We start from the raw sequence: 56,566 nt of genomic DNA on the forward strand, positions 1-56,566 counted from the left end.
ACCCGCGGGTCGATTTCGGCGCGAAGTCCGGTGCCACATTCCCGGAACTCGAACAGCAGGTGCTGTCCTACTGGGCCGCCGACGATACTTTCCAGGCCAGCCTGGCCAATCGCGCGGGCGCCGAGGAATTCGTCTTCTACGACGGCCCGCCCTTCGCCAACGGTCTGCCGCACTACGGCCACCTGCTCACCGGCTACGTCAAGGACCTGATCCCGCGCTTCCAGACCATGCGCGGCAAGCTGGTCGACCGCCGCTTCGGCTGGGACACCCACGGCCTGCCCGCCGAGATCGAGGCCGAGAAGCAGCTCGGCATCACCGACAAGGCGCAGATCGACGAGATGGGGCTGGCCGAGTTCAACGCCGCCTGTAAGTCCTCGGTGCTGCGCTACACCGGCGAGTGGCGCGACTACGTCACCCGCCAGGCGCGCTGGGTCGACTTCGACAACGACTACAAGACCCTCGATCTCGACTTCATGGAGTCGGTGATGTGGGCCTTCAAGACCCTCTACGACAAGGGCCTGATCTACCAGGGCTTCCGGGTGCTGCCCTACAGCTGGTACGAGCAGACGCCGCTGTCGAACCAGGAGACCCGCCTCGACGACGCCTACAAGATGCGCCAGGACCCGGCGGTCACCGTCGACATGGTGCTCAGCGTGCCCGCCGAGCATCCCCTGGCCGCCCTCGACGGCGCGAACGCGCTGATCTGGACCACCACGCCGTGGACGCTGCCGTCCAACCTGGCCGTCGCGGTGCACCCCGACGTGCGCTACGTGCATCTGCGCGCCGCCGACGGCAAGCGCTATCTGCTTGCCGCCGAACGGGTCTCGCACTACGTCCGGGAGTTCGGCGAGGAGCCCGAGATGCTCGGCGAGTACGACGGCGCGGCGCTGGCCGGGCTGTCCTACGCCCCGCCGTTCGACTTCTTCCTCGGTCACCCGAACGCGCACCGCGTGCTCACCGCCGACTACGTCACCACCGATTCCGGCACCGGAATCGTCCACCTCGCACCGGCTTTCGGTGAGGAGGACATGGATGTGGCCACGGCCAACGGCATCGAGATCGTGCAACCGCTCGATCCGGGCGGCAAGTTCACCTCGATGGTGCCGCCGTACGAGGGCCTGATGGTCTTCGACGCCAACCCGGTGATCATCAAGGATCTCAAGGCCGCCGGAAAGCTGTTGCGGCACGAGACGATCGAGCACTCCTACCCGCACAGCTGGCGTTCGGGGCAGCCGCTGATCTACATGGCGGTGCCGTCCTGGTTCGTCGCGGTGACCAAGTTCCGCGACCGGATGGTCGAGCTCAACCAGCGCATCAGCTGGGTGCCCGAGCACATCCGCGACGGCCAGTTCGGCAAGTGGCTCGAGGGCGCGCGCGACTGGAACATCAGCCGCAACCGCTACTGGGGCAGCCCGATCCCGGTGTGGGTCTCCGACGACCCGGCCTACCCGCGCGTGGACGTCTACGGCTCGCTCGACGAGCTCGAGCGCGACTTCGGCGTGCGCCCGGCCGACCTGCACCGCCCCTACATCGACGACCTCACCCGGCCCAATCCCGATGACCCGACCGGGAACTCGACCATGCGCCGGGTGCCCGAGGTGCTCGACTGCTGGTTCGAGTCGGGCTCGATGCCGTATGCCCAGGTGCACTACCCGTTCGAGAACAAGGAGTGGTTCGACAGTCACTTCCCCGGCGATTTCATCGTCGAGTACAACGGGCAGACCCGCGGCTGGTTCTACACCCTGCACGTGCTGGCCACGGCGCTGTTCGACTCGCCCGCGTTCAAGACGGTCTCCGCGCACGGCATCGTGCTCGGTGACGACGGCCTGAAGATGTCGAAGTCCAAGGGCAACTACCCCGACGTCAACGAGGTCTTCGACCGCGACGGCTCCGACGCCATGCGCTGGTTCCTGATGAGCTCGCCGATCCTGCGCGGCGGCAACCTCATCGTCACCGAGCGCGGCATCCGCGAAGGCGTCAGCCACGCGCTGCGCCCGCTGTGGAACGCGTGGACCTTCCTGCAGCTCTACGCCTCCAAGCCGGGGACGTGGCGCACGGATTCGCCGAATGTGCTCGACCGCTACATCCTGGCCAAGCTCGCGGTGACCCGCGATGTGATCACCGAGGCGCTCGAGACCTACGACATCGCCGGTGCCGCCGAGGAACTGCGGTCCTTCGCCGACGCGCTCACCAACTGGTACGTGCGCCGGTCGCGGTCGCGGTTCTGGTCCGAGGACCGCGACGCCGTCGACACGCTACACACGGTGCTCGAGGTGGTCACCCGCCTGTCCGCGCCGCTGCTGCCGCTGGTCAGCGAGGTGATCTGGCGTGGGCTCACCGGTGGGCGTTCGGTGCACCTGGCCGACTGGCCCGCCGCCGACGAGCTGCCCCACGATCGTGAGCTGGTGGCCTCGATGGACGAGGTGCGCACGGTCTGCTCGACGGTGCTGAGCCTGCGCAAGGCCAAGAACCTGCGGGTGCGTCTGCCGCTGGCCGAGACCACCATCGCCGCGGCCGACGCCGAGCGGCTCGCGCCGTTCGTCGAGCTGATCGCCGACGAGGTCAACGTCAAGAAGGTCGACCTGACCACCGATGTGGCCAGCCACGGCCGCTTCGAGCTGGCCGTCAACGCGCGGGCGGCCGGTCCGCGCCTGGGCAAGCAGGTGCAGACGGTGATCAAGGCCGTCAAGGCGGGGGAGTGGACCGAGTCCGCCGACGGTGTGGTCAGCGCGGCCGGGATCACCCTGCTGCCCGAGGAGTACACCCAGCGCCTGGTCGCGGCCGAGCCCGAGTCCACCGCCGCCCTGCCCGGTAATGCCGGTCTGGTGGTGCTGAACTCGGTGGTCACCGAGGAACTGGAGGCCGAGGGCTGGGCCCGCGACCTCATCCGCGATCTGCAGGAGACCCGCAAGGCCCGTGGGCTCGAGGTCTCCGACCGGATCTCGGTACTGCTCGAGGTCCCGGCCGAACGGCTGGACTGGGCGCGGACCCACCGCGATCTGATCGCGGGCGAGATCCTGGCCACCAGCCTGGAATTCGGCGCGGCCACCGGCGCGGCGGCCGAACTCACCGGCGGCGTCCGAGCCGACGTCGCCAAAGCCTGACCGCTCGCACGCAGCGCCCCCACGTCGTTCACGGCGTGGGGGCGCTGTCGTTTCCGGTGCGGCGCGCGGAAGGTGCTGGGAGTTTGCTGATGTAGCTGACAGCGGTCGCATCATCGCGCAGAATCAATCAGCGTTACTGCTGATGCGCATGGAACCCGCTGAGGCGGCAGTGACTGTTCGTGACGATTGTCCTGTGGAAACGGTGCCGCGCCGAGGGTAGCGACACGCTCGGCGCGACACCGGTCCACGTGGGTAACCGGAAGGGCGCTCCTGTGCGACGAAAAGTACTGCGACGGTTGGCCTTCGGCTTCGCTGCCACGCTCGTCACCACCCTGGTGCTCGCCGGGCCTGCCTGGTCGCAGACCGGCAGTTCCTCGGGCTCGGGCCCGTCGGGCTCCTCCACCGGCAGCTCCAGCGGTTCGGGCATGATCCCGTTCCCCAGCGCCACCGGCATCGGCGCGCTCACCGCCGCGGCCACCCAGATCGGCAAACCCTACGAGTGGGGCGCGATGGGCCCGCACGCGTGGGACTGCTCGGCGCTGGTGCAGTGGGCCTTCCGCCAGGTGGGTGTCATCCTGCCGCGCACCACCTGGGAGCAGGCCGAGGTCGGCCTGCCGGTGACCTACGGCGGCCTGGCGCCCGGTGATGTCGTCATCCTCAACGGCGACGGCTCACACGTCGGCATCTACGCGGGGATGGGCCAGATCCTCGACGCCCACGACTGGGGCGTCCCGGTCGGCCTGCATCCCCTGCGCGAATTCGACATCTTCGCGATCAGAAGGTTCTAGTCGACCAGTTGACGCAGCAGCGGCCCGTACTCGGGATGGGCCAGCGCCGAGGCGAACTGGGCGACCAGGTAGTCGGCCGGGTTGCCGGTGTCGTACCAGCGGCCCTGGATGACCTGGCCGTACACCGCGTGGTTGGCGGCGTAGTTGTTGATCGCGTCGGTCAGGTACACCTCGCCGGTCTGGTGCGTGTACCAGTTGTCGGTCTGCTGCTGCAGCTCCTCGATGATGCCCGGGGTCACCACGTACCCGCCGATCGCCGCGAACGCCGAGGGGGCGTCCTCGGGCTTGGGCTTCTCCATCAGGCCGGAGATGCGCAGCAGGCCGTCGTCGAGGTCCTCGCGGACCACCGGCACGCCGTAGCGCTGCGATTCGCCCGGTTCCATCGGCAGCAGGGCCAGCACCGGGCAGCCGGTCGACTCGTAGGCGGTGATGAGCTGCTGGGCGCGCGGGACCTCGGCGACGAACACGTCGTCGGGCCACAGCACCAGCATCGGCTCGTCGCCGAGATGCCGGGCGGCGTTGAGCACCGGGGTGCCGTTGCCGTAGGGGCCGTGCTGGTCCAGGTAGGTGATGTGCCCGGCCTGCGAGAGCTCGCCGACCTCCTCCACCGCGTCGGCGAAAGCGGCCTTGCCGTCGGCGCGTAGCTGCGCGACCAATGCCGGGTTCGGCCGGAAGTGGTCCTGGATCAGCGACTTGCCGCCGCTGACCACGATGGTGATGTCGGTGATGCCCGAGGAGACCAGCTCGCGGACGGTGTGCTCGATGACCGGCTTGTCGCCGACCGGCAGCATCTCCTTCGGCGTCGCCTTGGTCAGCGGGAGCAGCCGGGAGCCGATGCCCGCCGCCGGAATGACAGCCTTGCGGATCTTCATCCTCCGATCATCACACACCCACCTGTGTCCTGGCTGTGGCATGGCTGTCAACCGGCCTGGCGTCGGTGTCGGTACCGCCGCGTAGATTGCGGCTGGTGAGCACCGACACCAGGGCCGACGCCGCGGTCACCGGCCGCCGCTGGGTGCTGCACATCGATATGGACGCCTTCTTCGCCTCGGCCGAACAGCTCACCCGGCCGACCCTGCGCGGCAGGCCGGTACTGGTCGGCGGGGTGGGGCAGCGGGGCGTGGTGGCCGGAGCCAGCTACGAGGCCCGCGTCTACGGCGCCCGCTCGGCCATGCCCATGCACCAGGCGCGGCGCCTGATCGGTGTCTCGGCGGTGGTGGTCCCGCCACGCGGGGCGGTGTACTCGGTGCTGAGCGCGCGGGTGTTCGACGTCCTGCGCGGTCGCATCCCGGTGCTGGAGACGCTGTCGTTCGACGAGGCGTTCGGCGAGCCCGCCGAACTGGCCGGAGCCAGCGTGGCCGAGGTCGAACGGTACTGCCAGGGGCTGCGCGAGCTGGTGCGCGCGCACACCGGGCTGACCGCCTCGATCGGCGCCGGGACCGGCAAGCAGCTGGCGAAGATCGGGTCCGGGCTGGCCAAACCCGACGGGCTGCGCGTCATCTCGCCCGCCGAACAGGGCGCGCTACTGGCCGCGTTGCCGGTGCGCAAGCTGTGGGGGATCGGGCCGGTCGCCGAGGGCAGGCTGCGCAGTCTCGGCATCGAGACCGTGGGCGCGTTCGCGGCGCTGCCGGAATCGGAGGCGGCCTCCATCCTGGGCGGCAGCGTGGGGGCCGCGCTGCACCGGCTGGCCCGCGGCGTCGACGACCGTCCGGTCACCGAACGCGCCGAGGCCAAACAGATCAGCGCCGAGAACACCTACGAGCGCGACATCGTCACCCTGCCCGACCTGCGCGCCGCCGTCACCGCCATGGCCGCCGCCGCGCACCGCCGCCTCGAACGCGACGGGCGGGCCGCGCGCACCGTCGTACTCAAACTCAAGAAATCCGATATGGGCATCGTGACCAGGTCGTTCACCCTGCCCTACGCCACCACCGACCCGGCCACCCTCACCGCCGCCGCGCAACGCTCGGCCATCGACCCGGCCGAACTCGGACCGATCCGGCTGGTCGGGGTCGGCTACGGCGGCCTGTCGCTGGTCCGGCAGGAATCGCTGTTCCCCGAACTCGACCAAGCCGTCCCCGAAGACCTGGCCACCGTCGACGAACCCGCCCCGGAACCGGAGCAACCCCGCGATCCGCCCGCCGGGCAGTGGTTTCCGGGCATGGACGTGCGGCATCCGGACCACGGGCACGGGTGGGTGCAGGGCGCGGGCTACGGGGTGGTCACGGTACGGTTCGAGACGAGCTCGACAGGCCCGGGTCCGGCGCGTACCTTTCCAGCCGACGACACCGGGCTGTGCCGGGCGGATCCGCTCGACAGCCTCGCCTGAGGAGTAGCCTCGGCAACCGCGATGGAATCTCTGCCACCTCGAACGCAAAGGACGAGAAGTTGAAGCTTCGTACGACCGGACGTGTCGCGATCGCCGGACTGGCGGTGGTCGCCGCCCTCGGGCTGAGCGCGTGCAGCGACGACAAGGGTGACAAGCCCGCCGCCAAGTCCACCACCAGCGCCATGACCACCACCGCCTCCGCCGCGGCCGACCTCCCGCCGGTGCCGACGGTCGAGCAGCTCAACGAGCAGCTCAACACGGCCCTGGACCCGTCGGTGCCCAACGACCAGAAGCTGGACTTCGTCCAGGGTGGGTCGGCCGACCCCGAACTGCCCAACCGGCTGGCGCAGGCCGCACAGGACGCCGGGGTGCAGGTGCAGGTCACCGAGGTGACCTCCTTCGGCGACAGCGTCAACGCCAAGGCCGACTTCACGGTGAACGGGCAGACCAATGTGGTCGACGTGCCGTTCGTCGCCGAGGACGGCAAGTGGAAGGTCCAGAAGGCGTGGGCCTGCCAGATGCTGACCAACTTCGGCCAGCAGTCGGTGGCTTGCGCCTGAGCTGTGTTTGTTGGAGCGCTGGCGCGCTCGGGTTCGCGGCCCTGAAGGGCCGCCGGTCAGGCACCGCTGCTTGCTCCTTCGTCGCGTACGCAGCGGCGCCTGACCGGCGACCCGCCGCGAACCGCCGCTGCGCGGCGGCCCCTCCTCAGGGTCGGGGTGTGCGGGGCCGGTAGGGCGGTTATGGCGGTTTGCCCCGCGGGGCGGGCCTCGGCCGGAGGGGGATGATGTTCGGGGCGCGGCTACTATCGGGCCCCGTGGTAGAGACGATCGTGCGGCGGGGGCATCCGCCCAAGGATGCTTCGGCGGCGGGTGACGGGGGAGCGCGCGGGGGATGGGCGCGGATCGTCGCGATCGTCGCGGGGCTGTTCGCGGTGCTGGCCGCGGTGGCCATTCCGTTTCTGCCGGTGCGGGTCGACGCGGCCTCGGTGTCGTGGCCGCAGCGGGGGTCGGTCGCGGGGGTTGAGGCGCCGCTGGTGGCCTACGCGCCCGCCGCGCTGTCGGCCACGGTGCCGTGTAGTGCGTTGAGTTCGCTGGCGGCCGAGGGTGGGGTCGCGGTGTCGACCGTGCCTCGGCAGTCGGCGGACATGGAACGCTACGGCTTCGTCGTGAAGGTCGTCGCCGATACCGACGAGCGGCCGGGGCGGGTGGATGTGGTCTCGCGCTCGACGCTGCTGTGGACCGCGCCGCTGGCCGAGACCATCGACCGGTCCTGCGCGCTCACCGTCTCGCTCACCCCGGACGAATCCGTCGTCACCACCACCGGTTTCGGCGCGTCGGGCGCGACCGTGCCGGGGGATCGGCGGCCGCAGGTCGTCGGGGTGTTCAGCGAGCTGACGACCGCTCCGGCCGACCTGGCCGTGCGCGTCGACGTCGACGCCCGCTACACCACCTCGCCCACCTGGCCCAAGCTGGCCGTGATCGTCCTGTGCCTGCTGGCGACGGCCCTGTCGCTCTACGCCCTGCACCGCCTCGACGCCCTCGACGGGCGTTCGGCCCGCCGGTTCCTGCCGCAGCGCTGGTGGCGGCTGCGTCCGGTCGACTGGCTGGTCTTCGCGACCCTGGTCGTCTGGCACTTCATCGGCGCCAACACCTCCGACGACGGCTACATCCTCGGCATGGCCAGGGGCGCGCGCAGTTCGGGCAACATGTCGAACTACTACCGCTGGTTCAGCGTCGACGAGGGCCCGTTCTACACCCCCTACACCGACATCATCGGGTGGATCACCCATATCTCCGCGGTCAGCCCGCTGGTGCGTCTGCCCGCACTCGGCGCGGGCATCCTCACCTGGTGGCTGATCAGCCGCGAGGTGCTGCCCCGCCTCGGTGTCGCGATGCGGCACCGCAAGGTGGTCACCTGGACCGCGGCGCTGGTGTTCCTGGCCTTCTGGCTGCCCTACAACAACGGTCTGCGCGCGGAATTCGTGGTCGCGCTGGGTGTGCTGGTCACCTGGGTGTCGGTCGAACGGGCGATCGCGACCCGGCGGGTGCTGCCGTTCGCGGTCGCGGTGATCGTGGCCGCGTTCACCCTCACCGGCGCCCCCTCTGGCCTGATCTGCCTGGGCGCGCTGGTCGCCGGTGCCCGCGTGGTGACGGCCGTGATCGTGCGCCGCGCGCGGACGGTGGGCTATCTCGCCCAGCTGCTGCCGGTCCTGGCCGCGGGCACGGTGGTGCTCACCGTCGTGTTCGCCGACCGGACCCTGGCCGGGGTGCGCGAGATGTTCGCCGTGCACAGCGGAATCGGGCCGGGGGAGTCCTGGTTCTTCGAGTTCCTGCGCTACCAGTACCTGTTGCAGCTCAATGCCGACGGCTGGCTGACGCGGCGCTTCGGGGTGTTCGTCATGCTGCTGGGCCTGCTGGTCTGCACCGTCACCCTGCTGCGGCGCGGCGGGCGCATCCCGGGCATCGCGGTCGGCCCGACCCGGCGCATGCTCGGCATCACCGTCGCCGCCATGGCGCTGATGATGTTCTCGCCCACCAAGTGGACCCACCAGTTCGGTGTGTTCGCGGGCCTGGCCACCTGTGTCGCCGCGGTGACCGCGGTCGCGGTGAGCTCGGAGGTGCTGCGGCCGCTGCGCAATCGGGCGCTGTTCGCCGCGGCGGTGTTCTTCGCCCTGGCCATGACCTTCGTCGGCGCCAACGGCTACTGGTACGTGTCCTCGTGGGGCATCCCGTGGTGGGACAAGCCGCCGACGGTCGCCGGATACGGCCTGTCGACCGCGTTCGTCGCGTTGACCGTGCTCGCCCTGGCCGTCGCCGCCTGGTACCACATCCATCCGAGCCCCAAGCCGCGCGCGACCAGGCTGGCCGGGTTGCCGGTGCTGGCGATCGCCGCCGCCATGATGGTGCTCTTCGAGCTGGCCTCCTTCGCGAAAGCGACGGTCGCGCAGTACCCGGCGTACTCGCTGGCCAGCTCCAACTTCCAGGCCGCCTTCGCCGGAGGCTGCGGGATGGCCGACGAGGTCCTGGTCGAAACCGACCCGAACGCCTCGATGCTGTCCCCGCTCAGCGGCGATGTCACCACCGCGCTCGCCGGTGAGTCGACCGGTTTCCGGCCCGACGGCGTGGCCCCGGTGCTCACCTCCGACGAGGTGGAATCGACCACCGGCCAGGCCAATTCGGTCTCCGACGATCCCGACACCCTGCGCGACGCCTCCACCTCGGCGGGCTCGGAATCGCGTCAGGGCTCGCTGCAGCTCCCGTTCGGTCTCGACCCCGCGAGCACCCCGGTCCTGGGCAGCTACCGCTCCGGCGCGCAGGAACCGGCGTCGCTGACCACCGGCTGGTTCCGCCTGCCCGACGGTCCGCGCGGGCCGCTGCTGGCGATCGCCGTGGCGGGCCGGATCCGCTCGGTCGACGCCGACGGCATCGTCCACCCCGGCCAGGACCTGGCCGTCGAATACGGCACCGTCGGTTCCGGCGAGGACGTCACGGTAGGAGGCCGGGTCGACCCGATCGACATCGGCCCCGCGCCCACCTGGCGCAACCTGCGCGTCCCGCTCGACCAGATCCCCGGCGACGCGAACGTCGTGCGCCTGGTCGCCGCCGACAAGGATCTCGGCGGCGATCAGTGGCTCGCGGTGACCCCGCCGCGCATGCCGCGCACGACCACCCTGAACGCCCTGGTCGGCCGCGAGAGCCCGGTCCTGCTCGACTGGGCGGTGGGCCTGCACTTCCCGTGCCAGAACCACCTGCCGACCTACAACGGCATCGCCGACCTGCCCGAATACCGCATCCTGCCCGACCGCAACGGCGCCACCATCACCAACCTGTGGCAGGGCCACGACGGCGGCGGCCCGCTCGGCTGGACCCAACTCCTGTTCACCGCCCGCACCCTGCCGACGTACCTGAACAACGACTGGGACCGCGACTGGGGCTCCCTCGAGCGCTACCTCCCTCTCGACCCCACCGCGGGCCCCGCGCACACCGACGTCCACTCCGACAACCGCTGGGGCACCTGGACACCCGGCCCCACCATCACCGTCTGGTAGCTCCGGTGGCGGCTCCCCGGCGATGCCGCCACCAGGGCGTGGTGCTCGGCCGACCAGGCCCGGTCAGCGGCTTGTGTTGGCGATGCGCAGGGCGAGGTCGGGGAGGTCGGCGCCGGTGAGGCCGGGGTAGCCGTGCAGGATCGCACGCCAGTCGGCGGGGACCGCGGAGGCGCCCCAGCGGGCGCCGAGCAGGCCGCCCGCGATGGCGGCGGTGGTGTCGGTGTCGTTGCCCGCGCGCACGCACGCCTCGAGGGCCCGCGGCAAGTGCTCGGGGGTGCTCTGGTCGGTGGTGCTGATCGCCCACCAGGCAGTCTGTAGGGCGTGGACCACCCAGCCGTTGTTCGGGAAGTCGTCGGGGGTGCCTTTTTCGGCTTCGTCGAGGCGTTCGGTCCAGAACGCGGAGTGCGGTGAGCGGGCGACGTAGTCGCGCACGCCGTCGAAATCGGCCGACAGCACCGCGTGCCGGATCGCGTAGGTCCACATCTTGCACGCCTCCACGGCGTGCTCGTCGTGATGGGTGAGCATGCCGATCCGTCCGGCCGCCGCGATACAGCCGTCGGCGTCGTCGAGGTAGGCCAGCGCGACCGGCGCGGTCCGCATGAGCGAGCCGTTGCCGCCGGTGCGCCCGGTCAGCGACATCGCCACCGCCTGCATGGCCAGCGCCGAGGACGACCGCGCCGAGAGCACCTGCCGCGTCTGGTTCCCGATATCCGGCGGCCGCGAATCGAACCACGCCACGAACCCCGCCGCCACCGCGTCCAGGTCGATCCCCGGCCCGTTCACCGACGCGAGCGCGATCGCCAGCGCCATCGACGTGTCGTCGGTCCACTCCCCGGGCGCCCAGTCGAACGGTCCGCCCCCGATCATCCCGATCACCACATCCGGCCCGGGCCGCGTGAACTCGTACCCCGCCCCCAACGCGTCTCCGGCGGCCCCGCCCACCAGCACCCCGGCCACCCGATCGGAGAACCCCGAACCGTGCATCGACCCACTCCTCCCGGCGACAACGCTTCGATTGCCCGATCGACAACCCTACCGGTCGGCATGTGCCGCACCGCGATTTCCCGGCCGCGCCACGACCGGCGGTCCCGCGGCGCGTCGCCGGACGGGCGGTGCGCGCACCCGGCACAGTGGGGCCATGGCACAGCGTCGCTGGTACACCATCGAACTCGGGCGACCGGAGCTGTACATCGGATCGGCCGAGCACCCCGATCCACCGGCGGTCGGCCGCCCCGGCCCCGGCGCGATCCTGAGCGTCCATCCGGACTTTCGTGGCGTCGAGAGCGCCCACATCTGGGTCGGCCGGACTCCGGGCACGATCGCACTCGGTCTCGAGATCGGTGACACGGCACCGATTCTCGGCGATCTCGCCGAGTGGGAGACCGTCGACACCGGCACCATGACGCTCCCCGCGCGGGCCGTGCTCAGCGGCGTGACGCTCGCGCCCCCGCGCCCACCGCGACTGGACCAGCTCGCCAGCCTGCCCACCGGCTTGCACGGGATCACGGTGAGTGCGCGCGGCCGCGACGGTGGTCGCGCCGACGCGGCGGTCCTGATCCAGTTGTGGCCACTCGAGCACGCCGCGCCGGTCCGCACGCTGAAGCACGACGACACCTTCGACCCGCGCGTCCACCCCGGTGGACAGACCGTCCTCGGCCGACCCGACGACCCCGCACTCCTGCGCCCACCGACCTCGGACACGCCCGCCGTCCCGGTCACCGGTCAGTGGGAACGTCTGTGGCGGATCGTCGTGAACCGCTGCGACCGCGAGGTGTGGCCGAACCTGGCCAGGCCCGGCGCGGGCACGATCGCCGTCGACCGCGCCGAAGCGGGCACCGGCGTGCCCTGGCCCGCCGAACTGCGCGAATGGTTCACCCTGCACGACGGCGGCGGTCCGGCCGACCTGCTCCCCGGCATGACCCTGCTGAGCCTGGACCGGATGCTCGAGCTGCACGACCTGCAGTGCGCGATCTGGTGCGAACTCGCCGCCGAGGAACCCGATCTCGCCGTCGCGGGCGAGAACACCCCGGCGAGCGCGGAAGCGGGCCGGTTCGTCCCGGAGTTCGTGCCGATCGCCGAACGCGACGGCACCATGCTGGTCTGCGACACGCGTCCCGGACCGCTGCGCGGCTGTGTCACCGAATTCGGCAAGGACACCGCCGACATGTCCCCGCCCGGCTGGCACTCGCTCGGCGCCCTGCTCGCCGACCTGGCCCACAGCATCGAACGCACCACCCCGTTCGACCGCGACTTCCTACCCGCCCTCACCGAACACGGCCTGACCTGGGAATACTCGCCGCTCGGTTGAATGCCGATTCGGCCACGCACCTCAGCGCCGCCCCGCCGGAAGTCGCGGCTCGACGGCGCGCCTCACTCCTGCGGCGCGGCCTGCTCGACGGTCGTCCGCCGACGCCCCCGCCGCGAGCGCGCCACGGCATCGGTGGTGAACACCGCCAACCCGGCCCAGATCAGCGCGAACCCGATCCAGCGGGAAGTCGGCATGGGCTCGTGCATGACCGCCACGCCCCACGCCATCTGCAAGGCGGGGGTGAGGTACTGGAGGATGCCCATGGTCGACAGCGGCACCCGCTGGGCGGCGACGGCGAACAGCAGCAGCGGCACGAGGGTGACCGGCCCGGTCGCCATCATCAGCGCCGCATGACCGGCGCCGGAGGCGAATTCGCTGCGTCCGGTCACCACCAGCACGAGGACGAAGGCCAGCGCGAAGGGCGCCGCGACGATGCCCTCGGCGGCGATCCCGCGCACCGCGTCGAGCCGGATCACCTTCTTCACCAGCCCGTAGGTGGCGAACGAGCAGGCCAGGACCAGCGCGATCCACGGCGGCCTGCCGTAGTCGACGGTCAGCACCACCACCGCCAGCGCGCCCAGCCCGAGCGCCACCCACTGCGCGCGCGTGAGCCGCTCCCGGAACAACACCACGCCGAACGCCACGGTGACCAGCGGATTGATGAAATACCCGAGCGCGCACTCCACCACGTGCCCGCTGATCACGCCGTACACGTAGGTGCCCCAGTTGATCGAGATCGCCGCCGACGCGGCCGCGGCCAGCCGCCAGGTCCGCGCGTCGATCCCGGCCAGCTCCCGCAGTCGTCCGGTGAGCGCGAGGACCAGCAGCACCACCACCAGCGTCCAGAGGATGCGCTGGGCCACGACCTCGGCCGCCGAGGCGAACGCGAGCAGTCCGAAGAACGCCGGGAACAGGCCCCAGATCAGGTAGGCGCCGGAACCGAAGACGACACCGGGTGGCGAGGCGCTGCGCTGCATTCGTCCCACGTTACGTCTGCCGTAGCCTGACGAGCATGTCCATTTCCGTGCAGGAGCCCGCCGCCACCGGGCTCACGGCAGCACAGGTCGAACAGCGTCGCCGCGACGGTCGCACCAACGATGTCCCGGCCAGAGCGAGCCGGTCGGTGCGCGAGATCGTCCGCGCGAACGTGTTCACCCGCATCAACGCCATCCTCGGGGTGCTGTTCGTGCTGGTGCTGTCCACCGGCTCGATCATCGACGGCATGTTCGGCCTGCTCATCGTGGCCAACAGCGCGGTCGGCATCATCCAGGAGGTGCGGGCCAAGCGCACCCTCGACCAGCTCGCCATCGTCAGCCAGGCCAAGCCGACGGTGCGCCGCGACGGCGTCGCCCAGCAGGTGAGCCCGGGCGAGGTGGTGCTCGACGACCTGATCGAGCTCGGCCCCGGCGACCAGATCGTCGTCGACGGCGAGATCGAGGAGGCCGCCGCGCTGGAAATCGACGAGTCGCTGCTCACCGGTGAGGCCGACCCGATCGACAAGGGTGTCGGCGCGCCGGTCATGTCGGGCAGCTTCGTGGTGTCGGGCTCGGGCGCCTACCGCGCGACCAAGGTCGGCAAGGACGCCTACGCGGCCAAGCTGGCCGAGGAGGCCAGCAAGTTCACCCTGGTGCACTCGGAACTGCGCTCGGGCATCGACAAGATCCTGAAATTCATCACCTACCTGCTCATTCCGGCCGGTGCGCTGAGCATCTACAACCAGCTGGTCTCCAGCGGGGAATCGTGGCGACCGGCCGTCACCGGCATGGTCGCGGCCCTGGTGCCGATGGTGCCCGAGGGCCTGGTGCTGATGACCTCCATCGCCTTCGCCGTCGGCGTGGTGCGCCTGGGCAAACGCAACTGCCTGGTGCAGGAACTGCCCGCCATCGAGGGCCTGGCCCGCGTCGACGTGGTGTGCGCGGACAAGACCGGCACCCTCACCGAGAACGGTATGCGTCTGTCGCAGGTGGAACCGCTCGGCGACTTCGACGCCGACGAGGTGAAGCGGGCCCTGGCCGCGCTGGCGGGCGACGACCCGCGCCCCAATGCCAGCGTGCAGGCCATCGCCGAAGCCCTGCCCGACACCCCGGACTGGCAGCAGACCGCCGTCGCGCCGTTCTCCTCGGCCAAGAAGTGGAGCGGCATCTCCTACGGCGAGCACGGCGACTGGCTGCTCGGCGCCCCCGACGTGCTGCTCGATCCGTCCTCCGCCGACGCCGCGCACGCCGAGGAACTCGGCTCCTCGGGTCTGCGCGTGCTGCTGCTGGCCCGCGGTGACCGTCCCGTCGACGCCGCCGACGCCCCCGGCACCGTCTCGCCCGCCGCGCTGGTGGTGCTCGAGCAGAAGGTGCGGCCCGACGCCAAGGGCACCCTCGAGTACTTCGCCAGCCAGCACGTCTCGATCAAGGTCATCTCCGGTGACAACGCCGTCTCGGTGGGCGCGGTGGCCTCCTCGCTGGACCTGCCCGGCGGCGACCACGCCGTCGACGCGCGCAAACTCCCCGAGGACCAGGCCGCTCTGGCCGACGTGCTCGACCACGAGACCACCTTCGGCCGGGTCCGCCCGGATCAGAAGCGCGCCATGGTCGGCGCCCTGCAGTCACGCGGGCACACCGTGGCCATGACCGGCGACGGCGTCAACGACGTGCTGGCCCTCAAGGACGCCGACATCGGCGTCGCCATGGGCGCGGGCAGCCCGGCCACCCGCGCGGTGGCCCAGATCGTGCTGCTGGACAACAAGTTCGCCACCCTGCCCTACGTGGTGGGGGAGGGCCGCCGGGTGATCGGCAATATCGAGCGCGTCTCGAATCTGTTCCTCACCAAGACGGTGTACTCGGTGCTGCTGGCCTTCCTGGTCGGCATCGCGGGCGTGGGCTCGCAGATCTTCGGCTACGACCCGATCGGGTATCCGTTCCTGCCGCGCCACGTCACCATCGCGGCCTGGTTCACCATCGGCATCCCCGCCTTCATCCTGTCGCTGGCGCCCAACAACGAGCGGGCCCGCACCGGGTTCGTCGGCCGGGTGATGCGCCTGGCGGTGCCCTCGGGCATCGTCATCGGCGTGGCGACCTTCGTGGCCTATCTCATCGCCTACGCCGGACCCGAGGCCTCGGAGACCCAGAAGGTGCAGGCGGGCACCACCGCGCTGATCACGCTGATCATGATCGCGGTGTGGGTGCTGGCCCTGGTGGCCCGGCCGTACGTGTGGTGGAAGGTGGTGCTGATCGCGGCCTCGGTGCTGGCCTACGTCGCGCTGTTCTCCATCCCGTTCACCCGCGAGTTCTTCAAGCTCGACCCGTCGAATCCGCGGCTCACGCTGGCCGCGTTCGTCTGTGGCGCGGTCGGCATCGTGCTCGTGGAACTGGCGTGGTGGGTGCAGGCGCGGCTGTCCGGCAACCCCGGAAAGTTCGTGCCCCCGGTCGGCGCCCAGGGCGCCTGAGGCCCGGCTGACCTGGCCGGGTTCGCCTCGAGAACCCTTGCGCCCGACCGTCATTCGGTGTTGGAGTACCTTTGCGCACTATGGAGGTTCTGCTGCACCAGATCGACGCGTTCGCCGACGCACCGTTCTCGGGCAACCCGGCCGCGGTCATGCCGCTGCCCACCTGGCTGCCGGACACGCTGCTGCAACAACTGGCCGAGGAGAACAACCTCGCCGAGACCGCGTTCTACACCTCCGAGTTACCCCCCGCCGCCGGTGGCCCGCCCGGCGAATGGCCCGCCTTCCATCTGCGCTGGTTCACCCCCGCCGTCGAGGTCGACATGTGCGGCCACGCCACCCTCGCCTCGGCCACCCAGATCATCGAGGACCTGCATCCCGAACACGACCGGGTCAGCTTCTACACCCGCTCGGGCTGGCTGCACGTCGACCGCACCGACGACGACGAATACGTCTTGAATCTGCCCGCCCTGGCCTCGATCCAGGTCGACCCCGACCCCGCTCTCGTCGCGGCGCTCGGCGTCACCCCGATCCGTGCCTACACCGGCCAGGACGAGGTGATCGTCGTCGCCTCCGAGGACGAAGTCCGTTCCGCGACACCGGATCTCGGCGCCTTCCCGGCACTGGCCCGGGGCGCCGTCCTCACCGCCGCCGGTGACGCGGTGGACGTGGTGTCCCGCTTCTTCGCGCCGGGTGTCGGCGTCCCCGAAGACCCCGTCACCGGTTCCGCGCACGCCCAGTTGGTGCCGCTGTGGAGCCGCGAACTGGGCCGCGCCACCCTCACCGCCCGTCAGCTCTCCCGCCGCGGCGGCACCCTGCGCGCCGAACTCGCCGAGGACCGGGTGCTCCTGCTCGGCCGCTGCCGCCGTTATCTCGACGGGGTCGTGACACTGCCGGATCGAACGGTGGACGGGTCCGCGTAGGACCCCGCACCACGACGCCTCCGGAATCGGCACCCGACGGCTCACCCGATTCCGGTGCCGGAGATGTGTCGGCCCGGTACCGCGCGGTCGGGCCCGACCGCCGACACCCTATTCCGTCGGCACCGGGCCATCGTCGGGTGTGGGTGTGACGGCGCCGGTGGTGCCCGGTAGCAGCGGGCTCACCGCGAACCGCCCGGCTAGCGCGTCGGCGGGCAGAGCCTGCACCGATCGGACCCCCGGTTGTGCCGCCAGCTCGCGTAACTCGGGCAGTGTGCCGCGCACCACCAGACCCGCCGTGCACGCGCAGCCCGCGCGCAGCCGGACCTCGGTGACGCGGGCGATGTCGGCGCTGCGCTGATCGTGGAACTGTTGGGCCGCGAGCAGTCCCGCCGCCGCCTCGGCGGACTGCACGGCGGGCTCGGCACCGGCCGGGACGGCGACGGTGATCACCGGGGTCTGCACCCGGTCGATCGGCACGTACTGGATCACCCCGGCCACCCGCAGCCCGTGGGCGGCGTCCGGAATCTGCTGCGGTGTCAGGTAATCGGTGGGCGTGAGCAGCGCCCACCGCAGATCGGTGTCGGTGCCGTCGAGAGAGGCGCGGGCCTGGTTCAGGTAGTCGTCGACCTGTTCGCCCGGTGCCGGACCGAGTCGGTCGGTGGCCACCCCGGAGGTGACGCGCGGCGCGGTGAAGGCGAACACCAGCAGCACCGCGGCCGCCAGTCCGGCGGCGCCGAGGATCGCGATCTTGGCGATCCGGTGCCGACCGTAGCTCGCGTCGTCGCGCTGACCGGTGGAGTCCCCGCGGTCGTCCGGCGCCGTATCCGGCGTCGGTTCGGACGACCGCGGGTCGTCAGGCATGGCGTAGCACGTCCAGGGCGCCCGCCAGATCGGCCGGGTACTCGCTGGTGATCTCGAGCCAGCGGCCGTCGGCCGGATGATGGAAACCGAGCTGGCGCGCGTGCAGCCACTGCCGTTCCAGGCCGAGGCGCTTGGCCAGCGTCGGGTCGGCGCCGTAGGTGAGGTCACCGGCGCAGGGGTGGCGCACCGCGGAGAAGTGCACCCGGATCTGGTGGGTGCGGCCGGTCTCGAGGTGCACGTCGAGCAGGCTGGCGGCCTGGAAGGCCTCGATGGTGTCGTAGTGGGTGACGCTGGGCCTGCCGTCGCCGGTCACCGTGAACTTCCAGTCGTTGCCGCGCGCGCGCCCGATCGGCGCGTCGATGGTGCCGCTGCTCGGATCCGGATGTCCCTGCACGAGTGCATGGTATTGCTTGTCGACCGTGCGTTCCTTGAAGGCGCGCTTGAGCATCGTGTAGGCGTGTTCGGATTGGGCGACCACCATCACCCCGGAGGTGCCCACGTCCAGGCGGTGCACGATGCCCTGGCGCTCGTGCGCGCCGGAGGTGGAGATGCGGTAGCCCATCGCCGCGAGCCCGCCGACCACGGTCGGCCCGGTCCAGCCGACACCGGGGTGCGCGGCCACGCCGATCGGCTTGTCCACCGCGACGATGTCGTCGTCGGCGTAGAGGATGTTCAGCCCGTCCACCGGGGTGGCCTCCACGGTCACCTCCCGCTTGGGTTCGGGGAAGATCACCTCCAGCCAGGCGCCCGCGGTGAGGCGGTCGGACTTGCCCGCGGCGACACCGTCGAGCTGCACCGAGCCCTCCTCGGCCAGCGCCGCGACGGCGGTGCGCGAGAGGCCGAGCAACCGCGACAGTCCCGCGTCGACCCGCATTCCGTCCAGCCCGTCGGGGACGGGCATGGTCCTGGTCTCTCTCACGCGGTCTCCTCGCCATCGGTGTGCTTGCGGCCACTGCGGGTGCCGTCCGGTTCGAACCCGAACACGGTGAGCGCGACCAGCAGGATCGCGCCGCACACGATGGCCGAGTCGGCCACATTGAACACCGGCCACCAGCCCACGGCGACGAAGTCGACCACGTGGCCCTGCAGCGGGCCGGGGTAGCGGAAGAGCCGGTCGACCAGGTTGCCCAGCGCGCCGCCGAGCACCATGCCCAGACCGATCGCCCACCACAGTGAGCGCAGCGTGGACCCGATGCGGATCACGCCGATCACCACCGCGGCGGCGATCAGGGTGAGCAGCCAGGTCATGCCGGTCGCCATCGAGAACGCCGCGCCCGGATTGCGCACCAGCGTCAGGCGGGCGAAATCGCCGATGATCGGCACCGATTCGCCGGGGTCGATGAAGGCCACGGCCAGACACTTGGTCAGCAGGTCGAGCCCGAACAGCACGACCGCGATGGCCAGCAGCGTCGTCAACCGGCGGCGACCTGCGGGTTTGGTGGTCGATGCGGCGTCGGGGGCGGCGTCGTCAGCCGGAGCCGCCGCGTCGGCACCCGTCTCGGGGTCGGCGGCGTTGTCGGTGGGCCGGTCTTCACTCACGCGTCCATCATTCCCTAGCCGGGAATCGGGCCCGCGTCTCGGTGGGTGACCGGTCCCAGGTGTTACTCAGGAACCGGTCGTACCCTGATGGCTGTGACGGTGTTGTCTGGTCCTCGCTCACCCCGCATCGCGCGGCCCGCGGTGTTGCTCGTGGCGCTCGTGCTCGGGTTCGCGACCTTCGGTGCCGGGTGCGCCGACCGGTCGTCCGCGCCCGCCGAGGCCGAGGGCACCGAGCCGCTGGGAATGATCGGCAAGGAAGTCACGGTGCCCATCTCGGCGCCGGTCACCTCGCTGGTCTCGCCCGGCGAGGAGCCCCGCGCCCAGCTGCGGCCGAGCTACCCGCGCGGCACCACCCAGCAGGTGACGCTGTGCACCGACTACCGGATCCAGCAGCAGGTCAACGACCAGCCGACGCGCGACTTCTCGCCCGCCGCGCTCACCATTCCGATGACCGCGGTGGCGGGCGCCGACGGTGTCGACCTCACCGTGGGCGCCGTCACCACCCCCGACCCGGCCCTGAACAAGGCGTTCACCGCGGCCGACGGTTCGCACGCCGGACTGGCGATGAGCGACCTGGGCGCGATCACCGAACTGCGCATGGCACCGTCACCGGAGACGCCCAACTCGGCGCGCGCCGCCCTGGAACAGGCTTTCTACCAGGCGGTCTACCGCTCGATCGCGTTCCCGGACGAGCCGGTCGGCGTGGGCGCGGTGTGGACGGTGCACCAGGAGATCACCGGCGGTGTGACGCTCGACCAGATCACCACCGCGACACTCGTCGCGCGCGAGGGCGACCGGCTCACCATCGACCTGCAGGTGAGCCAGACCCCCACCGACACGGTCTGGATGCTGCCCAACGACGCGGGCGCCCTCGACATCGACGGCTACGTGATGGAGGGCACCGGCACCATCACCGTGGATCTCGGTCTGCCGCTGCCGGTGTCGGGCGCGATCGAGGTCGGCGGCCAGCAGACCTACCGCGACGAGCGCAGCATCAGCACGCTGGTGCAGACGCAGTCCACGCGCGTCTCCTGGACCGAATGATGCGCTCGACCCTGCTGCGCGCGAGCGCGGCCGCCTCGGCGTGCGCCGCGCTGACCGGCGTGGTCGCCTGCGGCACCGACGACGCGTCCGCCCCGTTCCCCGCCGCCGCCTCGGCCGCGCCGGGCTCGGGCACCCCGATCTCGGACCCGGCCCAGCTGTCGGCCGCGCTGCTCGCGGCGACCGACCTGCCCGGTTCCTTCAGCGCGGTCCCGCCCCGGAACGACCGCGACGAGGCCGCCGTGCCCCCGGCCGCGCTCACCGACCCGCCCGACTGCGCCCGGCTGCTGTCCCCGATCGCCACCCAGTGGCCCGGTTCTTCGGCCTCGGCCTCGGTGCAGTTCGCGGGCCCGAGCTTCGCGACCATCGACATCGACGCGGCCAGCTACCCCGACACCGCCCTCACCCCGGCCTTCGACGCGCTGCAGGCACAACCGCGCCGCTGCGCCAGCTACACCGGCGACGACGCGGGCGTGCGGATCGACTACCACACCACCCCGCTGGACCAGCGGCTCGAGGGCGACGCCGGGTCGGCGTTCACCCTGACCGCCACCAGCGACGGCCTCACCCTCACCTCGGCGACCTCGCTGGTCCAGGTGGGCAACACGCTGGTGCAGATCGTGGTGACCGCGCCGGAAGCGGTCGACCCCGGCGTGCTCGGCGACCTCACCGCCGCGCAGGTCCGCAAACTCCGCGGCTGAGCCCACGAAAACGGGCGACCGGAATCTCCGATCGCCCGCCGCCGGTCGCCGCTCAGGACGCCACGGGCGCGGCCAGTTTGCCCCCGAGATGGGCGATGTAGCCGCGCACGTCGTCGGCCGACTTGTCGGGCAGGCCGAACACCGTCTCGGTGACCCCCGCCTCGGCCCACCGCTCGAGCTGTTCGGCATTGTGCCGCCCGGCCAGCGCGATCACCCGGGGGGTGCCCTCGCGTCCGGCCTCGGCCCAGATCCGGTGCAGCAGCGCGATCTTGTCCCCGAGCTCGCCTTCGGTCGGCGTGGTGATCCAGCCGTCGGCGTGCCGGGCCAGCCACCCGAAGCTCTTCTCGGTGCCGCCCGCGCCCAGCAGCACCGGCACCCCGGCGCGCACCGGCTTGGGCCACGACCAGCTCGGCCCGAATCGCACGAACTCCCCGTCGAACTCGGCCTCCTCCTGCGACCACAGCGCCCGCATGGCGTCGAGGTTCTGGGCGAGCACCGTGCGCCGCTTCTTCGGCGGCACACCGTGGTGGGTGAGTTCGTCGGTGTTCCAGCCGAATCCGACACCCAGTTCCACCCGGCCACCGGAGAGGTGGTCGAGCGAGGCGATGGTCTTGGCCAGGGTGATCGGGTGGTGTTCGGCGGGCAGCGCGACCGCGGTGGACAGCGTGATCCGCTCGGTCACCGCGGCGGCGGTCGCCAGCGCCACCCAGGGGTCGAGGGTGCGCAGGTAGCGGTCGTCGGGCAGCGAGGAATCGCCGGTCTGCGGATGCGCCGCCGCGCGCACCACCGGGATGTGGGTGTGCTCGGGCACATAGAACGAATCGAAACCGGCGTTCTCCGCGGCCAGCGCGGCGTCGGCGGGCGTGATGCCCCGGTCACTGGTGAACAACACGAGCCCGTAACGCATGTCCCGCCCTCCGGTCAGACAATAAAACTGAAACAAGTTCTACCAGTCTTCGCGGCCCGCCGGAAGACCTCGGCGCGCGGGGCCTTTCCCCGGCGATGTCGGGGGAATAGGCTCGAACGGTCCGAGCGTCATCCTCGACCCGGAGGTCCCCGATGTCCGATGTTGACCCCATTCCCGCTGGTTATCCGCGCATCTGTCCCGGCCTGTCGTGCGCGGGCGCCGCGGACGCGATCGCCTTCTACACCGCGATTTTCGGCGCCACCGAGCGCATGCGCATGCCCGGTCCCGACGGCACCGTCGCCCACTGTGAACTGCTGGTGGGCGACTCGGTGCTCATGGTCGGTGACCCCGCGCCCGAGATCGGCTTCCCCGATCCGAAACAGGTCGGCGGCTCGCCGGTGAACCTGATGGTCTACCTCCCCGACGCCGACGCCGCCTTCGCGGCCGCCCTGGACGCGGGCGCCACCCAGATCAACCCGATGACCGACCAGTTCTACGGCGACCGCAGCGGCGCCTTCGAGGACCCGTGGGGTCACCGCTGGACGGTGGCCACCCACATCGAGGACGTCTCGCCGGAGGAGATGGATCGGCGCATCGCGGAGATGATGAACGCGGGCTGAGCGCTCAGAGCAGACGGAACTCCATCATCGCGACGGCGTCGTCCATGGCGGTGACGAGTGTGTCCAGCCGGGCGCGCGGGTCCGGTGCGGCCAGGGCCGCCTGCCGATCGGTCTGGCCGATCGGCAGGCGCGCGGCCAGTTCGTAGGAACGCACGCTCGGGTCGTCGGAGAGTCCCTCCAGCGAGGCCGAGGGTGGCGGCCTGCGGATGCCGGACTTGCGGGCCAGGCGGGCGGTGAGCTCGTGCAGCCGGTCGGCGCGTGCGCGCAGGCCCGCGAGCAGATCGGCGTCGTCGGTGGCCGGTCCGTCCGGCCACCGTTCGACCCGCGCGGTGGGGTAGGGCGCGTCGGCGAGCCAGTCGGTGACCCGGATCCGGTCGGCACCCAGGCAGCGCAGCCGGAACCGTGACCCGGGGAGTTGCACCACGTCGGTGATGCGGGCGAGCGCGCCGACATCGGTGCGCACGTCACCGCCGCCGACCTCGTGTCCTCGGGCGATGAGCACCACCCCGAATTCCGGTTCCCGGCGCCCGTCGAGGCAGTCCTCGACCAGCGCCACATAGCGCGGCTCGAAGATCTGCAACGACAACGGCTCGCCGGGCAGCAGGACCGCACCGAGCGGGAACATAGGCATTTCCACCGTCACAGCATGCCCGGTGTCGGCGCTGGCGTCGGTCATGCCTTGGCGATCGCCTCGAAAACGGTGGGGTCGACCAGGGTCGAGGTGTCGCCGAGTTCGCGTCCCTCGGCCACATCGCGCAGCAGTCGGCGCATGATCTTGCCGCTGCGCGTCTTGGGCAGTTCCGGCACGAGATGGATCTCGCGGGGCCGCGCGATCGGGCTGATCTCGAGCGAGACGGCGGCCTTCAGTTCGGCCACCAGGTCCTCGCCCGGAGTGCCCGTGCCGGTGAGGATGACGAAGGCGACGATGCCCTGCCCGGTGGTGTCGTCGGCGGCGCCGACCACTGCGGCCTCGGCCACCGCCGGATGCCCGACCAGGGCTGATTCGACCTCGGCGGTCGAGATGCGGTGCCCGGAGACGTTCATGACGTCGTCCACGCGGCCCAGCACCCACAGATCGCCGTCGGCGTCGAGTTTGGCGCCGTCTCCCGCGAAGTACCAGCCGTCGGCCGCGAAACGCTGCCAATAGGTTTCGCGGTAGCGGTCCATGTCGTTCCAGATGCCGCGCAGCATCGACGGCCACGGCCGGTCCAGGACGAGCAGCCCGGATCGGTCGTTGTCCAGCGGTGTGCCGTCGTCGTCGACGACCGTCGCCGAGATGCCGGGCAGTGGCCGCATGGCCGCGCCCGGCTTGGTGGCGGTGACGCCGGGTAGCGGGGAGATCATGATGGCGCCGGTCTCGGTCTGCCACCAGGTGTCCACGATCGGGGTGCGGTTCGCGCCGATCACCTCGCGATACCAGCGCCAGGCTTCGGGGTTGATCGGTTCGCCCACGGAGCCGAGCAGACGCAATGAGCTCAGGTCGTGGGCGTCGGGGATCTCGCGTCCCCATTTCATGAACGTGCGGATCAGTGTGGGGGCGGTGTAGTAGATGGTGACGCCGTACTTCTCGATGATCTCGAAGTGCCGGTGCTCGTTCGGCGAATTCGGTGTGCCCTCGTAGACGACCTGCGTGGTGCGGTTGGCCAGGGGTCCGTAGACGATGTAGCTGTGTCCGGTGACCCAGCCGATGTCGGCGGTGCACCAGTAGACGTCGTGTCCCGCTTTGTGGTCGAAGACGTTGTGGTGGGTGTAGGCGGTTTGGGTGAGGTAGCCGCCGGTGGTGTGCAGGATGCCCTTGGGTTTTCCGGTGGTGCCGGAGGTGTAGAGGATGAACAGGGGATGCTCGGCGGGGAAGGGCTGCGCTTCGTGGGAAGGTGAAGCGACAGCGACGGTTTCGTCCCACCACAGGTCACGGACCTCGGTCCACGGCACATCGAGGCCGGTGCGGCGCACCACCAGGACGTGCTCGACGCTCGTCGGATCGGTGCCGAGCGCCTCGTCCACGGCGTCCTTGAGCGGGGCGGGCTTGCCGCGCCGCCACTGCCCGTCGGTGGTGACGATCAAGCGCGCCTGGGCGTCGTCGACGCGCTGACGCAGGGCGCTGGGGGAGAACCCGGCGAAGACCACCGAATGCGTGAGACCCAGTCGCGCGCAGGCCAGCATCGACACGATGGCTTCGGGGACCATCGGCATATAGATGGCCACCCGGTCGCCCGCGACCAGTCCGAGCGCGGTGAGAGTGTTGGCCGCGCGACACACGTCGTCGAGCAGTTCGCGATAGGTGATGGCCCGGGAATCGCCCGGTTCGCCCTCCCAGTGGATGGCGACCTGGTCGCCGTGCCCGTCGAGGACGTGGCGGTCCACGCAGTTGTAGGCCACATTGAGCTCACCGTCGGCGAACCAGCGCGCCACCGGGGCATCACTCCAGTCGAGCACCTGGCCGAAGGGCTTGTGCCAGTGCAGCCGTCGCGCCTGGTCGGCCCAGAAGCCGTCGCGATCGGACTCGGCCCGCTCGTACAGCGCGGCCTCGGCATTGGCCTGGGCGGTGAACTCCGCGGTGGGCGCGTAGCTGGTGGCGTGGTCGGGCCGGGTCGGGTCGGTTACTGCGCCGGACACAAGGATCTCCTTCGATGAACAGGACGAGAACAGGGCCCGTGCCGGTGGCGAACCACCGGCACGGGCGGGGGAGCTAGTGCGAGATCGCCTTCTCCGCACCGACTCCGGTGAGCGCGCGGACCTCCATCTCCGCGGCCTTGACCGGATCCTCCGGCGCGCCGCGACCACCCACGAAGGTGCCGACCACACCGAGCGCGAACGCCAGCGGAATGGACACGATGCCCGGGTTCGACAGCGGGAACCAGTCGAAATCGGCCCCGGAGATCATCGCGGTCTTGCTGCCCGACACCGCGGGCGAGAACACGATGAGCACGATGGTCGAGATCAGGCCGCCGTACATCGACCACAGCGCGCCGGTGGTGTTGAACCGCTTCCAGAACAGCGAGTACAGGATGGTCGGCAGGTTCGCCGCGGCCGCCACCGCGAAGGCCAGCGCCACCAGGAACGCGATGTTCTGGCCGTTGGCCAGGATGCCGAGGCCGATCGCGAGCACGCCGATCACCACGGCGGTGATCCGCGAGACCCGCACCTGCTTGCGCTCGTCGACATTCCCCTTCTTGATCACGCTGGCGTAGATGTCGTGCGCGAAGGACGCCGAGGCGGTGATGGTCAACCCGGCCACCACCGCGAGGATGGTGGCGAAGGCGACCGCGGAGATCACCCCGAGCAGGATGACGCCCCCGAGTTCGAAGGCCAGCAGCGGCGCCGCCGAGTTCTGCCCACCCGCCGCGGCGAGGATCTTGTCCGGGCCGACGATGGCCGCCGCGCCGTACCCGAGCACCAGGGTGAACAGGTAGAACGCGCCGATCAGGCTGATCGCCCAGACCACCGAGCGCCGCGCCTCCTTCGCCGTGGGGACGGTGTAGAAGCGCATCAGCACGTGCGGCAGACCCGCGGTGCCCAGCACCAGCGCCAGACCCAGCGACAGGAAGTTCAGCTTGGAGGTGTCGCTGCCGCCGTACTGGGCGCCCGGGGCGAGCACGTCCCGGGCGGCGACCGCCTTGGTGGCCGACTCGCTCACCGATTCCTGGGCGGCACCGAGGATGTCGGAGAAATTGAACCCGAACTTGGCCAGCACCAACACCGTCATCAACGCGGCACCCGCGATGAGCAGCACCGCCTTGATGATCTGCACCCAGGTGGTGCCCTTCATCCCGCCCACGAGCACATAGACGATCATCAGCACACCGACGATGGCGATCACCACCGACTGTCCCGCCCGCGAGGACACATCCAGCAGCAGCGCCACCAGCCCGCCCGCGCCCGCCATCTGCGCCAGCAGATAGAACAGCGACACGGTGAGCGTGGTCAGCGCGGCCGCGGTGCGCACCGGGCCCTCCTTCAACCGGAAGCTGAGCACGTCGGCCATGGTGAATTTGCCGGTGTTGCGCAGCATCTCGGCCACCAGCAGCAGCGCCACCAACCAGGCGACCAGGAAACCGATCGAATACAGGAACCCGTCGTAGCCGTAGACGGCGATGGCGCCCGCGATGCCCAGGAAGCTGGCCGCCGAGAGGTAGTCACCGGCGATGGCGATGCCGTTCTGCGGGCCGGAGAAGCCGCGTCCACCGGTGAAATAGTCGGCGGCGCTGGCGTTGTTGCGGCTGGCCCGGATCACCACGACCATGGTGATCGCGACGAACAGGCCGAAGATGGCGATATTGGCGACGGGGCTGCCCACCGTCGTCTCCGCGGCGAGGATGCTCACGCGCGTCCCTCCTCGAGGTGCTCGCGGATGGCCGCGGCACGCGGATCCAGCTCACGATTGGCGAAACGGACGTAGAGCCCGGTGATCAGGAAGGTGGAGATGAACTGCCCGAGGCCGAGCAGCAGGCCCACATTGATGTTGCCGAAGACCGAGGTGGCCATGAAGTCGTGCGCGTAGGCGCCGAGCAGGACATAGCTCAGGTACCACAGCAGGAACAGGGCGGTCATCGGGAAGACGAAGCGACGCAGCCGGTTCCGCAGATCCTGGAACTGGGGGCTGGCCTGGACTTCGAGCCATTCGTCGGCACTCGGCGTGCGCCGGTCGGGCGCTTCTTCGGTGTCGGTGTCGGTCATGCCGGGGTCCTAGCGTGAGGGGGGTCGTGCGTGTCACGAAGGTAGGACGACGGAGGCGAGCGCGTCTCGATGTGGCGTGGGTCACTCGGTGAAGGTGGGCGCTCGTGCGGTGAACGGTCGCTGTGGCGCGACGAACGGTCAGCGGCGCGGGCCGGTGCGCGGCTCCCGGTCGGCGCTCACGCCGAGCCGTTCCGGCGCGTGCATGCGCACGAAAACCCCCGCGACGGTACGCGGATCCTGGCGGGTGGTCGCCAGGCTGACCAGCACGGTGACCGCGAACGCCAACGGTACGCTCACCGCGCCGGGGTAGTCGACGATCGCGGCGGCCCAGCCGTCGGCCAGCGTGGGCGAGACCCCGCCCAGCACCGCGAGGACGGTCGCGCCGCCCGCGGTGACACCGCCGACGAGCATCCCGCACGCCGCGCCCGTCGCGGTCAGCCCGCGCCACCAGATCCCCAGCACCAGCAGCGGACACAGTGTCGAGGCGGCCACCGAGAAGGCCAGCGCGACCGTGCGGGACAGGTCGAGGGAGGCGACGGTGAGCGCCACCGTCAACGGGACCAGTCCGGCCACCAGCGCGGCCGCCCGGAAATCCCGGATCCGACCACGCAGCACATCGGTGCTGAGCACCCCGGCCAGGCTCACCAGCAGCCCCGACGACGTCGACAGGAAGGCCGCGATCGCCCCGGCGGCGGCCAGCGCGGCCACCAGCTGTCCACCGAGCCCGCCCAGCACCGCACCCGGCAGCAACACCACCGCGGCGTCGGAGGCGCCGGTGATCAACAGCTGTGGCACATACAGCCGGGCGAACACCCCCAGCAGGACCGGGAACAGGTAGAAGACCCCGACCAGTCCGATCACCGCCAGCGCGGTCCGCCGCGCCGAGGGCCCGTCGCGATTGGTGTAGAAGCGCACCAGCACGTGCGGCAGGCCCATGGTGCCCAGGAAGGTCGCCACGATCAGCGAGAACACCTGGTACTGCGGGTGTTCGCCACCGAAACCGCCCCCCGGCGCCACCCAACTCGCCCCGTCGGCGGGCGCCCCGGCCACCACCGGCACCGCCGCGCCCGCGTCCAGGATCAGCTCGGTGCCCTCGGTGAGGGTGTGGTCGCCGGGGGTGAGCGTCACCGGGCCGTCGGCGACGACGCCGTCCACCGTGCCGGTGACGGTGACCCGCTGGGTGATGTCCAGGTGCACCACCACATCGGTGGAGATGTCGACGGTGGTGCGCTCGTCCACCACGGGCGGGGCCGGGGTGCCGACCGGTCGTTCGTCGGCCAGGAAATGCAGCCCGAGCACCAGTGCGGGGACCGCCACCGCCGTCAGTTTCAGCCAGTACTGGAACGCCTGCACCAGCGTCACCGACCGCATCCCGCCGCCGATCACGTTCACCAGCACGATCACCCCGACCGCGACCGCCCCCACCCAGGCGGGCACCCCGAGCAGGATGTGCAGCGTCAGCCCCGCGCCCTGGAACTGCGGGATGAGGTACACCGCGCAGACCACGACCACCAGCCCGGCGGCCATGCGCCGCAACCGGATCGAGCCGAGCCGGAACTCCGCGAAATCCGGCACGGTGTAGGCACCGGAGCGGCGCAGGGGAGCGGCGACGAACATCAGCAGGCCGAGATAACCGGCCGTGAAGCCCACCGGATACCAGAGCGCGTCGGCACCGTACTTGGCGATGAGACCCGCGACGCCGAGAAACGACGCCGCCGAGAGGTATTCGCCGGAGATGGCGGCGGCGTTCCAGCGCGAACCCACCGTGCGCGAGGCGACCAGGAAGTCCGAGGTGGTGCGGGAGAGTCGGACGCCGTACACGCCGATGCCGATGGTGGCGGCCGCGGCCAGCAGCACGGCGGCGAGGGTGAGCGCTGGACTGTCCGGGGTCATCGGCCGCCCTCCCGGATCACGCGCCCCGGGCACGGTGGTGACACGGCGGGGCCGGGCACCGGCGGATCGGTGTGCGCGGGACGCATCCGTCAGTCCCCGGCCAGCTCGAGGAAGTCGTCCTCGTTGCGTTGCGCGAGCCGCACATACAGCCGCCCCACCCCGTACAGCGCCGGGAAGGCGAGCGCGCCGAGCACGATCCAGGGCAGCCGGATCCCGGCGACGGTCACCGCGGCAACGGCGTCGATCCCGAACAGTACGGGCAGCGAGCAGCACACCGCGACCACCACCAGCCCCAGCCGCAGCGCCAACCCCAGCTGCGCCCGGATCAGCCCGCCGATCAGCGCCGCCCCGAGATCGGTCTGCTCCACCACCTCGGTCCGGGTCCTGACCTGCCGCGCACCCCGCCGCTGGGCCAGCACGACCCGTTCCCTCGGCGGTCGCTGCGGGCCGGTCATCGCGCGCCCTGTCGCTGGGCTGGCATGGCGCGTTCGCTTGGTGGTCGCTGCGGGTGGGGCATCGTGCACCCTGCTGGCACGATCCGTTTCCGGGGCGTTAGTTGGGGGTCGGTCATCGTCGCGGTCGATGCTGTCGCGGGGCCGCCCCGGCCGGTGCTCGCCCGGCGGTACCACCGGGCGGCGGGGTCCGTGTCGCTCACCGTTGGGCCCAGTTCTGCCGTGGTCCGTGCACCAGCCGCTGCTTGAGTTCGCGCACCTGGCGTCGACTCACCGGCAACTCCACCGCACCGGCCGCGCCCTCCGCGCGCAGACAGACCACGGTTCCCGTCCCGGCACTGCGCAACCCCGTGACCAGCCGCAATGCCACCAGATACGACCGGTGCACCCGCAGGAATCCGGCGTCCTCCCACCGGGCTTCGAGCGCCGAGAGCGGAATCCGCACCAGATGCGAACCGGTCGCGGTGTGCAGCCGCGCGTAGTCGCCATCGGCTTCCACCCACGCCACATCGGCCCGATGCACCAGGGTCGTCACCCCGCCCAGTTCCACCGGAATGACCTCGCTCGGATGCGCGGCGGGCGGCGGCGCGACAGCGGGCTGGGCGACCCGCGCGGCCAGGATCCGCCGCACCGCCTCACCCAGCCGCGCACCCCGCAGCGGCTTGAGCAGATAGTCCACCGCCCCCAGATCGAACGCCGCCACCGCGTGATCGTCGTGCGCCGTCACGAACACGACCGCGGGAGGCTCGGCGAACTCCGACAGGATCCCCGCCAGCTCCATCCCCGTCAGCCCCGGCATATCGATATCGAGGAACACCGCGTCGATCGGATGCGCCCGCAACAACCGCAGCGCGCCGGTCGCCTCACCCGCCCGATGGATCTCCCCGACCCCGGCCTGCGTGCTCAGCAGATACACCAGTTCGTCGAGCGCGGGCTTCTCGTCGTCGACGGCGAGCACCCGCAGCGCGGTCGAGGGTTCGGCGGTGTTCCAGGTCACAACCTGTCCATGGTAACCGTCACCGCGACGCCTCGTGCGCACTGCGGCGAGCACCGGTCACCGCCGGTAGCCACAGCGGGCGGTGCGCCGAGGGCGATGATCAGGCGAATCGCCGCGCCGCGTCACGCGCGAATCCCGGCGCGGAACTTCGGGACCCGCATGCTGACCTTCGTGCCCGCGCCCGGCGCGGTCTCCACGACCAGCCCGTAGTCGTTGCCGAAGGCCGCGCGCAGGCGATCGTCGACATTGGCGAGGCCGACGTGGGCCGCCTCGCCGGTGCGGGCGGGACCGGTGCCGGTGTCGACGGCGTCCAGGGCGCCCGAGCGCAACAGATCGGGATCCATGCCGATGCCGTCGTCCTCCACGCTGATCAGACAGTCGGTGCCCGCGTCACTGGCCACGATGCTGAGCTGTCCGCCTCGCCCGCCACCGGCGAGACCGTGCCGGACCGCGTTCTCGACCAGGGGTTGCAGCGCCAGGAACGGCAGCACGACGCCCAGTACCTCGGGCGCGATCCGCAGCCGTACATCCAGCGCGTCACCGAAGCGGGCCTGCTCGAGCGCGAGATACCGCTCGATATTGCGCAATTCGTCGGCCAGCACCGTGAATTCGCCCGCCGCGCGGAACGAATACCGGGTGAAGTCGGCGAATTCGAGAATCAGCTCCCTGGCCCGATCGGGATCGGTCCGCACGAACGAGGCGATCGTATTGAGCGCGTTGTAGATGAAATGCGGACTGATCTGCGCCCGCAGCGCCCGTAACTCGGCCCGGTCCACCCGCGCCCGGGACGCGTCCAACTCCGCGAGCTCGAGCTGCCCACACGCGTACCGCGCCACCTCCCCGGCCGCCCCCAACATCCCGGGCCCCGGCTGTCCCGCCGTCACCATCCCGAGCGCCCCCACCACCGTCCCGGCGTCGATCAGCAGCGGCTGCGCGATCAAACAGTGCTCGCCTCCCGTGATGAGCACCGCCCGCTCCGCCGCGATCGCCCGCCGCGCCGCCTCCTCGAACCCCTCCAGCACGGCCGTCGCGGGCCCGTCCCACGCCAGTAACCGGCCCTCCGCATCCGCCACCCCCAACGCCTCGGCCCCGGCCAGCGCCCGCAGATGCGGTGCCGCCGCCTCCGCCGCCTCCTCGCTCAACCCCCGCCGCAACGGCACCGCCGCCAACGACGCCGTATGCAACGCCTGATGCACCGCCCGCTGCGCGGGCGTCGTCACCACCCGCTGCGTCCGCCGCCAGATCGTCCACGCCGCTACCGCGCCGAGCACCACGCACGCCAGCACCACCAGCGTCGTCGTCATCGCGCGCGCCCGCCGGTCGTCGTCCACCCGTGGCAGACCACGGCCGTCATCGCCATGCGCCGATTATCGCTGCCGGGTCCGGCCGGATGGACGCCCGACCGATAGCGGAAATCGGACGACCCCGAGGACTCGCCGGTGATGTTGGCCACGACACGCCGGACCACGCCGAGGCGGCGGGCGAGACCGACGCGTGGCTGGCGGAACCTGTCGGACCCACGTGCCTAGAATGCCAAGGCCAACCCCCGTCGACACCCTGGGAGGAAGGACCGTCTTGGCTCCGTCCGGATCGTTCGTTCACCTGCACAACCACACCGAGTACTCCATGCTCGATGGGGCGGCGAAGATCACGCCGTTGTTCGCGGAGGCCGAGCGGTTGGGCATGACCGCTGTCGGCATGACCGACCACGGCAACATGTACGGCGCCAGCGAGTTCTACAACTCCGCGAAGAAGGCCGGGATCAAGCCGATCATCGGCATCGAGGCCTACATCGCGCCGGAATCGCGGTTCAACACCAAGCGTGTGCAGTGGGGCGATCCCGGCCAGAAGAGCGACGACGTCTCGGGTTCGGGTGCCTACACCCACATGACCATGGTCGCCGAGAACGCGACCGGTCTGCGCAACCTGTTCAAGCTGTCGAGCCTGGCCTCCATCGAGGGGCAGCTGGGCAAGTGGGCGCGCATGGACGAGGAGATCATCGCCCAGTACGCCGAGGGCATCATCGCCACCACCGGCTGCCCCTCGGGCGAGGTGCAGACCCGCCTGCGCCTGGGCCACGAACGCGAAGCGCTGGAAGCCGCGGCGAAGTGGCAGGAGATCTTCGGCAAGGAGAACTTCTTCCTCGAGGTGATGGACCACGGTCTGTCCATCGAGCGCCGGGTCCGCGAGGGCCTGATCTCGATCAGCAAGCAGCTCGAGATCCCGCCGCTGGCCACCAACGACTGCCACTACGTCACCAAGGACCAGTCGACCAATCACGAAGCGCTGCTGTGCATCCAGACCGGCAAGACGCTCTCGGACCCGACTCGCTTCAAGTTCGACGGCGACGGCTACTACCTCAAATCCGCCCAGGAGATGCGCGCGATCTGGGACGCGGAGATCCCCGGCGCCTGCGACAACACCGAGCTCATCGGCGAACGCGTGCAGTCCTACGACGACGTGTGGGAACACCGCGACCGGATGCCGATCTTCCCGGTGCCCGAGGGCCACACCCAGGCCACCTGGCTGCGCAAGGAGGTCCTCGACGGCCTGGACCGCCGCTTCCCCGACGGCCCGCCCCAGGACTACCTCGCCCGCGCCGACTACGAACTCGGCGTCATCTGCGAAATGGGGTTCCCGGCCTACTTCCTCGTCGTCGGTGACCTGATCCGCCACGCCCTCGACGTCGGCATCCGGGTGGGTCCCGGTCGTGGTTCGGCAGCCGGTTCGCTGGTCGCCTACGCCATGGGCATCACCAATATCGACCCGATCCCGCACGGTCTGCTCTTCGAGCGGTTCCTCAACCCCGAGCGCGTGTCGATGCCCGATATCGATATCGACTTCGATGATCGCCGCCGCGGTGAGATGGTCCGCTACGCCACCGAGAAGTGGGGCAGTGACCGGGTCGCCCAGGTGATCACCTTCGGCACCATCAAGACCAAGGCCGCGATCAAGGACTCCGCACGAGTCCTGTTCGGCCAGCCCGGTTTCGCCATCGCCGACCAGATCTCCAAGGCGCTGCCGCCGCCGATCATGGCCAAGGACATCTCGGTCTCGGGCATCACCGATCCCGAGCACGAGCGGTACAAGGAGGCCGCCGAGGTCCGCGAACTCATCGGCTCCAACCCCGACATCGCCAAGATCTACGAGACCGCCAAGGGTCTCGAGGGTCTGATCCGCAACGCGGGCGTGCACGCCTGCGCGGTCATCATGTCCTCCGAGCCGCTCACCGACGCGATCCCGGTGTGGAAGCGCGCGCAGGACGGCGCGATCATCACCGGCTGGGACTATCCGTCGTGTGAGGCCATCGGCCTGTTGAAGATGGACTTCCTGGGTCTGCGCAACCTCACCGTCATCGGTGACGCCCTGGAGAACATCAAGGCCAACCGCGGCATCGATCTGGACATGGATCACCTGCCGCTCAACGATCCGGCCACCTACGAACTGCTCGCCCGCGGCGACACTCTCGGCGTGTTCCAGCTCGACGGCAGCGCCATGCGCGACCTGCTGCGCCGCATGCAGCCCACCGGCTTCGAGGACATCGTCGCCGTGCTCGCGCTCTACCGTCCCGGTCCGATGGGCATGAACGCCCACAACGACTACGCCGACCGCAAGAACGGCCGCCAAGAGGTCAAACCGATCCACCCCGAGCTCGAAGAGCCACTGAAGGAGATCCTGGCCGACACCTTCGGCCTGATCGTCTATCAGGAACAGATCATGCAGATCGCGCAGAAGGTGGCCGGGTACTCGCTCGGCCAGGCCGACATCCTGCGCCGCGCCATGGGTAAGAAGAAGCTCTCGGTGCTGGAGGAGGCCTACGCGGGCTTCCGCGAGGGCATGCTCAAGAACGATTTCTCCGAGCCCGCCATCAAGGCGCTGTGGGACACCATCCTCCCGTTCGCCGGATACGCGTTCAACAAATCGCACGCCGCGGGCTACGGCCTCGTCTCGTTCTGGACCGCCTACCTCAAGGCCAACTATCCCGCCGAGTACATGGCCGGTCTGCTCACCTCCGTCGGTGACGACAAGGACAAGGCCGCCATCTACCTGTCGGACTGCCGCAAGATGGGCATCACGGTGCTGCCGCCGGACGTCAACGAGTCCGAACAGAACTTCGCCTCGGTCGGCACGGATATCCGCTTCGGTCTCGGCGCGGTGCGCAATGTCGGCGCGAACGTGGTGTCCTCGATCATCGCCGCGCGCAAGGAGAAGTCGAAGTTCACCGACTTCTCCGACTACCTGAACAAGATCGACGCGATCGCCTGCTCCAAGAAGGTCACCGAATCGCTCATCAAGGCAGGCGGTTTCGACTCGCTCGGGCATCCGCGCAAGGGTCTGCTGCTGATCCATTCCGACGCGATCGACGCGGTGATGTCGACCAAGAAGGCCGAGGCGATCGGCCAGTTCGACCTGTTCGGCGGCCTCGACGACGGTGACGACTCGGTGGCCTCGGTCTTCAATGTGCGGGTTCCCGACGAGGAATGGGAGACCAAGCACAAGCTCGCCCTCGAGCGGGAGATGCTGGGGCTCTACGTCTCCGGGCATCCGCTCAACGGTGTGGAGCACGTGCTGGCCGCGCAGGTGGACACGCCGATCCCGGCGATCCTGGAAGGCGATGTCAAGGACGGCGCGCAGGTCACCATCGGCGGCATCCTGGCCTCGGTCAACCGCCGGATCAACAAGAACGGCCTGGCCTGGGCCTCCGCCCAGCTCGAGGACCTCACCGGTGGTGTGGAGGTGCTGTTCTTCCCGCAGTCGTACTCCGTCTACGGCATGGATGTCGTCGAGGACGCCGTGGTGCTCGTCAAGGCCCGCGTCTCGGTCCGCGACGACCGCATCTCCCTGATCGCCAACGACCTGGTCGTCCCCGATCTTTCAGCGATCGGCGTCGCCAAACCGGTCGCGGTCGTCATGACCACCCGCATGTGCACCCCCGACAAGATCGGCGAACTCAAGAAAGTCCTCTCCCGCCACCCCGGCACCTCGGATGTCCACGTCCGCCACATCGGCGCCCGCGAGAAGACGACCCTGCTGAAACTCGACGACGCCTGGCGCGTCTCCCCGTCCTCGGCCCTCATGGGCGATCTCAAAGCCCTCCTGGGCCCCGGCTGCCTCGGTTGACCCCCTGGCTCGACCGCACCCTCCCCGGTGCGGTCGACCAGTTCGTCGCCTGGACGACGGGCCCGCCCGACCGCACCCTGCTGGTAATCCACGGCGGCCCCGACTGGGACCACACCTACCTGCGACATCCACTGGACCGATTGGCGGGCCACCACCGCCTGCTGCTCCCGGACCTACGCGGCTGCGGGCGCTCCACCTGCGGACTACCGCCGACGGCCTTCGCCCCCGACACCGTCGTCGTCGATCTGATCGCACTCCTGGACGCCTTCGACACCCGACGCGCCGACGTGCTGGGCTTCTCCTTCGGCGGACTGCTGGCCCAGCGCCTCGCGGTGACCGTCCCGGACCGGATCGGCAAGGTGATCATCGCGTCGAGCAGCGTGCTCCCGGTGCCCCCGGATGCCTATCCCGACACCCCGCACCAACGGTCGATCCGGGCAGCGGAAAACGCTGTGTGGTCGGATCTTTCACGCACCGGACCTGCCCGCACCGAGGCCGCCGCCCGGGCTGGGGCACGGTCGAATCTCGCCCGTGCGTCGGCGGCGCGGGGCTACCACCGGCGTCTGTCCCGCATCCGTTTCTCCGCGGACTGGGCGAACGCTCGCGACGCCGGTGCGCTGCGCTCGCCGCGTCTCGCGCATCCGGTCGAGCGACTGTCCGCGACTGGGCTCCCGATCCTGCTCCTGCACGGCCGCCATGATCTGACCTTCCCGGCCGGGCTCGCCGTCGAGGCGGCCGCGCGGATTCCGGGTGCTCGCGCGGTCGTTCTCGAACGCGCGGCGCACATGGCTCATATCGACCAACCGCGCCGTTGGCTGGCGGAGGTGTCCGCGTTCCTGCGGTGAGCTGGCCCGATGCCGCCCCGCCGTATGACCCCGGACGCTCGCCGCGCGCAGCTGCTCGACGTGGGCGAAGAGCTGTTCGGCGCGGAGCCGTTCGACGACGTGTCCATGGAACAGATCGCCGCCCGCGCCCAGGTGACCAGGGCGCTGCTGTACCACTACTTCCCGACCAAGGCCGACTTCTTCGCCGCCATCTGGCAGCGCGCCCACGACACCCTGCGCGCCTCGGCGCCCCTGCGTACCGCCGAGACCGTGCGCGCGGGACTGGTCGCCACCCTGACCGCCTACCTCGACTTCTACGCCCGCAACCTGCCCCTGGTCCTCATCGCCAACCGCAGCTCGATCGCGGGCTCCCCGGTCGTCCGCGAACCCATCGACGCCACCTTCCGCACCCTGTGCGCGACCGTCCTCGACGCCACCGGCACCACCGGGCACAGTCGGACACTGGCCGAGGCCGCCTTCGCTGGCTGGATCGCCTTCGTCCGCGAGACGACCCTGGCGGGCCTGGTGGACCGGACCATCACCCCCGCCGACAACCTCGCCCTGTGCCTGGCCGCCCTGGATGCCACCGTCGGCGCCCACGCCGATCTGCGCGCCACGCCGCGCCCGGCGAGCGGCTGAGAATCCGCGCGCTGTCCCCGGACACCGCGCCCGATCCGGCTCGCTGGGACCAGTGGTGATGGCCGCCCCGCGCACATCGGTCTAGCCTCGAGAGGCGTGACGTCCGCGCCCCTGCTCGACTCGCCACCTCGTTCGCCGGACCCCGCTCGCTCCGCGCGCCCCGCGATCTCGGCCCGAACGGTTCTGATCGTCGCGGTGACGGCGATCCTCGCGCAGCTGGTACTGCGCGGTCGGGTGGCGGCCTCCGGCTTCTTCTACTGGGACGACTACCTGCTCATCGGCCGGGTCAGCGAGCACCCCCTGTGGTCGACCGAACTGCTCCTCACCAGCCACGACGGTCACGTCATGCCCCTCGCGCTCGCGCTGACCTGGCTGGTCACCACCGTCGCGCCACTGGAGTGGACGGCCGCGGTCGTGGTGCTGTTGGTCCTCCAAGCCCTCGCGTCACTGGCCGTCCTGCGGCTGCTGGTGGTCCTGCTGGGGAGGCGCGCGCGGCTGCTCGGTCCGCTGGTGTTCTTCCTGTTCGTCCCGCTCACCCTGCCCGCCTTCGCCTGGTGGGCCGCCGCCGTGAACGCCCTGCCCCTGCAGATCGCGCTGGCCTGGGTCAGCGCCGACGCGGTGCTGCTGGTGCGCACCGGGCGGCGCCGGTACGCGCTATCGGGTGCGGTGGTGTTCGCGGTGGCGCTGCTGTCGTTCGAGAAGGCGGTGGTGGTGCTGCCGGTCGCGTTCGCGGTGGTGGTGCTGGCGGCGTCTGTGACGGGGGAGTCGGTGCGCGAGGCCGCCCGGCGCGGTGCCGCGCTGTGGACCGCCGCCGGGGCGGTGCTGCTGGCCTGGGCAGCGTGTTTCCTGCTGGTGATCCAACGACCGCGCGGGCTGTCCGCGCCCGAACACCCGGGCATCCTGGTGCGCCGCGCTCTCTCCGACGGGCTGGTCCCCGGCCTGTTCGGCGGGCCGTGGCGCTGGGAACGCTGGCAGCCCGCGACCCCGTGGGCCGACCCACCCGCCGTCGCGGTCATCCTCTCCTGGGTCGCACTGATCCTGTTCGCCGCGTGGACGATCCGCACCCGGCGCCGCGTCCTTCCCGTCTGGCTCGGCACCATCGCGTACGCCGTCGGCACCATCGCCCCCGTGGTTCTCCTCCGTGACGGCCCAGGCACCGCGGGCCTGCTGCTCCAATCCCTGCGCTACTTCGCCGATTTCGCCGTCGTCGCCACCATCGCCCTGACCCTGCTCACGATGTCGCCTCCGCGTTCGGCCGCCGTGCCGGACCGACGCGCGCGGCGAACCGCCGCCTCCGAGCAGCGAGCGCACCCGCGCACCGACTCCGCTGACGCGCGACCGGTAGCCGCGTCCGCGGGCGGCGGCGCGACACCGCAGGACAACGAGGCACCGGGCTGGGTGCCGACCGCGCCGCGACGCGGTCCGATCGTGTCGTGCGATCACCCGAGGCCGCAGACGGACACGCCGGACCGGCGAACAGCGATCCGAGGGCGACGCATGGTCATCACCGCCACGATCCTCTTCCTCGCGAGCAGCGTCTACTCCACTGTCACTTTCACCCATACCTGGCAACCCAGCCCCGCCCGCACCTACGTCACCGGCGTGCGCGCCTCCCTCCCGACCGTCACCGACGCACCCCTGCTCCCCCAGGAAGTCCCCTGGAACGTCCTGAACCCCTTGGCCTTTCCCGAGAACATGACCGACCACGTCTTCGCCCCGCTCGCCACTCCCACCACCTTCGCCCCGTGGACACCGAAGCTGCGGATGATCACCGACACCGGCGCGATCGTCGACGCGAACGTCTGGTGGAACCGCGCCATCGTGGCCGAACCCGGCTGCGGCCACCGCGTACGCGGCACCACCTCGACCGTGCTGCCCCTGGACGGACCCATGCAGATCCGCGACTGGACCGTCCAGCTCAACTACCTCGCCGAACGCGACGGCCGCGTCGCCGTGTCCTTCGACGGTGACACCGAGACCGTCGCCGAGGTGCGCCGTGGCCTCAACACCGTCTACGTGCGGCTGCTCGGTGGGGGATCGGCGCTGCGCATCCGCGCCTTCGACGCCGACCAGTCGCTGTGTGTGGGCGCGGGCCCGGTCGGGGTGATCTCGCACGCGTCCTGAGCACCCGCGATCGTTGCCCGCGCGTGCCGCGGCGGCGCGTGCGATGCTGGGCCGATGAGGCTGTTTCGGGTGTGGGCGCCGGAGGCGGGGTCGGTGCGGCTGCACCTGGACGGGGACGCGCACCCGATGCGGCGCAACGGCGGCGGCTGGTGGTCGATCAGAGCGCAGGCGGCCCAGGGCGCCCGCTACGGCTTCCTCATCGACGACGACCCCACCGTGCTGCCCGATCCGCGCTCGGCCCGTCAACCCGACGGCGTGCACGCGCGCTCGGCCGTGCACGACCTGGACCCGGCGGCCTGGACCGACCACGGCTGGACCGGCCGACAGCTGGCGGGCGCGGTGTTCTACGAACTGCACCTGGGCACCTTCACTCCCGAGGGCACCTTCGACGCCGCGATCGGCAAGCTCGACCATCTGGTCGAACTCGGCGTCACCACGGTCGAACTGATGCCGGTCAACGCCTTCGACGGCACCCACAACTGGGGCTACGACGGCGTGCTCTGGTACGCGGTGCAGGAGAGTTACGGCGGCCCCGACGGCCTGCAACGCTTCGTCGACGCCTGCCACGCCCGCGGCCTGGCGGTCTGCCTGGACGTGGTCTACAACCACCTCGGCCCCTCCGGCAACTATCTGCCGCGCTTCGGCCCCTACCTCGCCGACGGCCGCAACACTTGGGGCCAGAGCCTGAACCTCGACGGCCCCGGCTCCGACGCGGTGCGCCGTCACATCATCGACAACGCCCTGCGCTGGCTGCGCGACTTCCACCTCGACGCCCTGCGCCTGGACGCCGTGCACGCCCTCGTCGACCGCACCGCCACCCACCTGCTCGAAGAACTCACCGTCGAAACCACCGCGCTCTCAGCGCAAGTCGGCCGCCCGCTCACCCTCATCGCCGAGAGCGACCTCAACGACCCCCGCCTGATCACGCCCCGCGCGGCGGGCGGCTACGGCCTGACCGGGCAGTGGAACGACGACCTGCACCACGCCGTGCACACCGCGGTCTCCGGTGAACGTCAGGGCTACTACGCCGATTTCGGCTCCCTGGCCTGCCTGGCCCAGACCCTCACGCACGGGTTCTTCCACGCCGCCACCTATTCCAGCTTCCGCGGCCGCACCCACGGCGTGCCGATCCCGCGCGAACTGATCCCGGCCAGCGCGCTGCTCGGCTACACCTGCAATCACGACCAGATCGGCAACCGCGCCCTCGGCGACCGCCCGAGCGCCTACCTCACCCCGGGTCAGCTGGCGGTGAAGGCCGCGCTGGTGCTGCTCTCGGCGAGCACCCCGATGCTGTTCATGGGCGAGGAATGGGGCGCGCGCACCCCGTTCCAGTTCTTCACCTCGCACACCGACCCGGTCGTCGGCGCCGCCACCGCCGCGGGCCGCCGCGCCGAATTCGCCGCACACGGCTGGGCCACCGACGACGTCCCCGACCCGCAGGACCCGGCCACCTTCACCCGCTCCCAACTGGACTGGACCGAACCGCACCGCGAACCGCACGCCCGGCTGCTCGCCTGCTACCGCGCGCTGCTGGCCCTGCGCAAGGCCCGCCCCGAGTTCGGTGACCCCTGGCTGGAGCGGGTCTGGGCCGACTACGACGAGGCCGCGCGCTGGTTCGTGCTGCGGCGTGGCCGAATCTCGGTGGTGTGCAATCTCGCCGAGGACGACGCGGTGATCCCCGTGCACGGGCGCGTCCTGCTCGCGTGGTCCCCGGCCACCGAAAGCGGCGCGGGCACACTGGTTTCCGGCCACAGCTTCGCCGTCCTGGAGGAAGGGGACGGCGCGGGCACCGTGGTCACCGACTGATGACGGCCGGGCACGGCTCGGCCACGGTCGGTCTCCGACCATTGCCCAGTCGAGAGTCCGACCGTACGGTTGAGCGATGAGCAACGACGCTTACGGGCAGGACAGTGCTGCCCTCCCGGCCGGTGTGGGCGGCTACGCCCCGGCCGGATTCGCCCCGCTGGTGCGCGCCTTCGCCACCCTGGTCGGCCGCCGCCGCGGCGCGGGCGGTTCCCTCGCGATCCACCGACACGGACAACCCCTGGCCCACCTGTGGGCGGGCAGCGCGGGGGACCGACCCTGGACCGCCGAGACCGGCGCCATCGTCTTCTCCGCGACCAAGGGCGTCACCGCCACCGTCATCCACCGGCTCGCCGACCGCGGCCTGATCGACTACCGCGCCCCGATCGCCGAGTACTGGCCACGCTTCGCCGCCAACGGCAAGGGCGCCATCACCGTCGCCGACGTGCTCACCCATCGGGCCGGACTGTCCTCGCTGCCCGCCGTCGCCGACACCGCGTTCGAATCGCTCGATCACGAGCTGATGGAGGACCGCCTGGCCTTGGCCGCGCCCGACCGGCTGCGCGGCGTCCCCGCCTACCACGCGCTCACCTACGGCTGGCTGCTCGCTGGCCTGGCCAGGGCCGTCACCGGCCGCGCGATGGGCGAACTCATCCGCACCGAGGTCACCGAACCGCTCGGCATCGACGGCATCCATCTGGGCCGCCCGGTGGCGGGCTCGTCGACCGACTACGCCCCGCTCGCGGGCGCGCACCTGAGCGCGGTCGGACATCCGGTGGCGGCCGAAGTCCTCGGCCGGGTGGGCAGACACGTCCCCGGCGCGCTGGGCGCGGCCGCCCGCTGCCTGTTCGTGCCCGGCCTGCACGGCATCCTCGACGGTGACGACCCGCCGATCCTGGACACCGAGATGCCCGCGGGCAACGGGGTGTGCACGGCGACCGGTCTCGCGCGCATGTACGCGGCACTGGCCGACGGCGTCACCGTCGACGGCAGGCCCTACCTGAGCGCGCACACCCACCGCGCGATCCGCCGCGTGCAGACCTACCGGCTCGATCACGCGCTGTTCTACCTGCCGATGATGTGGCACCTGGGCTACCACTCGTTCCCGCTGGTCGGCGCGCGCCACGGCTTCGGGCACATCGGACTCGGCGGGTCCTTCGGCTGGGTCGACCCGGCCTCGGGCCTGTCGGTGGCCTACGTGCACAACCGTCTCGACCAGACCACGCTGGCCTACGACCAGCCCGCCATGGCCTGGGTGCTGCCCCTGGTCCTGTCGGGGGTGCGCGCCACCCGCGACCGCGCGGCCGGAATCGACCGCGTGGCCGCGTAACCGTCAGGTCAGGTAGCGGTAGGCCGGGGAGCCCGGTTCCAGGCGCTCGGCCTGGATCGGGGAATCCTCGATGCGGTGCAGCAGCGAGGCCAGGTCGTCGGTGGCGCCCAGTTCGATGCCGACCAGCGCCGCCCCGGTCTCCCGGTTGTTGCGCTTGACGTACTCGAACATGGTGATGTCGTCGTCGGGCCCGAGGACGTCGTCGAGGAAGCGGCGCAGCGCCCCCGGCTCCTGCGGGAAGTCCACCAGGAAATAGTGCTTGAGCCCGCGATGCACCAGCGAACGCTCGATGATCTCGCCGTAACGCGACACATCGTTGTTGCCGCCCGAGACCAGCACCACCACGGTCGACCCCGGATCGATCGCGACCTCGGCCAGCGCCGCGGTGGCCAGCGCGCCCGCGGGCTCGGCGATGATGCCCTCGTTCTGGTACAGATCGAGCATCGCGGTGCAGATCGCGCCCTCGTCGACCTGCATCATCCGGAACGAGGCGGTGCCGGTGGGCGTGGCGGTGGTGGTGAGCAGCGGCAGCGAGGCGTGCGAGACCACGGCCCCGCCGAAGGAGGCGGCGGCGCGGTAGGGCAGGTCGCCGATGCGGCGCACGGCGGCACCGTCGACGAACGGGTCGATCTCGGGCAACGTCACCGGCGCACCGGCCACCAGCGCGGCGGTCATCGAGGCCGCGCCTGCGGGCTCCACCCCGAGCAGACCGGCCTGGGGCGCGCGTTCACGCAGGTAGGTGCCGATCCCGGCCAGACAGCCACCCCCGCCGACCGGCACGATCACCAGGTCCGGCGCGGTGCCGAGCTGCTCGAGGAACTCGGCGGCGATGGTGCCCTGTCCGGCCGCGGTGCGCGGGTCGTCGAACGGGGGCACTCTGGTCGCGCCGGTACGGGCGACGTCGTCGGCGGCGGCCGCGGCGGCCGCGTCGTAGGTCTCGCCGACGGCGATGAGCTCGACGAACTCGCCGCCGTGCACGCGGATGCGGTCGCGCTTCTGCTTGGGAGTCGTGGTCGGCACGTAGATGCGCCCGCGCACACCCATGGCCTTGCATGCGAACGCCACGCCCTGCGCGTGATTGCCCGCGCTGGCCGCGACCACCCCGGCCGCGCGTTCGGCCGCGGTGAGCTGGACCATCAGGTTGTAGGCGCCGCGCAGCTTGTAGGAGCGCACGGCGGTGAGATCTTCGCGCTTGAGGTAGACCTGGGCGCCGGTCTGGGCCGACAACCGCGGGCTGTACTGCAGCGGTGTCGGCTCGATGATGTCGGAAATTCGCTTCGCGGCGGCGTCGATCTCGTCCGCGGTCAGCGGCGGACGGGATACGGATACTTCGGCGACGTCAGCGATGGAGGACACCCGGCAATGTTACCGATCCCCGCGCGGCGCCCGACCACCCGCCGCCGGGGACGGGTGGCCGCGCGCGAGGGCCCCTAGCTGGGGGTGAGCACGAAGACCGGGATCTCGCGGTCGGTCTTCTTCTGGTACTCGGCGTAGTCGGGCCAGACCGCGACGGCGCGCTCCCACCACTTCGCCTTCTCCGCGCCGGTGACCTCGCGGGCGGTGTAGTCCTTGTTGACCGTGCCATCGCGCAGCTCCACCTGCGGATGGGCCTTGATGTTGTAGTACCAGACGGGGTTCTTGGGCGCGCCGCCCAGTGAGGCCACCACGGCGTATTCGCCGTCGTGCTCGACCCGCATGAGCGGCGTCTTGCGCAGCTTGCCGGTCTTGGCGCCCTTGGTGGTGAGCAGGATGACGGGCTTGCCCTGCATCGAGGTGCCGTCGGTTCCGCCGGAGTTCTCGTAGGTCTCGGCCTGTTCGCGGGCCCAATCCGAAGTGCTCGGTGCGTACTCTCCTGTCAGTGGCATGACCTGCACAACGATCGGGCGCGGTGTGATGTTCCCGACACCGCCCGCTCGATAAAGTTTGGTGGACCGAAATCTTCTGTGCGTCTATCCTGTGTGCATGGCAGTGGTCACCCCTTCGGCAGCACGCGCGACGGTCGACATCGCGGGCAGCGCGTGGCCGATCTACAAACTCGAAGCGCTGGTCGCCGGGTTCGTCGTGGGCGCCGTGCTGCTGCTGGTCCTGGGCTCGCCGCAGGCCGCCGTGCTGGTCGCGGCCGCCGTCGCCGCGCTGCGCTGGACCGTCGGCGCCGTGCGCGCCTGACTCACTCGCCGAGCTCGAGTTCCTTCAGCTCGCCCCGCGAGAGCACTCCCAGTTTCGGATACGCCTTGTACAGGTGATGTCCGACCGTGCGGTGACTCAGGAACAATCTCGCCGCGATCTCCCGATTCGACAATCCCCGCGCCGCCAGCCGCACGATCTGTGACTCCTGCGGCGTGAGCAGGCTCAGCGGTCCCGCGCTCGCCGCCGCCACCGTCCCGACCCCCAGCGCGCTCAGTTCGGTGCGGGCACGCTCACGCCACGGCCCCGCCTCGAGCCGGTCGAACACTGCCAGGGCCTGTTCCAGCTGGGTGCGGGCGTCGACTTTGCGCTTCTCGCGGCGCAGCCATTCGCCGTAGAGCAGCCGGGTGCGGGCCTCGTCGAACGGGCGATTCGCGGCGAGCGCGGCCACGAAGTGCGTTTCGGCCTCGGGTCCGTCGGCCAGCAGTGCCCGCCCGCACGCCACCAGCGCGGTGATCCACTCCTGATCGGCTCGCTCGGCCCAGGCGGTGAGGTCGTCCAGGGCGGCGGTCGCGTCCTCGGTCGCGCCGAGCCGCACGGCCACCTCGATCCGGTCGGGGAGCGCGCGCAACCCGCTGACATGGTGACGGGCCGGTTCGACCGACATGTGCGCCAGCTCCGCGCGCGCCGCCTCGAGCCTGCCCTGCCCGAGCGCGAGCAGTCCCAGCGCCGCGTGCGCCCAGGACGCGCCGACCGCGCGCGCCCCGCCGAACTCCTCGGCCGTCGCCCGCTCGGCCCGCGCGCGCGTCGCGTCCTCGTCGCCGCGCTGGGCCGCCAGATACGCCAGGAACGCGCTGAGCTGCCCCACCCAGTGCGCCTGCCCGAGATCCTCGGCGATGCGCAGCCCTTCCTCGGCACCGACCCGAGCAGCCCCCGGCCTGCCCGCGAACAGTTGCGCCTCCGACCGGAAGAACAGCAGCGGCGCCAGCACCCCGATCCGGCCCTGCTCGCGGCATTCGCCGATCAGCTCCTCGGCCAGCTCACCCACCTGCTCGTCCTGCCCGACGACCAGTCCGCTGCCGCACAGCTGCACCAGATCGGCCGGACTGTCCGCGCCGTTGGCCCTGGCCAGCGCGGCGGCCGTGCGCAGGTCGACCGTGCGATGCCCGGCGACCGCCGTGATCAGATACCGCGCGATCGGCGTCACCGGATCGCTCTCGGTCAGCGGCAACGTCGCCAGCACCTCAGCCACCTCAGCGATCTCCGCGGGCCCCAGATACCACGCGGCATGCACCGCCCGGGTGAGAATCCGCGCCGCCATCCCCGGATCACCCATCCGCGTCGCCCCGCCCGGATCGCCAGCGCACGCCGCCTCGTCCGGATCGCCGGTGGGCGTCGCCCTGTTCGGATCGCCAGTGCGCGTCGCCCCGGCCGGATCGCCGGTGGGCGGCGCCTCCCCGCCCGGATCACCCGTCCGCGTCGCCCCGCCCGGATCACCTGTTCGCGCCGCTATCGCGGCCGCCAGCAAGCGCCGATGCGCCGAGGCCGGAACCCCCGCGGCGAAATCGGCCTGCGCGCGGACCAGGGCCAGGCGCAGCTCGACCGCGCTGTCGGTACCCGGGGCCGCGGCCCGTTCGGCCAGCGCCACCGCCTGGTCGGTGAGTCCCGCCTCGGTCGCCATCTCGGCGGCCAGGGCCAGCCTGCGTGACCGGCCGCGCGCGGTGACGCCGAGCGCGGCGGCGCGCTCGTAGGCGGCGACCGCGCCGTGGAAACCGTGGCGGCGCCGGGCCCGCTCGGCGGTGCGCTCGAGCAGGGTCGCGGTCGTCTCGTCCGGGCCGGTGGCGGCGCAGGCCCGATGCCAGGCGTGCAGGTCGGCGGTGTCCTCGGTGTCGAACGCGGCAGCCAGGGCGCGGTGCGCGGCCAGGCGCTGGGTCAGCGCCGAACCCTGGTAGACCGCCGCGCGCAGCAGCGGATGCCGCCAGGTGAGCACCGCGCCGTCGGTACGCACCAGCTCCGCGTCCTGGGCGGGCTGTAGATCGTCGAGAACGACGCCGAGGGTGTCCGCGGCGCGCAGCACCGGCGCCAGCTCCGGCGACCCGGCCGTCGCGGCCACCAGCAGCACCGTGCGGGTGGCGGCGGGCAACCGGGTGACCCGCCCGTGGAAGGCCAGCTGCAGCCGCTGGGTGAGCGCCAGCGGATGCGCCCGGGTCGGCGTCGTGGCGCCGAGGGTCGACGGAAGTTCCAGCAGCGCGAGCGGATTGCCGCCCGACTCGCTGAGCAGCCGATACCGGTCGGTGGGGGAGAGCCGGACCGGGCCCGCGTCCAGCAGCGCGGCCGCCGCCTCCGGTCGCAGCCCCGGCACCACGAGTTCCGGCAGACCGGGCGCGGGGAAATCCTCGGGGCCGGACCGGGTGGCGAACACCATGACCACCCCCTCGGCGTCGAGCCTGCGCGCCGCGAACAACAGTGCCTCGGCACTGGCCCGGTCCAGCCAGTGCGCGTCGTCGATCAGGCACAGGAGTGGACCGTCGGCGGCTTCCTCGGCCAGCAGTGTCAGTACCGCGAGCCCGATCAGCATCCGGTCCGCCGGGGTCCCGTCCCCGAGCCCGAAGGCGGCCTCGAGCGCCTCGCGCTGCCGGGGCGGCAAGCCCGGCACCAGCGCCATTCCCGGCCGGATCAGCAGATGCAGGGCCGCGAACGGCAATTCGGCCTCGGACTCGATCCCCGCGCTGCGCGCCGTCGGAAGCCCTTGGGCCGCCGCGTAATCCAGCAGCGCGGATTTGCCGATCCCCGCCTCACCGCGCAACACCAGTGCCCCACTGCGCCCCGCCCGCGCCGCGGTGAGCAGGTCGTCGATCCTGGCCTGTTCGGCGTCGCGCCCGTGCAACATACGCACCACGCTAACGCCGCGACCGGCACCCGACAGTAGCCCGGTCGGGAAAGTACCTATAGGCGACTGATTCGACGACCCCCACCGGCGCCATAACGTAGGTGTCATCACGGGAAACAACCCGAGAAACACGAGCTCAAAGCCTATTTCGGAGGTAGAGATGAACACCGTCGTCGCGCAGTACCTGGAGGCATGGAACACCCGCGAGCCCGGCGCCCGCCGCGCCGCGGTCACCCGCCTGTTCACCGACGGCGCCCGCTACGTCGACCCGCTGGTGGCCGTCACCGGCCACGCCGAACTCGAAGCCGCCATCGCCGGTGTGCAGACCCAGTTCCCCGACTGGACCTTCCGGCTGGCCGGTCCGGTCGACGCCCACCACGACCAGGTGCGCTTCACCTGGGGCCTCGGCCCCGCCGACGGCGAGCCCGTGGTGATCGGCTTCGACGTCGCCGTCCTCGCCGACGGACGCATCGACAGCGTCTACGGCTTCCTCGACCAGGTTCCCGCCACCGCCTGACCTTCCCTCTCAGCCAAGGAGTTCCGCCATGACCACCGCCGCCTCGTCCCGCCTGTCCGCCCTCACCGCCGGGCCCGCCCTGCTGCCGTTCTCGCTGCGCCTGGACGCCGTCGTCACCACCGCCAACGGCCTGGCCTACCTCGCGCTGGCCGGACCGCTGGAAAACCTGCTCGGCCTGGACGCCGGTCTCGGCCGCGCGATCGGGGTGTTCCTCACGGTGTACGGCCTCGCGGTCGCCGTGATCGGCACCCGTGACCCGATCAACCGGACCGCGACGGCCGCGGTGGCCATCGGAAACTCGGGCTGGGTCGTGGCGAGCCTGGCGGCCTTGATCAGCGGCGCGCTGAGCCTGACCACGGTCGGCGCGGTGTGGGCGGTACTCCAGTCCATCACCGTCGGCGCCTTCGCGGCCCTGCAGTACCTCGCTCTGCGCCGCACCCGCTGACGCCCGACGACGCGGGGTCACCCTCCGGTGGCCCCGCGTCGTCGTGTTCAGCGCACCAGCAGCGCGACCGGCAACCGGGCGAACAGCGCGTCGGCCCTGGCGATTCCGGCGTAGGTGTTGCCGGTCAGCCGATCGGTCCAATTGCCTTCCGGCAGCGGCAGGGTGGTGTCCAGCCAGCCGGTCGGCGCCAGCCCCACCGAGTGCCGCGCCGCCGCCACGATCACCTCGGGTTCCTCCCCGGCGGGCCCGCGCCCGTAGGCGACGAACCGGTGCGCGTGCTCACCCACGGCGTACAGCGGCCGGTACATCCCGCCGACGAAGCACTCCGGCCGCTCCCGCCGCAACCACAGCGCGTAGGCCACCACCCACATCTTCGCCGCCCCCGTGGTGTCCAGCGTCGGTGTGTCGGTGAGGGATTGGAGCATGCCCGCGCGCACCGCGAAGTTCACCGGCCGCCGGTTGTCCGGGTCGACCAGCGAGTCCTCCCACAGCTCGGTGCCCTGATAGATGTCCGGAATCCCGGGCCCGCACAGCTGCAACAGCTTCTGCGCCACCGCGTCCGACCACGCGTGCGGCGCGAGCTCGTGCGCCAGATCGCCGATTCCCGTCCCCACCGGCCCGTCGATCACCGCGTCCAGCCAGCCGTGCACCCGCGACTCGAACGCCGCGTCCGGCTCCTCCCACGAGGTCTTGACCCCCGCCTCGCGCATCGACTTCTCCGCGAACTGGTGCAGCCGGTCACGCAGTCCCGGCACCGACGACGCGGGCCGCCCGTCGGCGGGCCACACCCCGAACATGTTCTGCAACAGGAACAGTGCCGTCGCCCCGTCCGGCGCTGGCGTGGTCTCCAGCCAGCCGCGCACCCGCAGCGCCCACACATCGGCCACCTGCGAGAGCACCCCGATCCGGGCGCGCACGTCCTCGCCGCGCTTGGTGTCGTGGGTCGACAGCGTCGTCATGGTGGCGGGCCAGCGCTGCGCGCGCTCGCTGTTGGACAGGTGGAAGTCGTTGATCGAATGCCCGAACCGCGCCGGATTCCCGCCGACCTCCTGCAGCGACACCAGCCGCGCGCCCTGATAGAACATGGTGTCCTCGACCGATTTCGCCGTGATCGCCCCGCACACCTGGGAGAACCGCGTCGCCGCCTCCCCACCCACCGCCAGCGCGGTGACCAGCACCGACAGCGGCGCGGTGAGCTCGGCATTGCGCTTCTCCACCTCCGCCACCACCGCGGCGGTGATCCCGGCCAGCGGCGCGTAGTCCACCCGGTAGACCGGCATGAACGCCAACACCTCGATGGTCGCGTTGCTCACCGACAGCGTGTCGAAACTGCCCGCGTTGCCGTCGCGTTTGATCGCCGCGACCAGCCGCCGGATCTCCGGCGCCAGAATCGTCTCGGCCACCGCGCGCTTGATCCGATGCTCGGTCTCGCCGAACCAGGCCCGATCACTGCCGTGCCCGGCCACCTGCTGCGACAACTCGGTCAGCGGCGCCTCCCCGGCCGGATCGAGCAGCACCCCGCCGACATCGGCGAGCGCGTCGTAGCCGGTGGTCCCGTCGACCGGCAGCGTCGCGTCGAGCGGCTCCCGATTGGCCAGGATCTTCTCCACCAGCAGCAGCCGCTGCGGCCCGATCAGCCTGCGTAGTCGGGTGAGATAGGCGCTCGGATGCGCCAGCCCGTCGGGATGGTCCACCCGCACCCCGTCGATCAGATCGTGCTCGCACCAGGCCGCCAGCTCCCGATGCGTGGCCTCGAAGACCTCCGGGTCCTCCTGCCGGATGGCGGCCAGACTGCTCACCGCGAAGAACCGCCGATAGGTGCACACGCCCGCCTTCCAGCTCACCAGCCGGTAGTGCTGGCGGTCGTGGATGCGCAGCGCGTTGTCGCCGTCGGTGCCCGGCGCGATCGGGAAACGCAGATCGTGCAGCGCGAGCATCGGTTCCGGGCCGGACCGGTCGACGGTCAGCGCGGCCGGATCGTTCTCGCTCTGCAGCACCGGCAGCGCCAGCCGCCCACCCGCTCCGTTGCCCTGACTCCAGTCGATGTCGAAGAACCGCGCGTACTTGGAGTTCTGGCCGGTCCGCAGCACATCCCACCACCACGGGTTCTGTCGCGGATCGCCGACGCCCACATGATTGGGCACCAGATCCACGATCAACCCCATGCCGCGACTGCGCACCTCGTCCGAGAGCGCCTTGAGCCCGGTCGGTCCGCCCAGCGCCGCCGAGACCGTGGTCGGATCGGTGACGTCGTAGCCGTGCGTCGACCCGTGCGTCGCGGTGAGGATCGGCGACAGGTACAGGTGCGAGATACCCAGCTGCTGCAGGTATTCGGCGATGGCCCGCGCGTCGGCGAAGGTCAGCGCGTCCGGCCGCAGTTGCAGCCGGTAGGTGCTGCGGACCGTGCTCGGCCGGATGGGCGCGCGGTGCAGCAGGGTGAGCGGGTCGGTCACGTAGGTCTCGGTCATCGTCTCGGCTAGGCGGTTCGGCGCAGTACCAGCAGGCAGCGGCTGGGGACAGGGAGTATCGCCGACGCGGCGAAGACGGCGTCGGCGGCACCGGTGGGGGTCGAACAATCCAGGGCGAGAGTCCATTCGACACCGAACTCGGGCCCCGGCACTACGAAATCGATCGCTTCGTCGTGCGCATTGAAGCACAGCAGGAACGAGTCGTCGGTGATGCGTTCCCCGCGCGGACCCGGCTCGGGAATCCCGTCCCCGTCGAGCAGCATGGCCAGCGACTTGGCGAACCCGCTGTCCCAGTCCGCGGTGGTCATCTCGGTGCCCGCCGGGGTGAACCAGCCGATCTCGCGTCCCCGCGCGCCGTCACCCGGCCCGGCCGCCAGGAACCGGCGCCGCCGGAAGATCGGATGCGCGGTCCGCAGCGCGATCACCGACCGGGTGAAGGCCAGCAGCTCGGCGTCGGCGCTGGCCCAGTCCATCCACGACAGCGCCGAATCCTGGCAGTACACATTGTTGTTGCCCGATTGCGTGCGGCCGATCTCGTCGCCGTGCGAGAGCATCGGCGTGCCCTGACTCAGGATCAGCGTGGCCAGCAGATTCCGCTGCTGACGCCCCCGCAGCGCCAGGACCGCCGCGTCGTCGGTCGGTCCCTCCACCCCGCAGTTCCAGGACCGGTTGTAACTCTCCCCGTCACGATTGCCCTCCCCGTTGGCGTCGTTGTGTTTCTCGTTGTAGGACACCAGATCCCGCAGCGTGAAGCCATCGTGCGCGGTGACGAAGTTGATGCTCGCGCCCGGCCGCCGTCCGGTCGACTCGTACAGATCCGAGGACCCGGTGAGCCGATAGGCGAATTCGCCCAAGGTCGCTGGCTCCCCCCGCCAGTAATCGCGCACAGTGTCGCGGTACTTGCCGTTCCACTCGGTCCACAGGGTGGGGAAGTTACCGACCTGATAGCCGCCCTCGCCCACGTCCCACGGCTCGGCGATGAGCTTCACCTGGCTCACCACCGGGTCCTGGTGCACCAGATCGAAGAACGCGGAAAGCCGGTCCACATCGTGCAATTCGCGCGCCAATGTAGCGGCGAGGTCGAAGCGGAAGCCGTCGACGTGCATGTCCAGGATCCAGTAGCGCAGCGAGTCCATGATCAGCTGCAAGGTGTGCGGATGCCGCACATTGAGACTGTTGCCGGTGCCGGTGTAGTCGCGGTAGTGCTCGGGATTCGCTTCGTCGAGCCGGTAGTAGGCGGCATTGTCGATCCCGCGCAGACTCAGCGTCGGCCCGAAGTGATTGCCCTCGCCGGTGTGGTTGTAGACCACGTCGAGGATCACCTCGATGCCCTCGGCGTGCATGGCCCGCACCATCGCCTTGAACTCGGTCACCGCCGCGTCCCCGCGCGGCCGCGCCGAATACTGGTTGTGCGGGGCGAGATACCCGATGCTGTTGTAGCCCCAGTAATTACGCAGACCCTGGTCGGTCAGCACGTGATCGTGGAAGAACTGGTGCACCGGCATCAGCTCGATCGCGGTGACGCCCAGGCTCTTCAGATGCTCGATGATCGCCGGATGCGCCAGCCCGGCGTAGGTGCCGCGCAGCTCCGGTGGCACGTCCGGATGCGTCATCGTCATGCCCTTGACGTGCGCCTCGTAGATCACCGTCTCGTGGTAGGGCCGGTTCGGCGGCCGATCGGCACCCCAGTCGAAGAACGGGTTGATCACCACCCCGGTCATCGTCTTGCCGAGCGAGTCCAGGCCGTGGGTGTAGAGCGAGGGATCGTTGACGAACTCGCCGTCGAACGCCTTCCCGTACGGGTCGAGCAGCAGCTTGCTCGGATCGCAGCGCAAGCCGAGTTCCGGCTCGAAGGGCCCGTGGATCCGGAAGCCGTAGCGCTGCCCCGGTGTGACCGTGGGCAGATAGGCGTGCCAGACGTGCCCGTCGACCTCGTCCAGGCCGATCCGCGTCTCGCCACCGTCCTTGCCGATCAGACACAGGTCCACCCCGGTGGCCACCTCGGAGAACACCGAGAAGTTGGTGCCCGCCCCGTCGTAGGTCGCGCCCAGCGGATACGCCGTCCCCGGCCACACCCCCAGTGCGGTCAGCTCACCGGATCGGTCGTGCGGGCTCGACATGCCACGACAGTAGAGGAATCCATGACCGGCCCGCGCGCGGATGTGGCGGCCGACTCTCCGTCCGCGCGATCCGCCGGGTGCTAACTTGAACGGTGTTCAAGGCCGTCGCTGCGGCGGCACCGGACGACGACGAGGAAACCTGTGGACCTGACTCCCGAGCAGATCAGCGCCCTCGATGCCGAGCACGTCTGGCATCCCTACGGCGGCTTCCCCGCGACCACCGAGCCCCTGGTGGTCGCGAGCGCGGCGGGCACCCGGCTCACCCTGGCCGACGGGCGCGAACTGGTCGACGGCATGAGCTCGTGGTGGGCCGCGGTCCACGGCTACCAGCACCCGGTACTCGACGCGGCCCTGCTGGCCCAGTCGCGACGGATGAGTCACGTGATGTTCGGCGGTCTCACCCACGAACCCGCGACCCGGCTCGCCCAACTACTCGTCGAACTCACTCCCGAGGGCCTGGACAAAGTCTTCCTCTGCGACTCCGGCTCGGTCTCGGTCGAGGTCGCCACCAAGATGTGCCTGCAGTACTGGCGCGGCGTCGGCCGCCCCGGCAAACACCGCCTGCTCACCTGGCGCGGCGGCTACCACGGCGACACCTTCACCCCGATGAGCGTCTGCGATCCCGAGGGCGGCATGCACGCGCTGTGGACCGACGTCCTCACCGAGCAGGTCTTCGTCCCCGCCCCGCCGCGCGAGTTCGACCCCGCCTACGCCGCCGAACTCGCCCGCGCCGTGCGCGCACACCGCGACGAGCTGGCCGCGGTCATCGTGGAACCCGTCGTCCAGGGCGCGGGCGGCATGCGCTGGCACGACCCGCGCTACCTCACCGAACTGCGCCGGATCTGCGACGAGAACGAGGTCCTGCTGGTCTTCGACGAGATCGCCACCGGCTTCGGCCGCACCGGCGAACTGTTCGCCGCCGACCACGCGGGCGTCGCCCCCGACGTGATGTGCGTCGGCAAGGCCCTGACCGGCGGCTATCTCACCCTCGCCGCCGCGCTGTGCACCACGCGCATCGCCGAGACCCTCAGCGCCGCCCACGGCGGCCTCATGCACGGACCCACCTTCATGGGCAATCCGCTGGCCTGCGCGGTCGCCGTCGCCTCGCTGGAACTGTTGCGCTCGCGGGACTGGCGCGGCGAGGTCGCCCGGATCGAAGCCGAACTGACCGAGGGGCTTGCCCCCCTCGTCGGCCGCGACGGTGTCACCGACGTCCGGGTCCTCGGGGCGATCGGCGTGGTCGAACTGGCCGCCCCGGTCGACATGCGCGCCGCCACCGACGCCGCCGTCGGCGCGGGCGCCTGGCTGCGCCCCTTCCGCGATCTCGTCTACACGATGCCCCCGTTCATCAGCACGACCGAGGACATCGCCATCATCACCGGCGCGGTCCGCGCCGCGGTCGAGGCGTCGTCGCGATGAGCGCCCCGACGGCCCTGAACAGCGTTCAAGTAAGCTGCTCAGCTGTGACTACGGATCCGTTGAGCTGGTTGGACGAGCGCGCGGCCGAGCGGGTCGACGCCGGGCTGCGCAGGCAGTTGCGCGTGCGCGCCGCCGAGTCGCCCGCCATCGACCTGGCCTCCAACGACTACCTCGGCCTGGTGCGCCACCCCGAGGTCGTCGAGGGCGCCATCGCCGCCGTGCGCCGCTGGGGCGCCGGATCCACCGGCTCCCGACTGGTCACCGGCACCACCGCCGCCCACGAGCGGCTCGAGGCCGAGCTGGCCGAATTCGTCGGCGCCGACACCGGTTTGGTGTTCGCCTCCGGCTACGCCGCCAACCTCGGCGCGGTCACCGCTCTCGCCGGTCGCGGCACCCTGATCGTCTCCGACGCGGGCAGCCACGCCTCCCTCGTCGACGCCTGCCGCCTCTCGCGCGCCCGCGTCGAGATCGCCCCGCATCGCGATGTCGACACGGTCGAGCGCCTGCTCGGCGAGCGCACGGAGGAGCGCGCCCTGGTCCTCACCGACTCGGTGTTCAGCGCCGACGGCGACCTGGCCCCGCTGGCCGACCTGCACCGGGTCACCCGCGCCGCGGGCGCGATCCTGCTCGTCGACGAGGCGCACGGTCTCGGCGTGCGCGGTCGCGGCGGCCGCGGCCTCGTCCACGAACTCGGCCTGGCGGGCGAACCCGACCTCGTCATCACCGCGACTCTGTCCAAGGCCTTCGCCGCCCAGGGCGGTGTCGTCCTGGCCGACGCCCGCATCCGCGCCCACCTCATCGACGCCGCCCGCACCTTCATCTTCGACACGGGCCTGGCCCCGGCCGCCGTCGGTGCCGCCAGCGCCGCCCTGGCCCTGCTGCGCCGCGACCCCACCATGGCCACCCGCGTCCTGGACCGCGCCGCCGACATCGCCCGGATCGCCGGGGTCCCCGACCCCGACTCGGCCGTCGTCTCGGTGGTCCTCGGCGATGCCCAACTCGCCTTCGACGCTGCCCAGGCCTGCCGTGCCCGCGGCCTCGACGTCGGTTGCTTCCGCCCCCCGTCGGTCCCCGAGGGCACCTCCCGCCTGCGCCTGACCGCCCGCGCCAACCTCACCGACGCCGAACTCGACACCATCGCCGAGGTCCTCGGCGAGGTCCTCGCCGACGCGCGCGGCAGGGAAGCGGTCCCGGCATGAGCATCCTGCTGATCAGCGGCACCTCGACCGATGTCGGCAAGACCGTCGTCACCGCCGCGCTCGCCGCCGCCGCGACGGCCGCGGGCCGCACCGTCGCGGTGTGCAAGCCCGCCCAGACCGGCATCGCCCCCGGCGAACCCGGCGACCTCGCCGAGGTCACCCGCCTGTCCGGCGTGACCCGCACCGTCGAACTCGCCCGCTACCCGGAACCACTGGCCCCCGACACCGCGGCCCGCCGCGCGAACCAGCCGCTGCTGACGCTGGACGAGACCGTCGCCGCCGTCGACGCGCTCACCGACGCCGACCTGGTCCTGGTCGAAGGCGCGGGCGGCCTGCTCGTCCGCATGGGGGAGTTCACCCTCCTGGACCTGGCCCAGAAGCTCGGTGCCCCCGTCCTCGTCGTCGCCGCCGCGGGCCTGGGCACCCTCAACCACAGCGAACTGACCACCCGCACCCTGGCCGCCGCCGGAGTGCCGTGCGCCGGACTCGTCATCGGCTCCTGGCCCACCAACCCCGACCTCGCCTCGCGATGCAATCGCGACGACCTCCCCCGGATCACCGAGACGCCGCTGCTCGGCGCTATCCCCGAGGGCGCGGGCCGCTGGGACCGCGCCCGCTTCACCACGGCCGCCCCCGGCTGGTTCCCCGCCGACTGGCGACCATGATGATCATGGACGGCGTACGAAATAGCCGCTGACCAGGCGATTTGACTTCGTGTTCGGCGGTGCGTAACTTAATTCGAGTCAGAGCGACACGGACACCGACCCGGCCACCACGTGGTAGGGAAACGAGGTAGGACGATGAGCGCCTGACTGATCATGTGTTCGGGGTCATCGTGCTGGGAGCTTGCTTCCGGGGGTGGGTCTGAGCTAAAGTATGAACCCTTGCCCTGCTGAAACCCCCGCTAGATCGGGTTGTTGAG

The 56,566-nt window shown here is 70.9% G+C and carries 43 protein-coding genes (1 of these 43 only partly in view); 23 read left to right on the forward strand and 20 right to left on the reverse strand.

All coding sequences use genetic code 11. From position 1 onward, the window contains the following. Both ileS and QC180_RS26650 read left to right on the forward strand, forming a co-directional pair. On the forward strand, nucleotides 1–3,104 hold the 3' portion of the coding sequence (ileS, locus tag QC180_RS26645) for an isoleucine--tRNA ligase (protein ID WP_278265566.1). Its footprint begins 31 nt before the window's first position; 3,104 of the gene's 3,135 nt are visible here — the last part of the coding sequence; its start codon lies beyond the left edge, outside the window; its stop codon occupies nucleotides 3,102–3,104. A gap of 272 nt (nucleotides 3,105–3,376) precedes the next feature. Further along, nucleotides 3,377–3,892, forward strand: coding sequence for an NlpC/P60 family protein (locus QC180_RS26650; protein ID WP_474646545.1), 516 nt, complete (start codon nucleotides 3,377–3,379; stop codon nucleotides 3,890–3,892). On the opposite strand, the gene QC180_RS26655 is transcribed toward QC180_RS26650, so the two are convergent. Further along, the gene (locus tag QC180_RS26655; RefSeq protein WP_278265567.1) at nucleotides 3,889–4,764 is read right to left on the reverse strand and encodes a UTP--glucose-1-phosphate uridylyltransferase; all 876 of its coding nucleotides are present in this window, start codon (nucleotides 4,762–4,764) and stop codon (nucleotides 3,889–3,891) included. The two genes, QC180_RS26650 and QC180_RS26655, sit on opposite strands and share 4 nt — an antisense overlap. A 158-nt stretch (nucleotides 4,765–4,922) precedes the next feature. Here QC180_RS26655 and QC180_RS26660 point away from each other — a divergent pair, with 158 nt between their 5' ends. From QC180_RS26660 to QC180_RS26670, 3 genes are all read left to right on the forward strand, one after another. Next, entirely contained in the window at nucleotides 4,923–6,221 is a 1,299-nt protein-coding gene (locus tag QC180_RS26660; RefSeq protein WP_474646548.1) for a DNA polymerase IV, read from the forward strand. 59 nt (nucleotides 6,222–6,280) lie between these two features. Continuing rightward, nucleotides 6,281–6,781: a WKL family lipoprotein gene (locus tag QC180_RS26665; RefSeq protein ID WP_278265569.1), complete on the forward strand. Its 501-nt coding sequence runs from the start codon at nucleotides 6,281–6,283 to the stop codon at nucleotides 6,779–6,781. A 254-nt stretch (nucleotides 6,782–7,035) separates the two neighbouring features. Next, complete coding sequence (locus tag QC180_RS26670) at nucleotides 7,036–10,269, forward strand: arabinosyltransferase domain-containing protein (RefSeq protein WP_278265570.1); 3,234 nt, start codon at nucleotides 7,036–7,038, stop codon at nucleotides 10,267–10,269. A gap of 63 nt (nucleotides 10,270–10,332) precedes the next feature. Here QC180_RS26670 and QC180_RS26675 read toward each other — a convergent pair whose 3' ends face one another. After that, nucleotides 10,333–11,253 (reverse strand): ADP-ribosylglycohydrolase family protein, encoded by a 921-nt coding sequence (locus QC180_RS26675; RefSeq protein WP_278265571.1) that lies wholly within the window; start codon nucleotides 11,251–11,253, stop codon nucleotides 10,333–10,335. Nucleotides 11,254–11,407: 154 nt separating this feature from the next. Between QC180_RS26675 and QC180_RS26680 the strand changes: the two genes are divergently transcribed. Continuing rightward, nucleotides 11,408–12,577, forward strand: coding sequence for an SMI1/KNR4 family protein (locus tag QC180_RS26680; protein WP_278265572.1), 1,170 nt, complete (start codon nucleotides 11,408–11,410; stop codon nucleotides 12,575–12,577). A 62-nt stretch (nucleotides 12,578–12,639) separates the two neighbouring features. Here QC180_RS26680 and rarD read toward each other — a convergent pair whose 3' ends face one another. Further along, nucleotides 12,640–13,554, reverse strand: a complete 915-nt coding sequence (gene rarD / locus QC180_RS26685; RefSeq protein WP_278265573.1) for an EamA family transporter RarD — start codon at nucleotides 13,552–13,554, stop codon at nucleotides 12,640–12,642. 35 nt (nucleotides 13,555–13,589) lie between these two features. Between rarD and QC180_RS26690 the strand changes: the two genes are divergently transcribed. Further along, a complete protein-coding gene (locus QC180_RS26690) occupies nucleotides 13,590–16,013 on the forward strand; it encodes a cation-translocating P-type ATPase (RefSeq protein WP_278265574.1) in 2,424 nt (807 codons plus the stop codon). A gap of 80 nt (nucleotides 16,014–16,093) precedes the next feature. Next, nucleotides 16,094–16,933 (forward strand): PhzF family phenazine biosynthesis protein, encoded by an 840-nt coding sequence (locus tag QC180_RS26695; protein WP_278265575.1) that lies wholly within the window; start codon nucleotides 16,094–16,096, stop codon nucleotides 16,931–16,933. 108 nt (nucleotides 16,934–17,041) lie between these two features. On the opposite strand, the gene QC180_RS26700 is transcribed toward QC180_RS26695, so the two are convergent. The 3 genes from QC180_RS26700 to lspA are packed head-to-tail and all read right to left on the reverse strand — an operon-like array spanning nucleotide 17,042 to nucleotide 19,333. Then, a complete protein-coding gene (locus tag QC180_RS26700) occupies nucleotides 17,042–17,794 on the reverse strand; it encodes a hypothetical protein (RefSeq protein ID WP_278265576.1) in 753 nt (250 codons plus the stop codon). Next, nucleotides 17,787–18,713 carry an RluA family pseudouridine synthase gene (locus tag QC180_RS26705; protein WP_278265577.1) on the reverse strand — a complete coding sequence of 309 codons (927 nt, stop codon included), beginning with the start codon at nucleotides 18,711–18,713 and terminating at the stop codon, nucleotides 17,787–17,789. Before QC180_RS26705 ends, QC180_RS26700 begins: the two co-directional genes overlap by 8 nt. Further along, nucleotides 18,710–19,333: a signal peptidase II gene (lspA, locus tag QC180_RS26710; RefSeq protein ID WP_278265578.1), complete on the reverse strand. Its 624-nt coding sequence runs from the start codon at nucleotides 19,331–19,333 to the stop codon at nucleotides 18,710–18,712. The genes QC180_RS26705 and lspA overlap by 4 nt, the downstream gene beginning before the upstream one ends. An 87-nt stretch (nucleotides 19,334–19,420) precedes the next feature. On the opposite strand from lspA, the gene QC180_RS26715 reads away from it, so the two are divergent. Together QC180_RS26715 and QC180_RS26720 are read left to right on the forward strand one after the other, a co-directional pair. Beyond that, entirely contained in the window at nucleotides 19,421–20,377 is a 957-nt protein-coding gene (locus tag QC180_RS26715; RefSeq protein ID WP_278265579.1) for a hypothetical protein, read from the forward strand. After that, a complete protein-coding gene (locus QC180_RS26720; protein WP_278265580.1) occupies nucleotides 20,374–21,075 on the forward strand; it encodes a hypothetical protein in 702 nt (233 codons plus the stop codon). The genes QC180_RS26715 and QC180_RS26720 overlap by 4 nt, the downstream gene beginning before the upstream one ends. Nucleotides 21,076–21,127: 52 nt before the next feature. Here the strand turns inward: QC180_RS26720 and QC180_RS26725 are convergent, their stop codons facing one another. After that, entirely contained in the window at nucleotides 21,128–21,982 is an 855-nt protein-coding gene (locus QC180_RS26725; RefSeq protein WP_278265581.1) for a TIGR03619 family F420-dependent LLM class oxidoreductase, read from the reverse strand. Nucleotides 21,983–22,134: 152 nt separating this feature from the next. Here QC180_RS26725 and QC180_RS26730 point away from each other — a divergent pair, with 152 nt between their 5' ends. Beyond that, a complete protein-coding gene (locus QC180_RS26730; protein ID WP_278265582.1) occupies nucleotides 22,135–22,602 on the forward strand; it encodes a VOC family protein in 468 nt (155 codons plus the stop codon). 4 nt (nucleotides 22,603–22,606) lie between these two features. Here the strand turns inward: QC180_RS26730 and QC180_RS26735 are convergent, their stop codons facing one another. The 8 genes from QC180_RS26735 to QC180_RS26770 form a co-directional block, all read right to left on the reverse strand. Continuing rightward, nucleotides 22,607–23,227 (reverse strand): LON peptidase substrate-binding domain-containing protein, encoded by a 621-nt coding sequence (locus tag QC180_RS26735; RefSeq protein ID WP_278265583.1) that lies wholly within the window; start codon nucleotides 23,225–23,227, stop codon nucleotides 22,607–22,609. Nucleotides 23,228–23,274: 47 nt separating this feature from the next. Next, complete coding sequence (gene acs, locus QC180_RS26740; protein ID WP_278265584.1) at nucleotides 23,275–25,218, reverse strand: acetate--CoA ligase; 1,944 nt, start codon at nucleotides 25,216–25,218, stop codon at nucleotides 23,275–23,277. A 73-nt stretch (nucleotides 25,219–25,291) separates the two neighbouring features. Beyond that, nucleotides 25,292–26,926, reverse strand: coding sequence for a solute symporter family protein (locus QC180_RS26745; RefSeq protein ID WP_278265585.1), 1,635 nt, complete (start codon nucleotides 26,924–26,926; stop codon nucleotides 25,292–25,294). After that, the gene (locus QC180_RS26750; protein WP_278265586.1) at nucleotides 26,923–27,279 is read right to left on the reverse strand and encodes a DUF485 domain-containing protein; all 357 of its coding nucleotides are present in this window, start codon (nucleotides 27,277–27,279) and stop codon (nucleotides 26,923–26,925) included. Before QC180_RS26750 ends, QC180_RS26745 begins: the two co-directional genes overlap by 4 nt. A gap of 138 nt (nucleotides 27,280–27,417) precedes the next feature. Continuing rightward, nucleotides 27,418–29,172 carry a sodium/solute symporter gene (locus QC180_RS26755; protein ID WP_278265587.1) on the reverse strand — a complete coding sequence of 585 codons (1,755 nt, stop codon included), beginning with the start codon at nucleotides 29,170–29,172 and terminating at the stop codon, nucleotides 27,418–27,420. Nucleotides 29,173–29,261: 89 nt separating this feature from the next. Then, nucleotides 29,262–29,627, reverse strand: coding sequence for a hypothetical protein (locus tag QC180_RS26760; RefSeq protein WP_278265588.1), 366 nt, complete (start codon nucleotides 29,625–29,627; stop codon nucleotides 29,262–29,264). 196 nt (nucleotides 29,628–29,823) lie between these two features. Beyond that, on the reverse strand, nucleotides 29,824–30,621 hold the full coding sequence (locus QC180_RS26765) for a LytR/AlgR family response regulator transcription factor (RefSeq protein ID WP_278265589.1): 798 nt from the start codon (nucleotides 30,619–30,621) through the stop codon (nucleotides 29,824–29,826). Nucleotides 30,622–30,743: 122 nt separating this feature from the next. Then, complete coding sequence (locus QC180_RS26770) at nucleotides 30,744–31,925, reverse strand: sensor histidine kinase (protein WP_278265590.1); 1,182 nt, start codon at nucleotides 31,923–31,925, stop codon at nucleotides 30,744–30,746. A gap of 226 nt (nucleotides 31,926–32,151) precedes the next feature. Here QC180_RS26770 and dnaE point away from each other — a divergent pair, with 226 nt between their 5' ends. From dnaE to QC180_RS26800, 6 genes are all read left to right on the forward strand, one after another. Next, entirely contained in the window at nucleotides 32,152–35,742 is a 3,591-nt protein-coding gene (gene dnaE, locus QC180_RS26775; RefSeq protein ID WP_278265591.1) for a DNA polymerase III subunit alpha, read from the forward strand. Beyond that, nucleotides 35,739–36,587 carry an alpha/beta fold hydrolase gene (locus QC180_RS26780; protein ID WP_278265592.1) on the forward strand — a complete coding sequence of 283 codons (849 nt, stop codon included), beginning with the start codon at nucleotides 35,739–35,741 and terminating at the stop codon, nucleotides 36,585–36,587. Before dnaE ends, QC180_RS26780 begins: the two co-directional genes overlap by 4 nt. A gap of 24 nt (nucleotides 36,588–36,611) precedes the next feature. After that, nucleotides 36,612–37,205: a TetR/AcrR family transcriptional regulator gene (locus tag QC180_RS26785; RefSeq protein WP_278265593.1), complete on the forward strand. Its 594-nt coding sequence runs from the start codon at nucleotides 36,612–36,614 to the stop codon at nucleotides 37,203–37,205. Nucleotides 37,206–37,301: 96 nt separating this feature from the next. Then, a complete protein-coding gene (locus QC180_RS26790) occupies nucleotides 37,302–39,329 on the forward strand; it encodes a hypothetical protein (protein ID WP_278265594.1) in 2,028 nt (675 codons plus the stop codon). A 54-nt stretch (nucleotides 39,330–39,383) separates the two neighbouring features. After that, nucleotides 39,384–41,135, forward strand: coding sequence for a malto-oligosyltrehalose trehalohydrolase (gene treZ, locus QC180_RS26795; protein WP_278265595.1), 1,752 nt, complete (start codon nucleotides 39,384–39,386; stop codon nucleotides 41,133–41,135). 76 nt (nucleotides 41,136–41,211) lie between these two features. Beyond that, nucleotides 41,212–42,462: a serine hydrolase domain-containing protein gene (locus tag QC180_RS26800; protein ID WP_278265596.1), complete on the forward strand. Its 1,251-nt coding sequence runs from the start codon at nucleotides 41,212–41,214 to the stop codon at nucleotides 42,460–42,462. 3 nt (nucleotides 42,463–42,465) lie between these two features. Here the strand turns inward: QC180_RS26800 and ilvA are convergent, their stop codons facing one another. Beyond that, a complete protein-coding gene (gene ilvA, locus QC180_RS26805) occupies nucleotides 42,466–43,818 on the reverse strand; it encodes a threonine ammonia-lyase IlvA (RefSeq protein ID WP_278265597.1) in 1,353 nt (450 codons plus the stop codon). A 74-nt stretch (nucleotides 43,819–43,892) separates the two neighbouring features. Then, nucleotides 43,893–44,327 (reverse strand): nitroreductase family deazaflavin-dependent oxidoreductase, encoded by a 435-nt coding sequence (locus QC180_RS26810; RefSeq protein ID WP_278265598.1) that lies wholly within the window; start codon nucleotides 44,325–44,327, stop codon nucleotides 43,893–43,895. Nucleotides 44,328–44,424: 97 nt separating this feature from the next. Between QC180_RS26810 and QC180_RS26815 the strand changes: the two genes are divergently transcribed. Continuing rightward, nucleotides 44,425–44,628 carry a hypothetical protein gene (locus tag QC180_RS26815; RefSeq protein ID WP_278265599.1) on the forward strand — a complete coding sequence of 68 codons (204 nt, stop codon included), beginning with the start codon at nucleotides 44,425–44,427 and terminating at the stop codon, nucleotides 44,626–44,628. A gap of 1 nt (nucleotide 44,629) precedes the next feature. On the opposite strand, the gene QC180_RS26820 is transcribed toward QC180_RS26815, so the two are convergent. Next, nucleotides 44,630–47,476 (reverse strand): helix-turn-helix transcriptional regulator, encoded by a 2,847-nt coding sequence (locus QC180_RS26820; protein WP_278265600.1) that lies wholly within the window; start codon nucleotides 47,474–47,476, stop codon nucleotides 44,630–44,632. 160 nt (nucleotides 47,477–47,636) lie between these two features. Here QC180_RS26820 and QC180_RS26825 point away from each other — a divergent pair, with 160 nt between their 5' ends. Both QC180_RS26825 and QC180_RS26830 read left to right on the forward strand, forming a co-directional pair. Continuing rightward, the gene (locus QC180_RS26825; RefSeq protein WP_278265601.1) at nucleotides 47,637–47,993 is read left to right on the forward strand and encodes a nuclear transport factor 2 family protein; all 357 of its coding nucleotides are present in this window, start codon (nucleotides 47,637–47,639) and stop codon (nucleotides 47,991–47,993) included. 28 nt (nucleotides 47,994–48,021) lie between these two features. Beyond that, a complete protein-coding gene (locus QC180_RS26830) occupies nucleotides 48,022–48,438 on the forward strand; it encodes a hypothetical protein (protein WP_278265602.1) in 417 nt (138 codons plus the stop codon). A gap of 47 nt (nucleotides 48,439–48,485) precedes the next feature. Here QC180_RS26830 and treY read toward each other — a convergent pair whose 3' ends face one another. Together treY and glgX are read right to left on the reverse strand one after the other, a co-directional pair. After that, a complete protein-coding gene (gene treY / locus QC180_RS26835; protein WP_278265603.1) occupies nucleotides 48,486–50,906 on the reverse strand; it encodes a malto-oligosyltrehalose synthase in 2,421 nt (806 codons plus the stop codon). 8 nt (nucleotides 50,907–50,914) lie between these two features. Beyond that, entirely contained in the window at nucleotides 50,915–53,026 is a 2,112-nt protein-coding gene (gene glgX, locus QC180_RS26840) for a glycogen debranching protein GlgX (protein ID WP_278265604.1), read from the reverse strand. A gap of 141 nt (nucleotides 53,027–53,167) precedes the next feature. On the opposite strand from glgX, the gene QC180_RS26845 reads away from it, so the two are divergent. From QC180_RS26845 to bioD, 3 genes are read left to right on the forward strand one after another with little or no spacing between them, the layout of a single operon-like run. After that, nucleotides 53,168–54,445 (forward strand): adenosylmethionine--8-amino-7-oxononanoate transaminase, encoded by a 1,278-nt coding sequence (locus QC180_RS26845; protein WP_278265605.1) that lies wholly within the window; start codon nucleotides 53,168–53,170, stop codon nucleotides 54,443–54,445. A gap of 44 nt (nucleotides 54,446–54,489) precedes the next feature. Then, the gene (locus tag QC180_RS26850) at nucleotides 54,490–55,644 is read left to right on the forward strand and encodes an 8-amino-7-oxononanoate synthase (protein WP_278265606.1); all 1,155 of its coding nucleotides are present in this window, start codon (nucleotides 54,490–54,492) and stop codon (nucleotides 55,642–55,644) included. Next, nucleotides 55,641–56,309 (forward strand): dethiobiotin synthase, encoded by a 669-nt coding sequence (bioD, locus tag QC180_RS26855; protein ID WP_278265607.1) that lies wholly within the window; start codon nucleotides 55,641–55,643, stop codon nucleotides 56,307–56,309. Before QC180_RS26850 ends, bioD begins: the two co-directional genes overlap by 4 nt. Nucleotides 56,310–56,566 lie beyond the last annotated feature (257 nt).

Origin of the sequence: Nocardia anocheti, from assembly GCF_029675105.1 — a bacterium.
Classification (GTDB): Bacteria; Actinomycetota; Actinomycetes; order Mycobacteriales; family Mycobacteriaceae; genus Nocardia.

Coding starts and splice junctions, on each gene's coding strand:
- QC180_RS26655 (WP_278265567.1), bottom strand. CDS start 4,764: ATGAAGATCCGCAAGGCTGTCATTCCGGCGGCGGGCATCGGCTCCCGG.
- QC180_RS26660 (WP_474646548.1), top strand. CDS start 4,923: ATGGACGCCTTCTTCGCCTCGGCCGAACAGCTCACCCGGCCGACCCTG.
- QC180_RS26675 (WP_278265571.1), bottom strand. CDS start 11,253: ATGCACGGTTCGGGGTTCTCCGATCGGGTGGCCGGGGTGCTGGTGGGC.
- QC180_RS26680 (WP_278265572.1), top strand. CDS start 11,408: ATGGCACAGCGTCGCTGGTACACCATCGAACTCGGGCGACCGGAGCTG.
- rarD (WP_278265573.1), bottom strand. CDS start 13,554: ATGCAGCGCAGCGCCTCGCCACCCGGTGTCGTCTTCGGTTCCGGCGCC.
- QC180_RS26690 (WP_278265574.1), top strand. CDS start 13,590: ATGTCCATTTCCGTGCAGGAGCCCGCCGCCACCGGGCTCACGGCAGCA.
- QC180_RS26695 (WP_278265575.1), top strand. CDS start 16,094: ATGGAGGTTCTGCTGCACCAGATCGACGCGTTCGCCGACGCACCGTTC.
- QC180_RS26700 (WP_278265576.1), bottom strand. CDS start 17,794: ATGCCTGACGACCCGCGGTCGTCCGAACCGACGCCGGATACGGCGCCG.
- QC180_RS26715 (WP_278265579.1), top strand. CDS start 19,421: ATGGCTGTGACGGTGTTGTCTGGTCCTCGCTCACCCCGCATCGCGCGG.
- QC180_RS26720 (WP_278265580.1), top strand. CDS start 20,374: ATGATGCGCTCGACCCTGCTGCGCGCGAGCGCGGCCGCCTCGGCGTGC.
- QC180_RS26725 (WP_278265581.1), bottom strand. CDS start 21,982: ATGCGTTACGGGCTCGTGTTGTTCACCAGTGACCGGGGCATCACGCCC.
- QC180_RS26730 (WP_278265582.1), top strand. CDS start 22,135: ATGTCCGATGTTGACCCCATTCCCGCTGGTTATCCGCGCATCTGTCCC.
- QC180_RS26735 (WP_278265583.1), bottom strand. CDS start 23,227: ATGTTCCCGCTCGGTGCGGTCCTGCTGCCCGGCGAGCCGTTGTCGTTG.
- QC180_RS26750 (WP_278265586.1), bottom strand. CDS start 27,279: ATGACCGACACCGACACCGAAGAAGCGCCCGACCGGCGCACGCCGAGT.
- QC180_RS26755 (WP_278265587.1), bottom strand. CDS start 29,172: ATGACCCCGGACAGTCCAGCGCTCACCCTCGCCGCCGTGCTGCTGGCC.
- QC180_RS26760 (WP_278265588.1), bottom strand. CDS start 29,627: ATGACCGGCCCGCAGCGACCGCCGAGGGAACGGGTCGTGCTGGCCCAG.
- QC180_RS26770 (WP_278265590.1), bottom strand. CDS start 31,925: ATGACGACGACGCTGGTGGTGCTGGCGTGCGTGGTGCTCGGCGCGGTA.
- dnaE (WP_278265591.1), top strand. CDS start 32,152: ATGCCAAGGCCAACCCCCGTCGACACCCTGGGAGGAAGGACCGTCTTG.
- QC180_RS26785 (WP_278265593.1), top strand. CDS start 36,612: ATGACCCCGGACGCTCGCCGCGCGCAGCTGCTCGACGTGGGCGAAGAG.
- treZ (WP_278265595.1), top strand. CDS start 39,384: ATGAGGCTGTTTCGGGTGTGGGCGCCGGAGGCGGGGTCGGTGCGGCTG.
- QC180_RS26800 (WP_278265596.1), top strand. CDS start 41,212: ATGAGCAACGACGCTTACGGGCAGGACAGTGCTGCCCTCCCGGCCGGT.
- QC180_RS26810 (WP_278265598.1), bottom strand. CDS start 44,327: ATGCCACTGACAGGAGAGTACGCACCGAGCACTTCGGATTGGGCCCGC.
- QC180_RS26815 (WP_278265599.1), top strand. CDS start 44,425: ATGGCAGTGGTCACCCCTTCGGCAGCACGCGCGACGGTCGACATCGCG.
- QC180_RS26820 (WP_278265600.1), bottom strand. CDS start 47,476: ATGTTGCACGGGCGCGACGCCGAACAGGCCAGGATCGACGACCTGCTC.
- QC180_RS26825 (WP_278265601.1), top strand. CDS start 47,637: ATGAACACCGTCGTCGCGCAGTACCTGGAGGCATGGAACACCCGCGAG.
- QC180_RS26830 (WP_278265602.1), top strand. CDS start 48,022: ATGACCACCGCCGCCTCGTCCCGCCTGTCCGCCCTCACCGCCGGGCCC.
- treY (WP_278265603.1), bottom strand. CDS start 50,906: ATGACCGAGACCTACGTGACCGACCCGCTCACCCTGCTGCACCGCGCG.
- glgX (WP_278265604.1), bottom strand. CDS start 53,026: ATGTCGAGCCCGCACGACCGATCCGGTGAGCTGACCGCACTGGGGGTG.
- bioD (WP_278265607.1), top strand. CDS start 55,641: ATGAGCATCCTGCTGATCAGCGGCACCTCGACCGATGTCGGCAAGACC.